General features: G+C 58.1%; 52 protein-coding genes and 2 tRNA genes (1 of these 54 only partly in view). 30 read left to right on the top strand and 24 right to left on the bottom strand.

Annotated elements, in window-relative coordinates; translation table 11 throughout:
- The 4 genes from rimM to uvrC all read left to right on the top strand — a co-directional run.
- Positions 1–282: the 3' portion of a ribosome maturation factor RimM gene (gene rimM / locus GKG34_RS08940; protein WP_005944690.1), read on the top strand. Its footprint begins 255 nt before the window's first position; the window shows 282 of its 537 coding nt (coding positions 256–537); its start codon lies beyond the left edge, outside the window; the stop codon is at positions 280–282.
- 3 nt (positions 283–285) lie between these two features.
- Complete coding sequence (gene trmD, locus GKG34_RS08945) at positions 286–1,533, top strand: tRNA (guanosine(37)-N1)-methyltransferase TrmD (protein WP_154256038.1); 1,248 nt, start codon at positions 286–288, stop codon at positions 1,531–1,533.
- Positions 1,534–1,874: 341 nt separating this feature from the next.
- A complete protein-coding gene (locus GKG34_RS08950; protein WP_005920365.1) occupies positions 1,875–2,138 on the top strand; it encodes an HPr family phosphocarrier protein in 264 nt (87 codons plus the stop codon).
- A 61-nt stretch (positions 2,139–2,199) separates the two neighbouring features.
- Positions 2,200–4,047 carry an excinuclease ABC subunit UvrC gene (gene uvrC / locus GKG34_RS08955; protein WP_154256039.1) on the top strand — a complete coding sequence of 616 codons (1,848 nt, stop codon included), beginning with the start codon at positions 2,200–2,202 and terminating at the stop codon, positions 4,045–4,047.
- Between the two features lie 232 nt (positions 4,048–4,279).
- On the opposite strand, the gene GKG34_RS08960 is transcribed toward uvrC, so the two are convergent.
- The 3 genes from GKG34_RS08960 to GKG34_RS08970 all read right to left on the bottom strand — a co-directional run bounded on the left by GKG34_RS08960 (position 4,280) and on the right by GKG34_RS08970 (position 6,780).
- On the bottom strand, positions 4,280–5,128 hold the full coding sequence (locus GKG34_RS08960; RefSeq protein WP_154256040.1) for a transporter substrate-binding domain-containing protein: 849 nt from the start codon (positions 5,126–5,128) through the stop codon (positions 4,280–4,282).
- A gap of 137 nt (positions 5,129–5,265) precedes the next feature.
- On the bottom strand, positions 5,266–6,078 hold the full coding sequence (locus GKG34_RS08965) for an amino acid ABC transporter ATP-binding protein (protein WP_154256041.1): 813 nt from the start codon (positions 6,076–6,078) through the stop codon (positions 5,266–5,268).
- An 18-nt stretch (positions 6,079–6,096) separates the two neighbouring features.
- Positions 6,097–6,780 carry an amino acid ABC transporter permease gene (locus GKG34_RS08970; protein WP_097775067.1) on the bottom strand — a complete coding sequence of 228 codons (684 nt, stop codon included), beginning with the start codon at positions 6,778–6,780 and terminating at the stop codon, positions 6,097–6,099.
- Between the two features lie 403 nt (positions 6,781–7,183).
- Here GKG34_RS08970 and GKG34_RS08975 point away from each other — a divergent pair, with 403 nt between their 5' ends.
- The 12 genes from GKG34_RS08975 (at position 7,184) to GKG34_RS09030 (ending at position 22,864) form a co-directional block, all read left to right on the top strand.
- A complete protein-coding gene (locus tag GKG34_RS08975; RefSeq protein WP_044954102.1) occupies positions 7,184–8,173 on the top strand; it encodes an NAD(P)H-dependent glycerol-3-phosphate dehydrogenase in 990 nt (329 codons plus the stop codon).
- 215 nt (positions 8,174–8,388) lie between these two features.
- On the top strand, positions 8,389–9,186 hold the full coding sequence (locus tag GKG34_RS08980; protein ID WP_005944673.1) for a zinc dependent phospholipase C family protein: 798 nt from the start codon (positions 8,389–8,391) through the stop codon (positions 9,184–9,186).
- 53 nt (positions 9,187–9,239) lie between these two features.
- The gene (locus GKG34_RS08985) at positions 9,240–10,496 is read left to right on the top strand and encodes an MFS transporter (RefSeq protein ID WP_154256043.1); all 1,257 of its coding nucleotides are present in this window, start codon (positions 9,240–9,242) and stop codon (positions 10,494–10,496) included.
- 650 nt (positions 10,497–11,146) lie between these two features.
- On the top strand, positions 11,147–13,897 hold the full coding sequence (locus tag GKG34_RS08990) for an insulinase family protein (protein WP_154256044.1): 2,751 nt from the start codon (positions 11,147–11,149) through the stop codon (positions 13,895–13,897).
- 377 nt (positions 13,898–14,274) lie between these two features.
- Positions 14,275–15,636, top strand: coding sequence for a magnesium transporter (mgtE, locus tag GKG34_RS08995; RefSeq protein WP_154256045.1), 1,362 nt, complete (start codon positions 14,275–14,277; stop codon positions 15,634–15,636).
- Between the two features lie 486 nt (positions 15,637–16,122).
- The gene (locus GKG34_RS09000) at positions 16,123–17,175 is read left to right on the top strand and encodes a substrate-binding domain-containing protein (RefSeq protein WP_154256046.1); all 1,053 of its coding nucleotides are present in this window, start codon (positions 16,123–16,125) and stop codon (positions 17,173–17,175) included.
- A 163-nt stretch (positions 17,176–17,338) separates the two neighbouring features.
- Positions 17,339–18,880: a sugar ABC transporter ATP-binding protein gene (locus tag GKG34_RS09005; RefSeq protein WP_120080914.1), complete on the top strand. Its 1,542-nt coding sequence runs from the start codon at positions 17,339–17,341 to the stop codon at positions 18,878–18,880.
- Between the two features lie 18 nt (positions 18,881–18,898).
- Entirely contained in the window at positions 18,899–19,897 is a 999-nt protein-coding gene (locus GKG34_RS09010) for a beta-methylgalactoside transporter (protein WP_120080912.1), read from the top strand.
- Between the two features lie 101 nt (positions 19,898–19,998).
- Complete coding sequence (locus GKG34_RS09015; protein WP_154256048.1) at positions 19,999–20,319, top strand: hypothetical protein; 321 nt, start codon at positions 19,999–20,001, stop codon at positions 20,317–20,319.
- A gap of 100 nt (positions 20,320–20,419) precedes the next feature.
- A complete protein-coding gene (locus tag GKG34_RS09020) occupies positions 20,420–21,406 on the top strand; it encodes a TAXI family TRAP transporter solute-binding subunit (RefSeq protein ID WP_347563448.1) in 987 nt (328 codons plus the stop codon).
- A 14-nt stretch (positions 21,407–21,420) separates the two neighbouring features.
- Entirely contained in the window at positions 21,421–22,608 is a 1,188-nt protein-coding gene (gene gltS / locus GKG34_RS09025) for a sodium/glutamate symporter (RefSeq protein WP_097775078.1), read from the top strand.
- Positions 22,609–22,660: 52 nt separating this feature from the next.
- Complete coding sequence (locus GKG34_RS09030) at positions 22,661–22,864, top strand: hypothetical protein (protein ID WP_097775079.1); 204 nt, start codon at positions 22,661–22,663, stop codon at positions 22,862–22,864.
- A gap of 139 nt (positions 22,865–23,003) precedes the next feature.
- Here GKG34_RS09030 and GKG34_RS09035 read toward each other — a convergent pair whose 3' ends face one another.
- On the bottom strand, positions 23,004–24,374 hold the full coding sequence (locus GKG34_RS09035; RefSeq protein ID WP_154256050.1) for an NCS2 family permease: 1,371 nt from the start codon (positions 24,372–24,374) through the stop codon (positions 23,004–23,006).
- A 381-nt stretch (positions 24,375–24,755) separates the two neighbouring features.
- Between GKG34_RS09035 and GKG34_RS09040 the strand changes: the two genes are divergently transcribed.
- From GKG34_RS09040 to GKG34_RS09085, 10 genes are all read left to right on the top strand, one after another.
- Positions 24,756–25,037, top strand: a complete 282-nt coding sequence (locus GKG34_RS09040; protein WP_097775081.1) for a chemotaxis protein — start codon at positions 24,756–24,758, stop codon at positions 25,035–25,037.
- Positions 25,034–26,482, top strand: coding sequence for a phage terminase large subunit (locus GKG34_RS09045; protein ID WP_097775082.1), 1,449 nt, complete (start codon positions 25,034–25,036; stop codon positions 26,480–26,482). The genes GKG34_RS09040 and GKG34_RS09045 overlap by 4 nt, the downstream gene beginning before the upstream one ends.
- Positions 26,483–26,494: 12 nt before the next feature.
- Entirely contained in the window at positions 26,495–28,309 is a 1,815-nt protein-coding gene (locus tag GKG34_RS09050) for a hypothetical protein (RefSeq protein WP_154256051.1), read from the top strand.
- A gap of 16 nt (positions 28,310–28,325) precedes the next feature.
- Entirely contained in the window at positions 28,326–29,414 is a 1,089-nt protein-coding gene (locus GKG34_RS09055) for a ribosomal-processing cysteine protease Prp (protein WP_154256052.1), read from the top strand.
- A gap of 22 nt (positions 29,415–29,436) precedes the next feature.
- Positions 29,437–30,441 (top strand): N4-gp56 family major capsid protein, encoded by a 1,005-nt coding sequence (locus GKG34_RS09060; RefSeq protein WP_154256053.1) that lies wholly within the window; start codon positions 29,437–29,439, stop codon positions 30,439–30,441.
- Between the two features lie 13 nt (positions 30,442–30,454).
- Entirely contained in the window at positions 30,455–30,670 is a 216-nt protein-coding gene (locus GKG34_RS09065) for a hypothetical protein (RefSeq protein WP_097775085.1), read from the top strand.
- Positions 30,671–30,741: 71 nt separating this feature from the next.
- Entirely contained in the window at positions 30,742–31,125 is a 384-nt protein-coding gene (locus GKG34_RS09070) for a hypothetical protein (protein ID WP_005944627.1), read from the top strand.
- 12 nt (positions 31,126–31,137) lie between these two features.
- The gene (locus tag GKG34_RS09075; protein ID WP_097776398.1) at positions 31,138–33,021 is read left to right on the top strand and encodes a hypothetical protein; all 1,884 of its coding nucleotides are present in this window, start codon (positions 31,138–31,140) and stop codon (positions 33,019–33,021) included.
- A gap of 3 nt (positions 33,022–33,024) precedes the next feature.
- Complete coding sequence (locus GKG34_RS09080; protein WP_005944623.1) at positions 33,025–33,210, top strand: hypothetical protein; 186 nt, start codon at positions 33,025–33,027, stop codon at positions 33,208–33,210.
- A gap of 14 nt (positions 33,211–33,224) precedes the next feature.
- A complete protein-coding gene (locus tag GKG34_RS09085) occupies positions 33,225–34,589 on the top strand; it encodes a cell envelope biogenesis protein TolA (protein ID WP_154256054.1) in 1,365 nt (454 codons plus the stop codon).
- A 419-nt stretch (positions 34,590–35,008) separates the two neighbouring features.
- Here the strand turns inward: GKG34_RS09085 and GKG34_RS09090 are convergent.
- From GKG34_RS09090 to GKG34_RS09105, 4 genes are all read right to left on the bottom strand, one after another.
- Positions 35,009–35,085: transfer RNA gene (locus tag GKG34_RS09090), tRNA-His, on the bottom strand.
- An 8-nt stretch (positions 35,086–35,093) separates the two neighbouring features.
- Positions 35,094–35,167, bottom strand: a tRNA-Arg gene (locus tag GKG34_RS09095).
- Between the two features lie 144 nt (positions 35,168–35,311).
- Positions 35,312–35,848 (bottom strand): phosphatase PAP2 family protein, encoded by a 537-nt coding sequence (locus GKG34_RS09100; protein WP_044954070.1) that lies wholly within the window; start codon positions 35,846–35,848, stop codon positions 35,312–35,314.
- 32 nt (positions 35,849–35,880) lie between these two features.
- Complete coding sequence (locus GKG34_RS09105; RefSeq protein WP_005944615.1) at positions 35,881–36,444, bottom strand: DUF1643 domain-containing protein; 564 nt, start codon at positions 36,442–36,444, stop codon at positions 35,881–35,883.
- A gap of 172 nt (positions 36,445–36,616) precedes the next feature.
- Between GKG34_RS09105 and GKG34_RS09110 the strand changes: the two genes are divergently transcribed.
- Complete coding sequence (locus GKG34_RS09110; RefSeq protein WP_005944613.1) at positions 36,617–38,542, top strand: BMP family ABC transporter substrate-binding protein; 1,926 nt, start codon at positions 36,617–36,619, stop codon at positions 38,540–38,542.
- 37 nt (positions 38,543–38,579) lie between these two features.
- Complete coding sequence (locus GKG34_RS09115) at positions 38,580–39,236, top strand: metallophosphoesterase family protein (RefSeq protein ID WP_005944611.1); 657 nt, start codon at positions 38,580–38,582, stop codon at positions 39,234–39,236.
- 133 nt (positions 39,237–39,369) lie between these two features.
- Here GKG34_RS09115 and GKG34_RS09120 read toward each other — a convergent pair whose 3' ends face one another.
- The 10 genes from GKG34_RS09120 to GKG34_RS09165 form a co-directional block, all read right to left on the bottom strand.
- Positions 39,370–39,678 (bottom strand): DUF6465 family protein, encoded by a 309-nt coding sequence (locus GKG34_RS09120; RefSeq protein WP_005944609.1) that lies wholly within the window; start codon positions 39,676–39,678, stop codon positions 39,370–39,372.
- Between the two features lie 298 nt (positions 39,679–39,976).
- Positions 39,977–40,456: a hypothetical protein gene (locus GKG34_RS09125; protein ID WP_005944606.1), complete on the bottom strand. Its 480-nt coding sequence runs from the start codon at positions 40,454–40,456 to the stop codon at positions 39,977–39,979.
- 252 nt (positions 40,457–40,708) lie between these two features.
- Positions 40,709–41,347: a GDSL-type esterase/lipase family protein gene (locus tag GKG34_RS09130; protein WP_005944601.1), complete on the bottom strand. Its 639-nt coding sequence runs from the start codon at positions 41,345–41,347 to the stop codon at positions 40,709–40,711.
- A gap of 6 nt (positions 41,348–41,353) precedes the next feature.
- A complete protein-coding gene (locus tag GKG34_RS09135; protein ID WP_005944598.1) occupies positions 41,354–42,283 on the bottom strand; it encodes an ROK family protein in 930 nt (309 codons plus the stop codon).
- Positions 42,284–42,298: 15 nt separating this feature from the next.
- Positions 42,299–43,003 carry an N-acetylmannosamine-6-phosphate 2-epimerase gene (locus GKG34_RS09140; protein WP_005944596.1) on the bottom strand — a complete coding sequence of 235 codons (705 nt, stop codon included), beginning with the start codon at positions 43,001–43,003 and terminating at the stop codon, positions 42,299–42,301.
- Positions 43,004–43,006: 3 nt separating this feature from the next.
- Positions 43,007–43,456, bottom strand: a complete 450-nt coding sequence (locus GKG34_RS09145; RefSeq protein ID WP_005944594.1) for a YhcH/YjgK/YiaL family protein — start codon at positions 43,454–43,456, stop codon at positions 43,007–43,009.
- 71 nt (positions 43,457–43,527) lie between these two features.
- A complete protein-coding gene (locus GKG34_RS09150; protein ID WP_097775095.1) occupies positions 43,528–44,457 on the bottom strand; it encodes a dihydrodipicolinate synthase family protein in 930 nt (309 codons plus the stop codon).
- Between the two features lie 204 nt (positions 44,458–44,661).
- Entirely contained in the window at positions 44,662–45,636 is a 975-nt protein-coding gene (locus GKG34_RS09155; RefSeq protein WP_154256055.1) for a carbohydrate ABC transporter permease, read from the bottom strand.
- Positions 45,637–45,651: 15 nt separating this feature from the next.
- On the bottom strand, positions 45,652–46,575 hold the full coding sequence (locus GKG34_RS09160) for a sugar ABC transporter permease (protein ID WP_005944588.1): 924 nt from the start codon (positions 46,573–46,575) through the stop codon (positions 45,652–45,654).
- A 112-nt stretch (positions 46,576–46,687) separates the two neighbouring features.
- A complete protein-coding gene (locus GKG34_RS09165) occupies positions 46,688–48,037 on the bottom strand; it encodes an ABC transporter substrate-binding protein (RefSeq protein WP_005944586.1) in 1,350 nt (449 codons plus the stop codon).
- Between the two features lie 473 nt (positions 48,038–48,510).
- Here GKG34_RS09165 and GKG34_RS09170 point away from each other — a divergent pair, with 473 nt between their 5' ends.
- On the top strand, positions 48,511–49,356 hold the full coding sequence (locus GKG34_RS09170) for a MurR/RpiR family transcriptional regulator (RefSeq protein WP_005944582.1): 846 nt from the start codon (positions 48,511–48,513) through the stop codon (positions 49,354–49,356).
- 726 nt (positions 49,357–50,082) lie between these two features.
- Positions 50,083–50,769, top strand: coding sequence for a hypothetical protein (locus tag GKG34_RS15780; RefSeq protein ID WP_005939299.1), 687 nt, complete (start codon positions 50,083–50,085; stop codon positions 50,767–50,769).
- A gap of 201 nt (positions 50,770–50,970) precedes the next feature.
- Here the strand turns inward: GKG34_RS15780 and GKG34_RS09180 are convergent, their stop codons facing one another.
- From GKG34_RS09180 to GKG34_RS09205, 6 genes are all read right to left on the bottom strand, one after another.
- A complete protein-coding gene (locus tag GKG34_RS09180) occupies positions 50,971–51,957 on the bottom strand; it encodes a TRAP transporter substrate-binding protein (protein ID WP_154256057.1) in 987 nt (328 codons plus the stop codon).
- A 125-nt stretch (positions 51,958–52,082) separates the two neighbouring features.
- Positions 52,083–53,384, bottom strand: coding sequence for a TRAP transporter large permease (locus GKG34_RS09185; protein WP_005939307.1), 1,302 nt, complete (start codon positions 53,382–53,384; stop codon positions 52,083–52,085).
- Positions 53,385–53,387: 3 nt separating this feature from the next.
- A complete protein-coding gene (locus GKG34_RS09190; protein WP_005939311.1) occupies positions 53,388–53,942 on the bottom strand; it encodes a TRAP transporter small permease in 555 nt (184 codons plus the stop codon).
- 11 nt (positions 53,943–53,953) lie between these two features.
- Entirely contained in the window at positions 53,954–54,988 is a 1,035-nt protein-coding gene (locus GKG34_RS09195) for a TRAP transporter substrate-binding protein (RefSeq protein WP_005931718.1), read from the bottom strand.
- A gap of 216 nt (positions 54,989–55,204) precedes the next feature.
- Positions 55,205–55,996 carry a response regulator gene (locus tag GKG34_RS09200; protein WP_120080877.1) on the bottom strand — a complete coding sequence of 264 codons (792 nt, stop codon included), beginning with the start codon at positions 55,994–55,996 and terminating at the stop codon, positions 55,205–55,207.
- Positions 55,993–57,480: a sensor histidine kinase gene (locus tag GKG34_RS09205; protein ID WP_154256058.1), complete on the bottom strand. Its 1,488-nt coding sequence runs from the start codon at positions 57,478–57,480 to the stop codon at positions 55,993–55,995. Before GKG34_RS09205 ends, GKG34_RS09200 begins: the two co-directional genes overlap by 4 nt.
- Positions 57,481–57,671: the final 191 nt, after the last annotated feature.

Raw genomic sequence — 57,671 nt, forward strand, 5'->3', positions numbered from 1 at the left:
AATGATGCCACCCTGCCCGCAGGCCGCTGGTATGTGGCCGACCTGATCGGGTGCGAAGTGCGGGATGCCGACACCGGCAGGGTGTACGGCGTTGTGACCAGCGTGGATCACCCCGGTGCACAGGATATCTACACCGTCAAAGCACCGAACGGCAAGGAATACATGTTCCCGGGCGTGGATGCTTTTCTGAAAGAGCGCAACCCGCCGGAGGGCTATCTCCTCGTCACCCCCATTCCGGGCCTGCTGGACGATGACTTTGACAGCGAACGGGAGGAAGAGTGAGCTATGGGAATGCGTGTGGACATCGTGACCCTGTTCCCGGAAATGTGCCAGCAGGTGCTGGATGCCAGCATCATCGGGCGCGCGGCAAAGAAGGGCTTTATTGAGACCCACTGCCACCAGATCCGGGACTACACCCTGAACAAACAGAAGCAGACCGACGATTACCCCTACGGCGGCGGCTGCGGCATGGTGCTGTATGCTCAGCCCATCGCAGACTGCCTGCGTGCTGTGCAGCAGGAAGTGGCTTCACAGGGCCGTCCGGCCCCGCATATCGTGTTCCTGACGGCAGGCGGCCAGCGCTACACCGAGGAACACGCAAAGCGGCTGGCCCAGTACGATAATCTGACACTGGTATGCGGCCACTATGAGGGCATCGACGAGCGTGTGATCGATGCTTTTGCGGATGAAGAGATCTCCATCGGTGATTACATCCTCACCGGCGGCGAGCTGGCCAGCCTTGTGGTGGCGGACAGTGTGCTGCGCCTGAAGCCCGGCGTGCTGGCTGAGCAGAAGGGCTACGAGGAAGAAAGCTACTGGGACGGCCTGCTGGAGTATCCCCAGTACACCCGCCCCGAGGTGTGGGAAGGCCGCGCCGTGCCGCAGGTGCTGCTGGGCGGCGACCACCAGAAAATCGATGCATGGCGCGGGGAACAGAGCCGGGAGCGCACCCGCCTGCGCCGCCCGGAGCTGTACGAGAAGTGGTGTGAGACCCACCCTGTGACCGAGCTGCCCAAGTGGAAGCGCGGCGAGAACATGCGCCTTGTCAAGACCGACGAGCAGTTTGCTGCTGCCGCCCGCATCTTTGTGGAGGGCCGCCGCACCACCTGTGCCGAGAACTGGACCCCGGAATACTGTGCCAGCCTCAACGAGGAAGAATATCTTTTGCAGCTGCGGCAGGAAAAGGCCGCAGGCTGGGTGTGCTACCTGCACACCACCAAGGATGTGCCGGACGGCATCGTGAGCATCAACCACAAGGTGGGGCACATCGAACATCTGTTCGTCACTGAAAAAGCCCGCGGCAGGGGCATTGGCATGAAGATGCTGGACTTTGCCCGCAAAAAGCTCAGCGAGCACGAGCACCCGGTGCTGAGCGTGCTGAACACCAACACCCGCGCCATAGCGCTTTACACCCGCATGGGCTGGAAGCTGACCAGCGGCACCGAGCTGGAGTTCACGCCGGAGCAATATCCGGCTGTGGTGAAAAAGTGTGCTTTGGTCTGGATGCGGTACGAGGGCAGCGCACAGAAGTAACTCCGGGCGGCAGCTGCAGGTGCATCGGACAGCGAAAAAGGCACGAAAATGGATACTCGGGCCAGAGGGTATGGTGCTGGAAACGCACAAAAACGGCCGAGATATTGCCCGATGGTCGAAAAAATGTTGAAAACTTTTGTATCTACCCTCTAACCTTCGGGGAATAATTTTATTATCTTTGTATAAATAATGAAAAATGGGCCGCTTTTCATTGGAGAAACCGCCAAAAATGCGCCGGGGGGCTGTACAACCGTTTCGACTTGCGCTAAAATAATCGTAACGCAACAGGCACAGGATACAGATTCTATACCCAAAACGATATTAGATAGGAGCGCTTTACTATGTACGTGAAAGAAGTTACCGTTGAAAATCAGGTTGGTCTGCACGCTCGTCCGGCTACCTTCTTCATCCAGAAGGCTAACGAGTTCAAGTCTTCCATCTGGGTCGAGAAGGAAGAACGCCGCGTGAACGCAAAGAGCCTGCTGGGCGTTCTGTCTCTGGGCATCGTGGGCGGTACCACCATCCGCATCATCGCTGACGGCGCTGATGAGCAGGCTGCTGTTGACGGCCTGATCAAGCTGGTGGAGTCCGGTTTTGCTGAGTAATTTGTGTCTATAAATGGAGCGGCGGGGGAACCTGCCGCTTTTTGTTTTTCAAGGAGAATCCATGACCAAAGCTGAACTGTATCAGAAAGCCTGTATGCTGCCGCTGCTGCCCGGCGTGTATATCATCCGGGATAAGACGGACACCATCATTTATATCGGCAAGGCAAAGCGGCTGCGCATCCGGGTGAGCCAGTATTTCCGCGAGGGCGTGCCCCACGACAACAAGGTCAGCCAGATGATCGCCCATGCCTATGCCTTTGACGTGATCGTCTGCCAGAGCGAGTTTGAAGCGCTGGTGCTGGAAGCCAGCCAGATCAAGGCCCACACGCCGAAGTATAACATCCTGCTCAAGGATGATAAAGGCTACAGCTATATCAAGGTGACAAAGGAGCCATGGCCCAGGCTCTCCTTCGTGCTGCAAAAGGAGGAGGACGATGCCGAGTATATCGGCCCCTATACCTCCAGCTTTGCGGCCCGGCAGATGGCGGAAACGGCCATGGATGCCTTTCTGCTGCCGCGCTGCAATAAGCGCTTCCCGCAGGAGATCGGCAAAGGACGCCCCTGCCTGAATGCGCACATCGGCAAGTGCATGGCAGTGTGCAGCGGCAGGATCAGCTGCGAAAACTACAATCAGGCCGTCAAGAGCGCCGTGCACCTGATCCGCTACGGCAAAAAGGACATCCTGAAGATCCTTAATGAGCGGATGCAGGAGGCCTCGGACCGGCTGGAATTTGAGACGGCGGCCCTGCTGCGGGATCAGATCGCAGCCATCACCAAGGTGAGCGCCGGGCAGAAGGTCATTGTGGACCCGGATGTGGAGATGGATGTGGTGGCGCTGGCAGGCACGCCGGACAGCGTGTGTGCGGCGGTGCTGCGCTTCCGGGACGGACGGCTGACCGATAAGCGGGAGTTTTTGTTCCACGATACCTCGGACATTGCCGCCGTGCGGGAGGAATTTCTGCCCCGGTATTATCTGGATGACGAACAGATTCCCAAGATCATTGCGGTGGACGAGCTGCCGCCGGACAGCGACGCTTTGCAGCAGGCGCTGAACGAAAAGCGCGGCAGTGAGGTGCAGCTATATGTGCCCCAGCGCGGCGATAAGGCCCATCTGGTGGAGATGGCCCACACCAACGCGGTGGAGCGTCTTGCCCGGGAGAGCGGCCGCTATGCCCGGGAGGAAAAGCTGCTGGACGAGCTGGCGCAGGTGCTGGGCCTTGCAAAGCCGCCCCGTGCCATTGAGAGTTACGATATCTCCAACTGGGGCGATGGCTCCAGCGTGTGCGGCATGGTCACCTTCAAGGACGGCAAGCCCTACAAGGCGGGCTACCGCAAGTTCAAGATGAAGACCGTTGCGGGCACTGACGACTATGCATCACTGGCAGAGACTGTCTCCCGGCGGGCAGCAGAGTACGAAAAGTACGCAGAGCTTGCAAAAAAGGGAGAGCCCTGCAGCAACTGGTTCGGGCAGAAGCCGGATCTGCTTTTGATGGACGGTGGCAGGGGGCAGGTGAGCGCGGCAAAAGAAGCACTGGCCGGGACTGCCCTTGCGGATGTGCCGCTCTACGGCATGGTGAAGGACGACCACCACCGTACCCGTGCCATCGTGGACAGCGAGGGGCGGGAAATTGCCATCAACATGAACCGGGGCACCTTTACCTTCATCACGGCCATTCAGGACGAGACCCATCGCTTTGCCAATGCCTACCGCAAGCAGCAGATGAAGCAGAAGAGCTATTCCTCCACCCTGACGGAGATCCCCGGCATCGGCCCCAAAACGGCCAAGGCGCTGATGGGCCAGTTCAAAAGCGTGGGCGCGGTGAAGGAAGCCACGCCTGACCAGCTGGAAAACACCCCTGGCGTGGGGAAACAGACGGCACAGATCATCTACGCATATTTTCACGAATAAAACCCTCTCAGTCATCGCTGCGCGATGCCAGCTCTCCCGAAAGGGAGAGCTTTTTGCATTCAAATGCAATGAATGTGCAGAGCTGAAGAAAACGCGATTGATGCATTTGCCAGTTACGGCTCTTCCCGTGAAAAGGCAAACCCCGGCAGACCACAGTCTGCCGGGGTTTGCAATATTAAAATAAATTTTCCGCTGAAAATGCCCAGAGCAAAGCGGAAGGCATTCAAATGATTCAGTTCTCCGCAGAAATATCCTGACCGAAATACTTCTCGCTCAGCTCTTTCAGGGTGCCGTCAGCACGCAGATCATCGATGGCGGTGTTGATGGCATCCAGCAGGGTGGCGCTGGCATCGCCCTTGCGCAGAGGAATGGCAACGTGGGAGGCATCCTCGGTCTGAGCAACCAGCTTGAAATCTGCGTCCGGATGGACGTTCAGGTAATCGTAGAAGGAAACATCGGCGTTCAGGGTGGCGTCGATGCGGCCGGCAGTGAGCAGCTGGATGGTCTCTTCCAGCGTATCGATGCCCTGCACGGTGGCACCGTAGCTCTCGGCCAGTTCCATGTAGGTGGAAGCCAGACTGTTGGCGGTGGTCTTGCCCTTCAGGTCTTCAAAGCTGGTGATGTCCTCGTTGTCCTTGCGGACGGCGAGGGCGGTGTGGATGTAGCCGTAGGGCTCGGTGAAATCATAGGTCTTGGCGCGCTCGTCGGTCACTTCCACGCCGTTGCACACGATGTCGTAGCGGCCTGCGTCCAGACCGGCAAACAGGCTGTCCCAGTCGCTCTCGACGTACTCCGGCTCCACACCCAGCTTTTCGGCAATGGCGCGGGAGACTTCCACATCGTAGCCCACCAGAGTATCGGATTCGTCGTGGTAGCTCCAGGGCTGCCATGCGCCTTCCAGTGCAACGATCAGCTTGCCGCTGGACTGGATGTTGGACAGCTGGTCGCCGGCAGCAGGAGCCACAGAGGCGGCCGTACCGGAAGCAGCGGTGCTGCCGGAAGAATTGGAGCAGCCGGACAGAGTCAGCACGCCGGCAGCGGCCATAACGCTCATAAGAGAAATAAAGGTTCTGCGTTTCATAGTTGGATTCCCTTTCCTCTATAAAAATATTTGTGAAATAAACTCCTTCAGGCAAAGAGGGAGACTTTCTGGTTTTGCCAAAGGCCCCATCCCGGAGGGGGCTGTCTGCGAAGCAGACTGGGGGAGTTGGTTAAACCTCACTCGGTGTGAGCGATCTTCCGCAAAAATTCGCGGGTGCGCTCCTCTTTTGGGTTGGCGAAAAACTCATGCGAGGGAGCCTGCTCCACTACCACGCCGTTCTCCATGAAAACGGTCTTGGAGGAAACATTGCGGGCAAAGCCCATCTCGTGGGTGACCACCAGCATGGTCATGCCCTCTTCGGCCAGCTGCCGCATCACGGCCAGCACTTCGCCAGTCAGCTCCGGGTCAAGGGCCGAAGTCGGCTCGTCAAAATAGATGATCTCCGGGTCAGATGCCAGCGCACGGGCAATGGCCACGCGCTGCTGCTGGCCGCCGGAAAGCTGGCGCGGATAGTAGTCGGCTCGGTCGGCAAGGCCCACCTTTTCCAGCATCTTCATGCCAACGGCATCCGCCTGCTCTTTGGGCATTTTGCGGGCAATGATGAGGCCCTCGGTCACGTTCTGCAGGGCAGTCTTGTTGCGGAACAGATTGTAGCTCTGGAACACAAAGGCCGTCTTTTTGCGCAGCCGGGCAATGTCGGCACGGCTGGCCTGGGCAAGGTCGAACGTCTCACCGTCAAAGGTGAGCTGGCCTGCGTCGGCAGTCTCCAGAAAGTTCAGACAGCGCAGCAGGGTGGTCTTGCCGGAGCCGGAGGGGCCGAGGATGGCCACCACATCGCCCTTTTCCACGGTCAGGTCCACGCCGCGCAGCACCTGCAGCTCGCTGGTCACTTTGAGTGCACCGGGCCGGTGGAAGATGCCTGCCTGCAGGCGGGGCTTTGTGTAGGTGAAAAAGGACTTGTGGACGTTTTTGATCTCTAACATGGACATGGTTGCCACACTCCTTTCTTACTGGAAGCCGTGGGCGTTGAGCCGACGCTCCAGCAGTGCCTGCAGCTTGGTAATGACCGTGCAGAACAGCAGATACACCACGGCCACCTCACAGTAGATGGGCAGGAAGATGTAGGTGCGGGCGGCCACGCGCTGACCGGCCATGAACAGCTCGGCCACCGTGATGTTGGATGCCAGCGAGGTGTCCTTGATCATGCCGATGAGCGAGTTGGAGAGGGCGGGCACTGCGGTGCGCAGGGCCTGCGGCAGCACGATGCGGCGCATGATCTGCCACCAGCTCATGCCCACGCAGTAACCGGCTTCCAGCTGGCCCTGCGGCACGCTTTCCAGTGCGCCGCGCATGGTCTCGGCGCAGTAGGCACCCTCGTTGAAGGCAAAGGCAATGACCGCAGCAGGGAAAGCGTCCAGCATGATGCCCACGCTGGGCAGACCATAAAAGATGATGAACAGCTGCACCAGCAGCGGCGTGCCGCGGATGACCCAGATGTAGAACCGCGCGATCTGCCGCAGCACCGGCACATTGGCGTACTGCACCAGCGCAACGGCCACGGCAATGATCATGGCAAAAAAGAAGGAGACCAGCGTGAGCGGGATGGTCATGGTAAGGCCTGCCGTAAGGATACGGGGCAGGGCCTCCGCCAGCACGCTGACCGTACGGTTGGAAAGAAATGCTTCAAACATGAAAAATGTTCCCTCAGAACGGTATTCAAATACTTTGTAAATCGTAAGAACAAAGGTATTATAAGGCTTGGAGTGCGCTTGAAGTCAAGGGCTTTTTCTAAAATTCCTACAAAACCTACCAGAATACTATAGCATGAATCCGGATGGAGTGCAAACGGTTTGCTCAAAACGCGTGATGTGTACAAAAACGGACGACCCATCTGGAAAACTTTGTGCAATGCGGCAAGCGGTTGACGGCGCACCGGCTTTCGTGTACAATGAACATAACAACGCGCACCGGGCTTGGCCCGGCACAGGCGCAAATTCACCGCAGAGGGCGCAGTGCCCTTTGCGCAGTGCAGACACGGAGGACACGAACGTGACGAAGAAAAAAATTGGCGTTCTGGGTGCAGGTACCTGGGGCATGGCTCTGGCACGGATGCTGTGTGTCAGCGGCAATGATGTGCAGGTGTGGTCGGCGCTTCCGGCTGAGGTGGAGAACCTTTCCGCTACGCGGGTGCATCCCAATCTGCCGGGCATGAAGATCCCGGAAGAGCTGCAGTTTACCAAGAGCATTGAGGAAGTGTGCACCGGCAAGGATGTGCTGCTGTTTGCAGTGCCGTCGGTATTTGTGCGCTCCACCACGGCCAAGGCCCGGCCTTACATCCCGGACGGCCAGATCCTTGTGGACGTTGCAAAGGGCATGGAGCCGGAAACCTTATATACCATGACTGAGGTCATTGCCGACGAGCTGAACAAAGAGGGTGGCCCCCAAAACGCAAAGCTGGTAGCACTCTCCGGCCCGACCCATGCGGAAGAGGTGGCGCTGGACATGCCCACCACCATCGTTTCGGCCTGCCCGGATGAAGCCGCTGCCGAGTATGTGCAGGATGTGTTCAGCAACACCTGTATGCGTGTGTACACCAACGCCGACATCAAGGGCGTGGAGCTGAGCGGCGCGCTGAAGAATGTGATTGCGCTGGGTGTTGGCATCTCCACCGGCCTTGGCTACGGCGATAACGCCCGCGCAGCCCTCATCACCCGCGGCATTGCCGAGATCGCCCGGCTGGGCGTGGCCATGGGCTGCAACATCCACACCTTTGCGGGTCTGGCCGGTATCGGCGACCTGATCGTGACGGCAACCAGTATGCACAGCCGCAACAATCGTGCGGGCATTCTGATCGGCAAGGGCAAAAGCCCGGAGCAGGCCGTGAAGGAGGTCGGCATGGTGGTGGAGGGCATCAATGCCCTGCCCGCCGCCATGGAGCTGGCCGCAAAGTACAATGTGGAAATGCCCATTGTGCAGACGGTGAACGCCATCGTGAAGGAGGGCATGAGCGCCAGCGACGCGCTGCGCACCCTGATGGACCGCAACCGGAAGAACGAGATGCCGCAGGGCTACGAAAAAGTCTGAATTTTAAGGGAGAAGGCACAGCTGTCTGCAGATGGCTGTGCCTTTTTTGCTGCGCGGCCTGCCCACTGGCCGAAAACACAAAATAATTCAAATTTTTTACCAAAATCAGACGTAAAAGGGTAGAAGGTCGGGAAACTTTCTGCTATACTGAAACAGAACGCAAAAACCGGGGGACGTTTTGTGCACCCTGTCGGAGAGAAAGAGAGGAATCTGCCATGCCGTCAACTTATGCGCACCGCCGCTTCGGTGCCAATGTGCTGGAACATCTGCCGGATGAACTGCGTGCTCAGCTGGAACAGAACCGTGAGCTTTATGATATCGGCCTGCACGGGCCGGACCTGCTGTTTTATTACCATGCTGCCAAGTCCAACCCGGTGGGTGCACTGGGCAATGCCATGCACGAGGAGCCGGGGCGGGTCTTTTTTGACCGGGCGCGCAGGGTGGTGCACTGCGAGGCAGACCGGGATGCTGCGCTGGCCTATGCACTGGGTTTTGTCTGCCACTTTGCGCTGGACAGCACCTGCCACCCGTATGTGGAGCAGTTCACCCGGGAAAGCGGCGTGACCCACTGCGAGATCGAGACCGAGTTTGACAACATGCTGCTGCGCCGGGACGGATACGACCCGCTGAAGTTTTTCACAGCCAGCCATATCCACCCGTCGGAACAGAATGCAAAGACGATCGCGCCCTTTTACGAGGGCATCTCGGAGCAGGTGGCGCTGGACTCGCTCAAGGGCATGATCTCAGTGCACAGGCTGCTGCAGGCGTCCAATCCTGTCAAGCGCTGGGTGGTGCTGACAGGCATGAAGGTGGTGGGCAAATACGACATGCTGCACGGCCTTGTGGCAGATCCGCAGCCGAACCCGAAGTGCGTGAAAAGCGGCAAGCGGCTGGAAGAACTGTATGCGCAGGCGCTTCCACTGGCAGAAACGCTGATCCTGGAATTTGTGGCAAAGTTGGACACGGACCAGCCCCTGAGCAAGGCCTTTGACCACACCTTCGGGGAGTTTTGAGCGGGCACAAAAAATGAGGGTGCACCGCCCGGCGGTGCAGGGAGAGAGTAAAAATGCAAAGCGAAAAATTCAAGGTGACCCCGCTGGAGCGGTCATGGATCCTGTACGATGTGGGCAACTCGGCCTTTGTGCTGATGATCGCCACACTGGTGCCCATTTTCTTTAATGCGCTGGCCGAGGCCGGGGGATTGAGTCCGGTGAACTATCTGGCCTACTGGGGCTATGCAAGCTCGGTGGTCACGGTGATCACGGCAGTGCTGGGGCCGATTTTGGGCACGCTGGCCGATACCAGAGGCTTTAAAAAGCCCATCTTCATGCTCTGCCTGTTCGTGGGCGTGGCAGGCTGCTGTGCTATGGGCCTTGCCACTACATGGCTGCCGTTCCTGATTATCTTCATCCTTGCAAAGATCGGCTTTTCGGGCAGTCTGGTGTTCTACGATTCCATGCTGGGCGATGTGACCACCCCGGAACGCATGGATGTTGTGTCTTCGCAGGGCTATGCATGGGGCTACATTGGCAGCTGCGTGCCCTTTGTGGTGTGTCTGGCGCTGGTGCTGGGCAGCGGGGCCATCGGCCTGAGCCAGATGACCGCCCTTTCCGTGGCGCTGCTCATCACCGCTGTGTGGTGGCTGGGCACCACCCTGCCGCTGCTGCGGAGCTATAAGCAGATCAACTATGTGGAGGTAGAGCAGCACGCCATCCGGCAGAGCTTTGTGCGCATCGGCCACACCCTCAAGCATCTGCGCGAGGATAAGCAGGTGTTCTGGTTCCTGCTGGCCTTCTTCTGCTACATCGACGGCGTGTATACCATCATCGATATGGCCACCGCCTACGGCACGGCACTGGGGCTGGAGACCACCGGCCTTTTGCTGGCCCTGCTGGTAACGCAGATCGTGGCCTTCCCTTCGGCGCTGATTTTTGGTCGGCTGAGTGCAAAATACCCGTCCAGCCAGCTTATCCCGGTCTGCATCGCGGCCTACACCGGCATTGCGGTGTTTGCCTTCTTCCTGACCAGCCAGTGGCAGTTCTGGGTACTGGCCGTGCTGGTGGGCATGTTCCAGGGCGGCGTGCAGGCACTGAGCCGCAGCCACTTTGCCAAGATCATCCCGGCGGAAAAATCCGGCGAATACTTTGGCCTGTTCGACATCTGCGGCAAGGGCGCGTCCTTCCTTGGCACCATGATCGTGAGCGTGGGCAGCCAGCTGACCGGCAGCGCCAATGTGGGCATTGGGATGCTGGCGCTGCTGTTTGCAGTGGGCTTTGTGCTGTTCCGGGTGTCCTGCCGGACTGAGGGCGCAAAACAGGTGTAAAAATACGATTTAAAATTGCCGATGCTTTCGCTTTGGCAATATCAGAGGAAATATTATTTTATAATTTTGCAAACAAGCCGGCCCTGCGGGGCCGGCTTGTTTCCTTTTTCACGGGAAGGGCGCAATGGCAAACGGCATATTGCCGCTGTCAGCCGCGCAGCAGATAAAGCACAAACTTACCCGTACAGCTCGTCGCGTAAGCGACTCGAAATCGGCGGAACACAAAAAATCCTTTAGCGCAGCGATTTGGATTTTTTGTATGGAGCCTAACTGCTTTGGGGTCTAAAAGGGGCGAGTAGCCCCTTTTTCATGGATCCAGCGCGTTGAAATCGCTGTGACCTTGCTGTGCTGAACACACAGCATTTGCTGCGCAAACCGGTCTGCGGCTTAAAAGCCCCACTGGGGCTTTCATGCCCTGCGGGCACCGCCGTCCTTTCTGGTTCTCTTTTGCAACCAAAAGAGAACATACCTGGCAGTAATGCTTTTTACAAAAGGCATTAAACTCAATCTACGCGAAAACGCTCTGCACGGGAAGCAAATGGTTGAAAATCGCCCTTCTGGTTATTATTAACAAACCGGTAATTGTCTTTTTGAGCGGCGAATGATACAATAGTGTCAAACGATTTCAAAACCACAAAGGAGAAAACGAAATGGAACGATTTCCCGGTTATACCCTCGTGCGTACCGAGGACTGCCCTGAACAGCACGGAACCCTGACCGTGCTTACCCACGATGTGAGCGGTGCCACGGTGCTGCTGGTGGAAAATGAGGATACCAACAAGGCGTTTGGCATCGGCTTTGGCACCTTCCCGTCCGATGACACCGGCGTGTTCCACATTCTGGAGCACTCGGTGCTGGCAGGCAGCGAAAAATACCCGGTGACCTCGCCGTTCTTGCAGCTGCTCAAAAGCAGCATGGCATCTTTCCTGAATGCGATGACCTTCCCGGATAAGACGGTCTACCCGTTCGCTACGCCCAATGAGACCGACTTCAAAAACCTGATGGATGTCTACCTGAACGCGGTGTTCTGCCCGCTGGCCATGGTGGACAAGAGCGTGTTTGAGCAGGAGGGCTGGCACCGCAGTGCCGACGGCACCGTGAGCGGAGTGGTGTACAACGAGATGCAGGGCGCTCTGGCTGCACCGGATGCTCAGTTGGAAAATGCACTGGAACGGGCCATGTTCCCGGATACGGCCTACGGCTTTGTTTCCGGCGGCGACCCGGCCAGCATCCCGGCGCTGACCTATGAAAAGTATAAGCGGGTATATCACCGCCACTACAGCGCCGACAACTGCTGCATTACCCTCTATGGCAAAATGGATATGGCTGAAAAGCTGGAACTGCTGGACAGGGATTATCTCTCCAAAATGCCCAAGGGCACCAGCCGTCCGCAGCTGACCGTGCAGCACGAGCAGGCGGGCGCCTGCGTGGAACTGCCCTACTATACCGAAAAACCGGAGCCGGACGAGGTGCAGTGTGCTCTGGCATGGTACACCGGTGCCTTTGCAGACCGGGAGCGGCAGCTGGGCGTGGAGATCCTGCTGGATGCCCTGCTTGGCACCAATAACTCCCCGCTGAAGGCGGCGCTGCTGGCCGAAAAGCTGGGCGCAGATATTGACATTGGCTTTGACGACAGCACCCTGCAGCCGGTGCTGGAACTGGTGCTGCGCGGTGCCACCGAGGAGAGCGCTCGCAAGTTTGCTGCCGCTGTGCGCAAGGCGGTGGACGGCATTCTGGCCGAGGGCATCCCGCAGGAACTGCTGTTGGCTTCGCTGAACGCAGCAGAGTTTGCATCGCTGGAGCGCCCGGGCACCCTGCCAGACGGCGTGCTGGATGCCATCAATGCTTCCACCGCTTGGCTGCACACCGGCGACCCCACTCTGCTGCTGCACACGGACAGGCTGTTTGCTTCCCTGCGGGAAAAGATGGCCGATGGCTGGTTCAATGAACTGCTGCGTGAGCTGTTTGCACCGGCTCCGGTGCAGGTGGTGCAGGTGCCCACCCTGCCTAAAAAAGAGGAGGGCGAACCCATCCGCACCGACGGCAAGCTTGTGCTGGAGCACCCGCTGACCGTTGCCGACCTTGGCGACGGAGCAAGGACGGCCCCAGGCGAGCGGGAACTTCTGGCCGGGGCACAGCTGCTGCATCACCCTTCGGCAGGCAGCCTGTACCTGAACTTCTACTATGACCTCGGTAATGTGAAGCCTGAGGACATGCCGTATCTGGACCTGCTGACCGATGTGCTGGACGAGCTGGACAGCACCGAACACACCGCTCAGCAACTGAACACTCTGCGCAGCACATGGCTGGGCGACAGCCGCACCCAGCTGGACATCTGGACTGGGCGGCAGGAGGGTGCACCCTGCCATGCCAAGCTGAGCCTGTGTCTGAGCCTGCTGGAACGCAGTCTGGAAAAGGCTGTGGAGCTTGGCGGCGAATGGCTGTATGATACCATCCTTACCGGCCCGGCGGCAGAAGCTGCTTTTGCACGGGTGCTGAGCCAGCAGAAGTTGAACATGGAACAGCAGTTCATCCAGCAGGGCAATGTATACGCAGCCACCCGCGCCAGTGCCCACTACACGGTGGACGGTGCGGTGAGTGAACGCTGCAGCGGTGTGAGCTATTACAAGTTCCTGTGCGGCGTGCAGGAGCGCGGCAATTGGGCAGCACTGGGCGAAAAGCTGGATGCCCTGCGCACAGAGGTGCTGCAGCACGCGGAGCTGACGGTCAGCCTGTACGGCAGCGAGGATGCCCTTGCAAAGCTGCGCACTCTGCTGCCGGACAGCCGCTTTGCTGCCGAGGGCCGCGCTGCGGCAAAGCCCTATGTGGAGCCGCTGACACCGCCGGTGAACGAAGCGTTTATCATTGACGGCGGTGTGAACTACGATGTACAGGTATGGCCCATGGAGCGCCGCAGCGACCGCAAGGCGCTGGCCCGCGTGATGAGCTACGAATACCTGTGGCACAACATCCGCGAGGTGGGCGGTGCTTACGGCACCGGAATGCTCTCCTCGGACGGCGTGGAATACCTGTACACCTACCGCGACCCCCATGTAAAGGAAAGCTACGACACCTTTGCAAAAGGTCCGGCAAAACTGGCAGCACGGGAGTACACCGAAAAAGACCTGAACGATTTTATTGTGGGTACTGTGGCCAAGCTGGACACCCCCCGCAAGCCGCGTGCTGAGGCCCGCGAGACGGACCGCCGGTATTTCTGCGGCATCACTGATGAAATGATGGCGGCAGACCGCAAGGCCCTGTGTGCGGTGGATGCCGCACTGCTGAAGGAGCAGGCCGCAGAGCTGGGTGCCGCCATGGCAAACGGCGTGCGGGTGGTGTTTGGCAGCAAGGATGCTGTGGAAGCCGCAAAAGAATTGTTTCATACGGTAGAGACCCTGTAAGCAAAGAGCCTTCCATCCCGCTCGGGACATGCTCTGACAGGATAAAAGTGCCTGATGATACGAAAAATGTCATCGGGCACTTTTACTTTTTGTAAAGAAACGGAAAAATTTAAAAAGCAGGGTTGACGCGGCAAAAAAGCAGTGGTAAAGTAATGGGCGGAAAAGGCAAAAAGTGTCTTTTTACAACAGGAAAACGAGGTGGTTGTCATGGAACCTGCTGGCAGTAGCAGCAGTCTTTCTCCCCGATTATTTTATATGATGGCAGCCGCCGTTTCTGCTTTGCGCAGACCCTGCTGTGTGTGAATGCACACGGTGCGTGTTTGCGTTCCCTGAAAAGAAGAAACGAGAGCTGCCACTGAAAAGGAGGCAGCTTTTTTATGTCTGAAATCTCGATCGATACCCTCAAGACCATGCTGGCAAATCTGGACGATGCCAAGAAATACCAGAGCCTGCGGGATGTGATGGAAACTCTGCCCGCGCCCGACCTTGCGGCGGTATTTGAGGATCTGCCTGCAGAAAAGCTCCCGGTGCTGTTCCGTCTGTGCCCGAAGGATCTGGCCGCAGATGTGTTCACCGAACTGACCCCTGAGACCCAGCAGAAGCTGATCGACGGCCTGACCGATACCGAGCTGAAGGCTGTTGTGGACGAACTGTTCGTGGACGATGCCACCGACCTTGTGGAGGAAATGCCTGCCAACGTGGTCAAGCGCATTCTGGGTCAGGCCGACCCCACCACCCGCCGCATGATCAACGAGCTGCTCAAGTACCCGGAGGACTCGGCCGGCGGCGTGATGACCACCGAGCTGATGGAGCTGCGGCCGGACATGACCGTGGCACAGGCTATGGAGGCCATCCGCAGGAATGGCTTTGACAAGGAGACCATCAACAACTGCTATGTGACCGATGACAGCCGCAGGCTGATCGGCGTGGTGTCCCTGCGGGCGCTGGTGCTGGCAAAGAACACAGAAGAGCCTATCAAGGACCTGATGGATTCCAATGTGGTCAGCGTGAGCACCACCACCGATCAGGAGGATGTTTCCAACCTGTTCGAGAAATACGGCTTTCTGGCTATTCCGGTGGTGGACGCGGAAAACCGGCTGGTGGGCATCGTGACCATTGACGATGCTATCAGCATCCTGCAGGACGAGGCCAGCGAAGATATTGCAAAGATGAACGCAATCGGCCCCTCCGACAAGCCCTACTTCAAGCAGAGCATGTGGGATCTGTATAAGAGCCGTGCGCCGTGGCTGCTGTTCCTGATGATCAGTGCCACCTTCTCCAGTCTGGTCATTCGCGGATACGAGGATGCACTGGCCGCTGTGACCGTGCTGACTGCATACATCCCCATGCTGACCGACGCAGGCGGCAACGCGGGCAGCCAGAGCACCTCCACCATCATCCGCGGCATGGCGGTGGGCGATATCCAGCCCCGCGATCTGCCCCGCATCCTGTGGCGCGAGAGCCGCGTGGCCTTGCTGTGCGGCGGCACGCTGGCCGTATGCAACTTTGTAAAGCTGCTGGTGTTTGACCGCATCGCGGCTCCGGTGGCGCTGGTGGTGTGCCTGACTTTGATCTGCACCATCCTGCTCTCGCAGATCATCGGCGGCATTCTGCCGGTGGCGGCAGAAAAGCTGCATGTGGATCCGGCCGTGATGGCTTCACCCCTGATCACCACCATTGTGGATACCACCACGCTGCTGATCTACTTCAACATTGCAAAGATGCTGCTGCATCTGTAAAAGATACTCGGATCGGAATGCCCGGAGGCTTAGGAAAGCTTCCGGGCATTTTCTTTGCAAAAGGCAGGCGGCAGGAACCGGGAATGACAGGCGATTTTCAGAAAATTTCAGAAATGAAGCGAAAAAATGCGGAAGAACAGGGATGAACTATTCCTGAAAATATTTTTCAAGATATACAAGAAATAAAAAAGCTGCAAAAACCGGACGATGCAACATTTTGTAATCTTTTTGAGAGAAAAATGACATAATTTTTTTGCTTTTGTAGGAAGGTTGCAAATGTATGAAAAATTGTGATGTTTCGAGAAAAGAAATTGGCGAGCCCAAAAAGCATTTGTTGAAATAGCACAAAAGAACTCCTTCAATCTTGTGAACTTGTTCTCTTGAACAGTGGGGTGCTGCAAGGGTATAATACGAACAGGAATTACAGGTGCATGCAAGATTGCTCCTGTGAAAATGCTGAGATACGAATTGAAGGAGAACATTATTATGAAAATGATTTCGCGTCGTGACTTCCTGAAGGCATCTGCTGTTGTTGGTGCAACTGCTGCTATGACCGCCTGCGGCGGCTCTTCCAGCACCTCTACTGCTGCTTCTTCTGCTGCTGCATCTTCTGCTGCTGCTTCCAGCGCTGCTGCAACCAACGGTTCCGCAAACATCGGCGTGTGCATCTATCAGTTTGCTGATAACTTCATGACCCTGTACCGCTCCGATCTGGAAGAGTACCTGAAGGACATGGGCTACTCCGTCACCATCATGGACGGCAAGAACGACCAGAACACCCAGACCGAGCAGATCAACACCTTCCTGCAGCAGGGCGTGGACGTGCTGGTCATCAACCCCGTGCAGACCACTTCCGCACAGACCATCGTTGATACCGTCAAGCCCTCTGAGACTCCTATCGTCTTCATCAACCGTGAGCCCGACAAGAGCGTTCTGGACTCCTACGCAGACAAGTGCTGCTACGTTGGTGCTGACGCACGTCAGTCCGGTACTTATCAGGGCGAGCTGATCCTGGAGACCGAGACTCAGGGCGATATCAACGGCGACGGCAAGATCACCTACATTATGTGCAAGGGCGACCCCGAGAACATCGATGCTCAGTACCGCACCGAGTACTCCATCAAGGCCCTGACCGATGCAGGCAAGGAAGTTGAGTGCCTGTACGAGTACCTGGACAACTGGGATCAGACCACCGCTCAGCAGGACGTTGCAAACGCTCTGTCTCAGTACGGCGATAAGATCGAAGTTGTCTTCTGCAACAACGACGCAATGGCACTGGGCGCTCTGCAGTCCATCCAGCAGGCAAGCCGCACCGTCGGCAAGGACATCTATCTGGTCGGCGTCGATGCACTGGCTGAGGCTGTTCAGGACGTTCTGGATGGCAACATGACCGGTACCGTTCTGAACGATGACGTGGGTCAGGCTACCGCAGCTGCTGAGGCTACCAAGCTGTACGTCGAAGGCTCCAAGGTCGAGCAGTACTACTGGGTCGACTATGTGAAGGTGACCAAGGACAACGCTTCCGAGTACGCGAAGTAAGACCAAAGTTTTCCTGAAACAATGCAAGGTGCGCAGTGGACCTTGACGGCTTGAGCAAAGCTATAAAGCGCGTGCGTGCGAGAAATATTCTCCGCGCACGCGCCTTGTTTTGAAAAAAGGTTTTTCTGCGGCCCGATGATAAACGACAAGGAGGCTCTGCGGAATGTCAGAATACCGTCTGGTAATGAAAGGCGTGGTCAAGACCTTCCCCGGCGTCAAAGCGCTGGATCACGCCCAGTTGGAGCTTCGCCCCGGTAAGGTCATGGCGCTGATGGGTGAAAACGGCGCCGGTAAGTCCACCCTGATGAAATGCATGTTCGGCATTTACAAGATGGACGAGGGCGAAATTGAATACGAGGGCGAAAAAGTTACCATCACCACCCCTCTGGATGCACTGAACCGCGGCATTGCCATGGTGCATCAGGAACTGCAGCCGATTCCGGCACGTACTGTGGCCGAGAACATCTGGCTGGGCCGCTACCCCACCAAAAAGTACGGCCCTGTTACAGTGGTGGATCACGCCAAAATGTACAAGGATACGGAGGAGCTGCTGAAAAAGCTGAAGCTGGAGATCAATCCCCGTGCAAAGCTTGGCTCTCTGAGCATCGCACAGATGCAGATGGTGGAAATTGCAAAGGCTGTTTCCGCAAACTGCAAGGTGCTGATCCTGGACGAACCCACTTCCTCACTGACCGCAAACGAAGTTGAGTCGCTGTTCCGCATCATGCGTGAGCTGAAGGCTCTGGGCGTGGCACTGGTCTATATCAGCCACAAGATGGACGAGATCAAGGTGATCGCGGACGAAGTCACCATCATGCGCGATGGCCAGTACATCGGCAAGTGGGACGTTGCCAACATGACCAAGGAAGAGATCATTGCAAAGATGGTCGGCCGTGAGCTGTCGAACCTGTATCCCCCGCTGGAGAACCATCCCTCGGACGAGGTGATGATGAAGGTGGAGGACTTCACCTCCATCCATCCGCGCTCCTTCCGCCACTGCAGCTTCGAGGTCAAAAAAGGCGAGATCCTGGGCGTGGCCGGTCTGGTGGGCGCACAGCGCACCGAGCTGATGGAAGGCATCTTCGGCCTGCGTGCCCATACCTCCGGTAAGGTGTGGATCAAGGGCGAAGAGGTGAACATCAAGCAGCCCCGCGACGCCATCCAGAAGAGCGTGGCTCTGCTGACCGAGGACCGCCGTGCCACCGGCATCATGGGTGTGCTGAGTGTTGCCGATAACATCTCCATTGCATCGCTGGATGCCCTGCGCAAGGGCCCCATCATGCTGGACAACAAGAAGATCCTGGATCTGGTGGCTACCAACAAGGAAAAGATGGCCATCAAGGTACCCAGCCCCAAGACCCAGATCAAGAGCCTTTCCGGCGGCAACCAGCAGAAGGTGCTGATCGCCCGCTGGCTTGCCAACAACCCCGATGTGCTCATTCTGGACGAGCCTACCCGCGGCATCGACGTCGGTGCAAAGTATGAAATTTACTGCATCATCGCCGATCTGGCCAAGCAGGGCAAGAGCATTATCATGATCTCCTCTGAAATGAGCGAGATCATCGGTATGTCCAACCGTGTCATGGTCATGTGCGATGGCCGCATCACCGGCTTTATCGACGGTAAGGATGCCACGCAGGAGAACATCATGGCGCTGGCTACCCAGTTCGAGACCGCACCTGACGCAGCTGCGGCAAATCAGTAATTAAGGAGGCTGTCTATCGTGGAAGCTACCAAAAAATTGAATGGCAAGGCTGTGGGCAAGTGGCTCAGCAACAACGCCATTATCATGATGATGCTGGCAATCACTCTGATCGTTGGCATCATGCACCCCAACTTCTTCTCCGGCACCAACATGATCAACCTGTTCAAGAACGTGTCCATCCGCTACATCATCGCGCTGGGCATTTCCGGCTGCCTGATCACCACCGGTAACGACCTGTCCGCTGGCCGTCTGGCTGGTTTTGCCGCATGTCTGGCCTGCATTTTTGCGCAGACCGAAGGCGCTTCCGGCAAGTTCTATCCCAATATGCCCACCCTGTCCACCCCCGTGGTGTTCATTCTGGTCATTGCCATCTGCGCCATCGTGGGTCTGTGCAATGGTCTGGTGGTCAGCTACCTGAAGGTGCAGCCCTTCATTGCTACCTTGGGTATGCAGCAGGTGGTCTACGGTATCTGCCTTGTGTACACCGGCGGTACCCCCATCGGCTCTTTGAACAAAAACTTCACCTCTCTGGCCTCCAACACCATCATCGGTGTGCCCGTGCTGATCTGGATCGCTTTGGTGGTGGCTGCATGCTTCTGGTTCCTGTACAACAAGACCCGCCACGGCAAGTACATGTACGCCATCGGCGGCAACGAAGCTGCTGCTGAGGTGGCCGGTGTCAACGTGCACGCTACCAAGATCCGCATCTACATTCTGGCCTCCTGCATGTTCGGTCTGGCAGGCTGCCTGCTGGCTGCAAAGTCCGGCGGCGCATCCGTCAACACTGCAATGGGCTATGAGCTGGACGCCATCGCAGCCTGCACCATCGGCGGTGTTTCCACCACCGGCGGCGTTGGTACTGTGCCCGGCGTTCTGGTCGGCGTTCTGGTCTTTGAACTGATGAAGGTGGCTCTGCAGTTCATGAACGTGAACTCCTCCTACACCTACATCGTTCAGGGCCTTGTCATTATCGTGGCTGTGGCTATCGATATCCGCAAGTATCTGGCAAAGAAGTAAGAGCTTTTTCTGTGGGTCGTCTGCTTTTGGGCAGGCGGCCCGCTTTTTTTATTTGCATTTGTGTGGTATCATAAAGAAAAACACCATCAGGAGGTGTGCTTATGGCACAGGAAAACCGAACAAGGGAGCAGTTCACAGAGGAGCTTGCCCGGCGGGAAGCTGCCCTTGCGGCCCGGGAAGAACAGCTTGCACGGGAGCAGGCAGAGTTGGCCGCGCAGAAGGCGGATTTTGAGGAGGGCAAAAAGAGCCTGCTCAACAACGGTGACAAGAATTTTGTGAATGCGAAAGAAAAAATGTACGACCATTTTCCGCTGACAGTGCACCAGATGGATATTATCATCGGGGTACTGTTTGCACTGATCGCACTGTTCCTTGTGCTGGGGGTGACCCATACCAGCTTCTTCGGGCTGTTCGGAGGGTAAGTGCATTCCTTTTCTGCAGCAGGTGATTGCATTTCATCCGCAATGTGCGTATAATTTAGGATAAAAGCTCTGCCGCACTGCGGCGGCAGGAAGAGGAGTGGTGATCTTGAAAAAGAAATGGCTCGCGGCGGTGCTGGCCGGAGCTTTGCTGGCAGCAGCACTGCTGAGCGGATGCTCGCCGGTGGAGACCGTTAAACGGCTGCGCTTCGGCGTGGCTGGCGAGGGCGGCATCTACCGGGAGTTCGGTGAGCGGTTCGCAGCATTGGAAAATGAGACGGACAACGGGCAGGTGGAGCTGAAGGCTACCGCCGGTTCCGCAGCGAACCTGCGTCTGCTGGCCGGCGAATACCTGCAGCTGGCCATTGCACAGGCAGACCTTGTGCAGGATGCCTATGACCAGACCGGCATCTTTGCCGACGAGGAGGAAAGCCGGGGCTTTGGTGCCGTGGCGGCGCTGTACACCGAGACCTGTCAGGTGGTGGTGCGGGCGGATTCCGACATCCAGTCCATTGAGGACCTGCATGGCAGGACGGTGAGCATTGGCGCGGAGGAATCCGGTTCGGAGCAGAACGCGCGGCAGATCTTATCTGCCTATGGTCTGAACGACAAGATGGTGAGCATGGTAAACCTGAACTATGAGGATGCCGCTGCCCAGCTGAAGGCGGGCAGGGTGGATGCCATCTTTATGACAGTGGGCGCGCCCAGCCCGGTGCTGACCGCTCTGGCAGGCGAGTGCGGCATCCGGCTGCTGAAGGTGGACGGTGCGGCAGCACAGCGCCTGCAGAGCGCTTACAGCGCCTACAGCGGCGTTACGCTGCCGGCAGGCACCTATCCCGGCCAGACGGAGGAAGTGCAGACGGTGGGCGTGAAAGCCGTTCTGCTGGCCAGCAACGCGCTGCCTGCAAAGCAGGTGCAGCAGCTGACACAGCTTCTGTTCTCCAGCCGGGAAGGGCTGGAAGAGCAGCTGGGCATCCCGCTGGACCCGGAGGAAAACGCAGTAGAGGGCGTTGGCATCCCGTTCCATGCGGGTGCGGCCGCATATTATAAGGCGGCAGGAATTACGGTCGATGAAGCGGCTGGGAACTGAGGGAAAGTAGAGCAATGAAGATCGAATTGGATATGTATCAGACACTGGCCGTTGCGGTGCTGGTGCTGATGCTGGGCAAATTTTTGCGGGCAAGGGTGCAGGTGCTGGAACGTTTCTGCATTCCGGCTCCGGTCATTGGCGGCGTGCTGTTCGCCATTTTTACCTGTGTGTGCTATGTGACCGGCGTTGCCGAGTTTGCATTTGATGATATTCTAAAGGAAGTCTGCATGGTGATGTTTTTCACTTCGGTGGGCTTCCAGGCAAACCTCAAGGTGCTGAAAAGCGGCGGAAGAGCGATGATCGTGTTTCTGGGCGTGGTCATCGTGCTGATCGTCAGCCAGAACTTTGTAGCCGTGGGGCTGGCAAAGCTGCTGGGCGTGGATGCGCTGGTGGGCCTTTGCACCGGCTCCATCCCCATGGTGGGCGGTCACGGCACCGCCGGTGCCTTTGGCCCGGTGCTGGAGGACTTTGGCATTCAGGGGGCCACCACCCTGTGTACGGCAGCGGCCACCTATGGCCTGATCGCGGGCAGCATGATGGGCGGCCCCATCGGTAAGATGCTCATTGAGCGGCACAACCTGCTGGCCACGGTGGTACCGGAGGATGACAGCCTGCTGGTGGAAGAAGAAATGAAGCACGAGCGCCACACCACCATGTACCCGGCGGCAAGCTTCCAGCTGATCGTCGCCATGGGCATCGGCACGGTGCTGTCCAGACTTCTGAGCCTGACGGGCATGACCTTCCCCATCTATATCGGTGCCATGATCGCGGCGGCCATCATCCGCAATGTGGGTGAGTATGGCGGTGGCTACACCGTGTATATGGGCGAGATCAATGACATTGGCGGCATCTGCCTTTCGTTGTTCCTGGGTATGGCCATGATCACCCTGAAGCTGTGGCAGCTGGCAGAGCTGGCCCTGCCGCTGATCGTGCTGCTGGCTGGGCAGACCCTGTTCATGATCCTGTATGTGGTGCTGGTGGTGTTCAACATCATGGGCCGCGATTACGACGCGGCGGTGATCGTATCCGGCACCTGCGGCTTTGGCATGGGCGCAACGCCCAACGCTATGGCCAACATGCAGGCCATCTGCGATAAATATTCGCCCTCGGTCAAGGCGTATCTGCTGATCCCGCTGGTGGGCAGTCTGTTTGCGGACTTTCTGAACAGTCTGGTCATTACGGTGTTCATCAATTTTATCTGAAGCTGATCTTTACAGTTCGGGCGGGTTTCCGCACCGGGAAAGGAGACGTGCAATGTCGCTTTATCACCATCTGAAAACGTGGCTCGGAAAAAAGCGGGAGCATCCCCATGAGGAAGAAACCGTGGCCTTGCCGGAAATCCATACCGGCAAGGTGGCACATCATACGGATGCGGACGGCACTCCGGCGGCAGATAAGCCGATCCACTACGATAACGTAGCTATCCCGGAAGTGCATATCCACCCGCGGCGCAAATAACCCCGATTGCTAAAAAAAGAATAGTTCCACGCCGGACAGCCCGGAGCGAATGCGCAGGCTGTTCCGGATCATAGGAAGCAGAAAAGCTCCCGTCCATCATCAGGACGGGAGCTTTTTTGCTTGCGGTAAGATCAGCGGCTTAGAGGAACACGTACTTGAGGATGAACAGCACGGTCAGCACATACATCAGGGGGCTGATCTTCTTTTCCTTGGCCTTGCCGGTGACCAGATTGATCAGGGTCCAGGAAATCACGCCGATGGCGATGCCCTCGGAAATGCTGTAAGCGGTGGGCATGGCCAGAATGGTCAGGAAGGCGGGAATGCCCTCGCTGGGGTCGTTGAAGTCGATCTTGACGGCAGAGCCCATCATGTAGAAGCCCACGATGATCAGGGCCGGAGCCGTTGCAAAGGACGGGATGGTGAGGAACAGAGGGCTGAAGATGGTGGCCAGCAGGAACAGGATGCCGGTGGTCATAGCGGTCAGACCGGTGCGGCCGCCCTCGGTAACGCCAGAAGCACTCTCGACGAAGGTGGTGGTGGTGGAAGTGCCCAGCACAGCGCCTGCGCAGGTGGCGATGGAGTCGGCCATCAGTGCGCCCTTGATGTGGGGCAGCTTGCCGTCCTCGTCCAGCATGTCGGCCTTGGAGGCAACACCGATCAGGGTGCCCAGAGTATCGAACAGGTCAACGAACAGGAAGGAGAACATGACGGCGAAGAAGTTCAGGATGCCAACGCCGGAGAAATCGGTCTTGAACACCTGACCAAAGGTCTTGCCCAGCGCGGAGAAGTCGAAGCTGACAAAAGCGGTGGGAATGACGGAGTACATGCCTGCGTCGGGGTTGGGAACATAGATGCCGGCGATCTCGCAGAGGATGCCCAGCACCCAGGTGATAAGAATGCCGTACAGGATGCCGCCCTTGACCTTCTTTACCAGCAGGATGGCGGTGATCACGATACCCAACAGGGCAAGGATCGCGCCCATGCCCACGCTGGAGAAGGTCTCGCCCTTGAAGTGCTGGTAGGTGACGAGGGTGGAATCGCTGTTGACGATCAGCTTTGTATTCTGCAGGCCAACGAAAGCAACGAACAGGCCGATGCCCACGCTGACGGCGCTCTTCAGGGTCATGGGGATGGCATTGAAGATGCCCTCACGGACATTGGTGAGGGACAGCACGATGAAGATGATGCCCTCTACAAAGACGGCCATCAGGGCCAACTGCCAGCTGTAGCCCATGGTGAGAACGACCGTGTAGGAGAAGTAGGCGTTCAGGCCCATGCCGGGTGCCAGTGCAAACGGATAGTTGGCAAGCAGAGCCATAAGCGCAGTGCCAACAAAGGATGCCAGCGCGGTGGCGATCAGAACGGCTTCCGAATCCATGCCGGAAGCAGAAAGGATGTTGGGATTGACCGCAAGGATGTAAGCCATGGTCATGAAGGTGGTGATACCTGCCATGATCTCGGTCTTGACATCGGTGTGGTTCTCCTTCAGATGAAAGATGTTTTCTAACATGAGGAACCTCCTGATTCAGATAAAACATCCCGTCCGTGCGTGGGACGAGAAAGAACAGAACCTATTGTAACATTTTACAAAAGCATTTGTCCACAGAATAAACACACTTTTTTCATTTTCTGTCCAAAAATCGCAAATGAGTATGACTTTGAAGGTTTTCTGCGGGTCTGCCACAAATTTTGATGGAGAAAAAACACTGCTTTTGAAAAGATACGAAACAGCGATGAATTACAAGGGACGAAAGTATACTAATCGGATTTTTGAATTTAAAATATACGTTATGGCCCTGTAAAAGTGCACACTGTTGGGAAAGCAGCACCAGTGGTATCCTTTTGCCATAGCCCAGCACACCAGGGCGGAAAGGAGCTGATACCCAACACCATGGGGCAGACAAAACAGGCCAGAGGGCTGGCCAGCCTGAGCCGAGCCACGGACACCCTGAGCACCCTGCTGGCACAGCAGGTGCGGGAACTGAATGCCCGGCAGAAGGCGGCAAAAAAGGAAGGCGCATCGGGAGCAGGCACCATGAAAGACCTCAAGGAGGCCACGGCGGTGCTCAAGGATCTGGCCGGTGTAGCCAAGACCCTGAACGATCAGGGGGCACAGGCAGAAGGAGCGGAGTGCGGCGTGGTGCTGCTGCCGACGGTGGAGGAAGAACCATGAGCATTGTACAAGCAAGAGTGCCGGTGGTCTGGCGGCCCCAGCCGCGGCAGGCCGAATTTATGAGCCGCCCGGAACCGGAAGCGCTGTACGGCGGTGCAGCAGGCGGCGGCAAGAGCGACGCGCTGGTGATCGAAGCGCTGCGGCAGGTGCACATTCCGCACTACCGGGCGCTGATCCTGCGCAAGACCTACCCGCAGCTTTCCGATTTGGTGGACAAGAGCCAGGTGTACTACCACAGGGCGTTCCCGCAGGCACAGTACAACGCCACGGCCCATGTGTGGAACTTCCCCAGCGGGGCAAAAATTTACTTTGGCTCCATGCAGTACACCAAGGACCGTACCAATTATCAGGGCAAGGCCTTCGATTTTATCGGCTTTGACGAGCTGACCCACTTTGAATGGGAAGAGTACAGCTACATGATGAGCCGCAACCGTCCCACCGGCCCGGGCACGCGGGTGTACATGCGGGCCACCACCAATCCCGGCGGCATCGGACACGGGTGGGTGAAGGCACGGTTCATCACGCCTGCACCGCCCGGCACGCCTATCACCGAAGAATACACGGTAAAGCTGCCGGACGGCACCGAACAGAAGCTGCAGCGGGCGCGGGTGTTCATCCCTTCCAGCATTTTTGATAACCCCGCCCTGCTGGCAAACGACCCCGGCTACCTTGCAAGCCTTGCCAGTATGCCGGAAGCGGAAAAGCAGGCGCTGCTCTACGGCAGCTGGGACAGCTTTTCCGGGCAGGTGTTCACCGAATGGCGCAACGACCCGGCCCGCTACGAAGACCAGCGCTGGACCCATGTGATCGCACCGTTCACCATCCCGAAGCACTGGCAGATCTACCGCGGGTTCGACTTTGGCTTTTCCAAGCCGTTCTCGGTGGGGTGGTACGCAGCGGACGAGGAGGGGCGGCTGTACCGCATCAAGGAGCTGTACGGCTGCACCGGCAGGCCGAACGAGGGCCTGCGCATCGACCCGGTGGAACAGGCCCGGCGCATCCGGGAGGCAGAGCAGAACGACCCGCTTTTGCGCGGCAGGGTGATCCACGGCATTGCCGATCCGGCCATCTTTGATGAGAGCCGCGGCGAGAGCATTGCCGCTATGATGGAGCGCAGCCCAAACTTCCTGCGCTGGTCCCCCGGCGACAACACCCGGCTTGCGGGCAAGATGCAGTTCCACTACCGGCTGAATTTTGATGCGGACGGCAGGCCGATGTTTCAGGTGTTCAATACCTGCAAGCACTTTATCCGCACGATCCCGAACCTTGTGTACGACGAAAGCAACGTGGAGGACATCGACACCCGGCAGGAGGATCACATTTACGACGAGTGCCGCTATGTGCTGATGGAGAACCCTATCAGCCCGCCGGTGCGCTGTGCTGCGCCGCCCATGCCCGACGACCCGCTGAACCTGCACAAGCGGGCAAGATTTTACAGAATTTAAAGGAGAAACGCAATGGACGATTACGAGAACGAAGCTTTGCCCGTGGGTGAAGCACAGGTGGCCGAGGCCATGCAGACCTTGCAGCGGTACAAGGCGGGCAAGGCTGCGCTGGACAAGCGTATTGTGGATAACGAGCTGTGGTTCCGCATGGGCCACTGGAAGAACTACCAGAACCCCATGATGCCCGGCAAGGCCCAGCCTTCCAGCGGGTGGCTGTTCAACAGCATTGCCAACAAGCACGCCGATGCCATGGACAACTACCCGGAACCGAACGTGCTGCCCCGAGAGGCAGATGACGAGGACACCGCACGGGCACTTTCCAGCGTTTTGCCGGTGGTGCTGGAACAGGCCGACTACGAGCAGGTATACAGCGACTGCTGGTGGCGCAAGCTCAAACAGGGCACCGGCGTGACCGGCATCTTCTGGGACCCTGCAATGCGCGGCGGCATTGGCGACATTGCGGTGCGCAGCGTGAACCTGCTGATGCTCTACTGGGAGCCGGGCGTGGCGGATATTCAGGCATCGCCGGACTTTTTCAGCCTGAGCCTTGAGGACACGGCCCGGCTGTGCGCGCAGTACCCGCAGCTGGCAGGACACACCGCCAGCGTGCTGGACGTGCCCCAGTACATCCACGATGAAGGGCAGGACACCAGCTCCAAGAGCGTGGTGGTGGACTGGTACTACAAGCGCCCGGATGAAACGGGGCGCATGATGCTGCACTACTGCAAGTTCTGCAACGGCGTGGTGCTGTACGCCAGCCAGAACGACCCGGCGCTGGCAGAAAGCGGCCTGTATGACCACGGGCAGTACCCCTTTGTATTTGACCCGCTGTTCGTGGAGGAGGACAGCCCGGCGGGCTTTGGCTACATCGATGTGATGAAGGACTGCCAGACCGCCATTGACAAGATGAACCACGCCATGGACGAGAACGTACTGCTGAGTGCAAAGCAGCGGTATGTGCTCAGCGACACGGCAGGGGTCAACGAGGAAGAGCTGGCCGATTTCAGCCGGGACATCGTGCATGTGGTGGGACGGCTCAACGACGACAGTTTCCGTCCGCTGCAGACGGCGGGCCTGCAGGGCAACAGCCTGAGTTACCGCCAGAGCCGCATTGAAGAGCTGAAGGAGATCAGCGGCAACCGGGACATGACGCAGGGCGGCACTGCCGGAGGTGTGACCGCAGCCAGCGCCATTGCGGCCTTGCAGGAGGCAGGCAGCAAACTCAGCCGCGATATGCTCAAGAGCGCCTACCGTGCTTTTGCAAAGCAGTGCTATCTCATCATCGAGCTGATGCGCCAGTTCTACGACGAGCAGCGGGTATTCCGCATCGTGGGCGAAAGCGGCGAGAGCCGGTTCGTGCCCTTCTCGGCGCAGGCGCTGCGGGCGGTGCCCGGCGGCAGCGTGGGCGGCGTGGAACTGGGCAGCCGGGAGCCGATCTTTGACATCGTGGTGAGCGCCGCCAAGAAGAGCACCTTCAGCCGCCTTTCCCAGAACGAGACGGCCAAGGAGTGCTATCAGCTGGGCTTTTTCAAGCCGGAAAATGCCGATGCCGCCCTTGCGGCACTGGAAATGATGGACTTTGAAGGCATTGAGAAGGTGCGTCAGAGGGTGCGGCAGAACGGCACCCTTGCCCAGCAGCTGGCTAGGATGCAGCAGCAGATGGCACAGATGGCGGCGGTGATCGCCCAGCAGGGCACCGGGCCTGACGAACCGGCCCGCAGTGCAGGCGGTGCGTCTGCGCAGAAGGACGGGCAGGCGGTAAAGCTGGCGGGCCTTGGCAATGCCCTGCCGGTGGCCGCCGCTGCACGTGCCATGGACATCCATTAAAAAGGAGGTGAATTTTATGATGAAAGTTTGTTACAGCGAGATGGATACCCCCGCCGGGCTGAGCTGCCGGCTGGAAGCTGCCGGTCATGCAGGCTATGCGCCTGCCGGGCAGGACATCGTTTGTGCAGGAGCCAGCACCGTGATGCAGGGCCTTGTGTACCTGCTGGCCGGGGAAGAAAACGCCCACAGCGAAGCCTTTGATGAGCCGGACGGCCCGCGTCTGGCAGTGAGCGTGGATGCGCCCTGCGAAGAATGGGTGCGCGGTGCCTTTGAGCTGGCCAAAGCCTGCTTTGTGCTGCTGGCCGAACGCTACCCGGAGAATGTCCGCTTTGCGGATGTGAGCCGCAGAGGAAAGGAGAGCATGATGGATCTGCAGCTGTTTGCAGCGGAGGCGACCGCCGCCTGCGGCGGAAACAGGGAGCCGAGGCTGGGGCAGCGGCCAGCAGAACACGAGTGCCGCTCAAGGCACGAAGTGGACGCTGGGAGCCGCAACCCGTGGGGAACCTTTATGCTACAGCTCTTTGCAGAGGGAGAAGCCGCTCCCCCGGCCCTGAGCGAAGCGCAGACCCGGCAGGCGGTGGCCTCCGGCACCATGAAGCCGGACGAAGCAAAAGTACCCGCTGCGCCGCAGGCTTCGGCAGAGAAAACCGTAGAGCTGCAGCCGGAAAAGCCCCGGCAGGAACTGCCTGTGCAGCGCCCGGAACTGCCGCCGCTGTCCAGCTTTGCCCGCAGCACACAGGCTGCTGTGCACAGCCTGCATGCCCGCTGGGCGGCAGAGGAAGCGGCCATGCGCCGCAGCCAGCCGGACTTCGACCTGCAGAACGAGCTGCGTAGCCCGGAGATGCGCCGCCTGATGCAGCTGCCCGGCATGAGGGTGCGGGATGCGTACCGTCTGGCCCACTACGACGAAAACCTGCGCACTGCAGCGCAGGCTGTGGAGCAGGGCGTGGTGGAACGCATTCAGCAGCGGGCCGCACGGCCCACCGAAAACGGCATCCGGCCCGGCGGCGCGGCTACCGTCCGCCCGGATGTAGCCAGCATGACCCGCGCCCAGCGAGAAGCACTGGAACGCCGTGTGCTCCACGGAGCACAGATCGAATTGTGACTATTTTACAAGAGAAAGGAATATGAGCATGAACAAGAATTTCAACATCCAGCTGTTTGCGGAAAACCTGAACACCACCGCTACCATGTCGAAAGAGATGAAGACCTTCTACGAGAAGCGTCTCATCGATCAGGCAGAGCCGCGTCTGGTGCACGACCAGTTTGCGGACTACTACCCTGTGCCCCAGAACGGCGGCAAGACCATTGAGTTCCGCAAGTACGACAGCCTGCCCAAGGCATCCACTCCGCTGACCGAGGGCGTGACCCCGAACGGTCAGGCACTGAATGTGACCACCATCACCAGCGATCTGCACCAGTACGGCGGCTGGACTCCGCTGACCGACGTGCTGCAGATGACCGCCATTGACAACAATGTGGTGCAGGCCACCCGTGTGCTGGCAAGTCAGGCAGGCCGCACCATGGACAGCATTACCCGCGATGTGCTGGCGGGCGGCACCAATGTGATCTATGCGCCCAAGCTGGCCGCAGGCGGCACCGAGACTGCCGTTGCCAGCCGCAAGGCACTGGACAAGACCTGCACCCTGACCCCGAAGCTGTTCTTTCAGGCAGCGGCGCAGCTGGGCGCGATGAACGCCGACCCCATCGGCGACAGCTACATTGCCATCATCCACCCCTACGCTGCCTACGACCTGAAGACCAGCAAGGAGTTCATTGAGGTGCACAAGTACGCAGACCCGGACACCATGTTCCGCGGCGAGATCGGCAAGCTGGGCAACATCCGCTTCATCGAGACCAGCGAGGCCAAGATCTGGAAGGATTCCACCTGCCCGGACGGTCTGGCTGTGTTCGGCACGCTGGTGCTGGGTGCCCACGCCTACGGCGTGACCGAGCTGGAAGGCGGCGGTCTGGAGCACATCGTCAAGCAGCTGGGCTACGGCGACGACCCGCTGAACCAGCGCGCTTCCGTGGGCTGGAAGGGCATGCGTGCGGCAGAGCGTCTGGTGGAGCAGTACATGGTGCGCATTGAAAGTGCGTCCAGCTATTCCGCCACCGCTGCTGCAAACTGAGGAGGCGTGAGCCATGGCTGAAAAGAAAAATGTGCGCATCCGGCTGTTCAAGGATAACAGCCGCTACAAGGGCGATCTGTTCGTCAGCGTGAACGGTGTGAACTATAAGATCCGCCGCGGTGTGGAGGTGGAAGTGCCGCCCGAAGTGGCCGAGGTGCTGGAGCACAGCCAGATGCAGGATGAGCTGACCGCCGCCCGCATTGCGGCGGCAGAGAACGCCGCCCAGTAAACCCGAAACAGACAAAAAGCCCGGCTGGGGAGCCTGCCCGGCCGGGCCTTTATAAAAAGGAGAGTGAGTATATGACCGTAGGACAGGCGCTGGAACGCGCCGAAGAGCTGCGCCCGGGCAGCCGCATTGCGCTGGCCACCCGGCAGGCGTGGCTGAAGGAAGCAGACGCGATGCTGCGGGAACGCTTTTTTAAAAACAGCATCACAGATGCATACGACGATGTGGGCGCAGACCTTGCATGGGACGACAGCCTGCAGGACGACGATGTGCTGCTGGCACCGGCACCTTTTGATGCGCTGTATCCGCATTATCTGTGTGCCATGACCGATGCGGCCCTTGGTGAGACCGACCGCTACGTCGGGGAGCAGGCCCAGTACAACAGTCTGCTGGCAGATCTGGCGGCGTGGCTGCGGCGCAGCTACCCGACCCTGACGGGTGCCCAGTGGCGCTGGTAAGGAGGTGAGAGCATGGTTCTGGCAAACAGAGCGAAGCTGCAGAACAGCCGCAGTCTTGTGCGGGTATTCGGCGGGCTGAACGAGACCTATGCCTGCTCGGAAGCAGAGTACAGCGCGGGTGTGAATTTTTCTGCCCGGGATTTCCCGGCGCTGAGCACCCGCAAGCCGCGCCGCAAGCTGAGGGAGTTGACCGGGCTGAACGGCATGTATCACCTGAACGGGCTGCTGACCGTCTGCGGGAAGGATCTGATCTACACGCCGGATGCCGACGGCGCGAACCCGGTGACCTGCACCGAGGCAGTGACCGACGGCAAAAAGGCACTGGTGGGCATTGGTACAAAAATCCTGATCTTCCCGGACAAGGTAGCCTTTGATACAGCGGACGGAAGTGTTTCGGCACTGGGAGCTGTATGGCAGGCAGAGGGACAGAGCGTGCAGTTTGCACCCTGCGATGCCGCGGGCAAGGCCTACGAGGTGAGCGGTTACGGCAAGGAGGAACCGGAGAAGCCTGCAGACGGACAGCTCTTTTTGAAGGTGGAGGACGAGGAGCACCCATGGGCCAGCACCAGCACACTGGAAGAGTACAGCGCATCCTCCGGCAGCTGGACGGCAGTGCCGCTGGAATACTGCCGCATCACAGCGGCGGGCGCGCAGAGGCTATTTGCCCAGTGGGACACCGTGACCGTGCAGGGCACGGCAGCACAGCAGGCTGGCATGTGGACAAAGCTGGACGGGGATCTGGTAGTTTACGATGTGCTGGAAAACGGGCTGCGCGTGCGGGTAAGCCCGGAGGGAGATCATGTTTACGGCACGCTGGTGCAGAGCGCCGAGAGCGCCCAGTGGACCAGCTTGGACGGCAAGGAGACACGCAGCTTTGCGGTGAGCACGCCGGTGCGGATGGAACGCCGCGTGCCGGATCTGGACTACGTTACCGAGTGCGACAACCGGGTATGGGGCTGCAGCAGCAAGGAAAACGTGATCTATGCCTGCCGCTTAGGCGACCCCACCAACTGGTTTTCCTACCGGGGCATTGCGGCAGACAGCTACGCAGTGACGGTGGGCAGCGATGGTGCGTTTACCGGCGCGGCCACATGCATGGGCTATGCGCTGTTCTTTAAGGAGAACACACTGCACAAGCTCTATGGCTCCAAGCCTTCGGATTTTCAGCTCACCTCGCTGCGCTGCCGGGGCGTTGCCAAAAACGCGGCGCGCAGCCTGTGTGTGCTGAACGAGACGCTCTATTATCTTTCGCCGGACGGTGTGATGGCATGGGACGGCAGCATTCCAACAAAAGTGTCCGGCGCGTTGGATTCGGGCCGGCTGGCCAATGTGCAGAGCGCGGTGGGCAGTGCGCTGGATGGCCGCTATTACCTGCATGTGGCCCGCACGGCGGCAGGCGAAAATACGGCAAGGCTGCTGGTGTACGATACCGAGCGCGCGCTCTGGAGCGAAGAAAACGTGTGCTCCTACGAGATGACCAGCACCGGCGGACAGCTTTATCTGTGGGACGGGCAGGCACTGTGGGCCGCAGATCCCAGCCGTGAAGCGGACTGGCAGGCCACCGACGGTGTGGAGGAAAAGCTGAACTTTGAGCTGACCACTGGTGACATTGGGCTGGACGGGGCCGAGGACCGGTATCTTTCCCGACTGACGCTGCGGCTGGATGCCGAGTGCAGCAGTACGGTGGAGGTGGCCGCCAGCTATGACGGCGGCCCATGGGAGACGGTGGCAAGCCTGACGGCACAGGACAAGCGGCGCAGCTTTGATCTGCCGTTCGTGCCCCGGAGGCACGGCACCCTGCGGCTGCGCCTGAAGGGCAGGGGACAGATCACCCTGCGCAGCATTGCAAAAACAATGGCCGCTGCCAAGGGCGGCATTGCAGGCGGGGAGGTGTGACGAATGGCAAGCGTGATGGGCATTAACAAGATCGGCCTGCCCAAGCTCAGCGAGAACATGGACCCGGAGGATGCCCGCGCCCTGCGCAGCTACCTGTACCAGATGCAGGAACAGCTGCAGTATGTGCTGAGCAATCTGGACGTTGAGAACATGTCCGACGAGATGCGCACGAAACTGCAGAATTTATAAGGAAAGGATCATATATGGCAAACAGAAAGAAAAAGGACGAAGCGCTTGCCGCTGTGCAGGCGCAGACGGAGGGCAGCGGCCAGCCTGCCGTGCAGAGCGGCTATTCGGCAGCGGGACTGGACAGCCGCTCGGAGGTGGAAAACGCGCTGGCAAATTCCAGCTACAAGCCCAGCCAGACCGTGACGGATGCTGCAAATGCGCTGAAGGAGTGGCAGGCAAACCGCCCGGGCGATTATCAGAGCAGCTATCAGGAGCGGATCGATCAGCTTTTGAACCAGCTGCTGCAGCGTGAGAGCTTCCAGTACAGCTACACCAAGGATCCGCTCTACCGCCAGTACGAGCAGAACTATTTGCAGAACGCCCACAACGCCAGCGCAGATGCTGCGGCGCAGGCTGCAGCCCTGACCGGCGGTTATGGCTCCAGCTATGCCACGAGCGCCGCCCAGCAGGCGTATCAGCAGCAGATCGGTGCGCTGAGCAGCGCCATCCCCACGCTGTACAGTCTGGCACTGGATACGTATACCAGCGGCGGCAACGAGCTGGTGAGCCAGCTGGATCAGCTGAACAACAGCGAACAGGATGCCCAGCAGCAGTACAACAACAAGCTCTCGGACTACTACACTCAGCTGCAGCAGAAGGGCGAAGCATACAACAACGCCTATGCGCAGGACTACAGCGCGTATCAGGATTATCTGAGCCAGCTGGGCACCCTGCACGATTATTACTCCGCGCAGGAACAGCAGCAGGCAGCACGCCGCCAGCAGGTGTTCAGCAATGTGATGACCGTGCTGGGTGTGCTGGGCGATGCGGTGCAGATCGTTCTCAGCGGCACCACGGGCGTTGGCTCCATGCTGAGCGGCCTGCTGAATACCGGCTACAACATCTACTCCGGCAACCGTCAGTACGAGGCAAACCGTGCGGACACTCAGTGGAACCAGCAGCTGCAGGAGCGTCAGTATCAGGACAGCCTGAACCAGCAGCGCTACGAGAACGAGACGAGCGAGCGGGAGTATCAGGACAAACTCAACCAGCAGAAATTCAACAACGATGTCACAAGCCAGAAGCTGAACATCGCACTGGGCGAGTGGAACCTGAAAAAGTCCAATGCAGCGCAGAAAGCAAGCCGCGCTGGCAGCACGGCGGCAGGCAGTAAGACTGGCGGCACTGGCACGGGCAGTACGTCCTCCGGTACAGCCAACCGCAGCACGGGCACTGCCACCCGTCTGGGCAGTGACACCTCCCGGAATGTGACGGTGCCCTACATGGCCATGCTGATGCGCAGCCAGGGCAAGAGCGATACCAGCATCAGCACCGCACTGCGGCAGGATGGCTATTCCAGCGCAGAGATCGCACAGATCCTGCAGCAGATGAGGCGCTGACCGTTCGGGTGGATACCAAACAATAAAAAGCATGTGCAGAGCACACAGGAGCCGTTCCGGCCAGAGGTGTTCTGCACATGCTTTTTTAGCAGAAAATAATGGTGTGCTGTTCGAGTCCCACTGGGATACCCCTACCAAATAAAAAATCCGCTGTTTTGAACAGCGGCAGAAGGTTCCCCGGTAGACATTCCTAAGGGATGGAACCCGCAGCAGAATCTGACGGTCAGGGCCTTACGGGTTGTGTTTGCTGATTTTTCCGCAGCCCCTTGGCAGGGCTTTGAAAAATCAGAACACGGCCCCAACAACTCCTCCCTGTTTCGGCCGCAGGCCGCGGTCGTCGTCGTTGCTGTTCGAGTCCCACTGGGATACCCCCGCCAAATAAAAAAATCCGCCGATGCAAAGCATCAGCGGATTTTTGGTGGGGTGCCCAGTGGGACTCGAACCCACGGTCTCCAGATCCACAATCTGGCGCGTTAACCGACTACGCTATGGGCACCACATAGATGCGCCCGAAGGGACTCGAACCCCCGGCCCACTGCTTAGAAGGCAGTTGCTCTATCCACCTGAGCTACGGGCGCACGTTGTAATCCCATGGGTTCCATTATGGCGGCAGCTGTGTGTCGGCACACGCTGCGAGAAGTATAATACCATACAGGTCCCATTCTGTCAAGCAAAAAATGCAAAAATCTTTTTTCTTTTTTCAAAGCCCGCAAAGCACTGCTTTACAGCAGCCACATGCCTGCAAAGCCCAAAGCAAAGCCAAGCGCGGCTCCGCCCACGACATCGCGGATATGGTGCACGCCGGTCAGCACACGGCCAACACAGATGAGCACCGTGATGCCCACCATCACCCAGCCCGCCTTCGGGTAGAAATACATCCATACCATGGCCAGCACGGAAGCGCTCAGCGCGTGGCGGGATGGGAAGGAGTGTCCCCGGGTCTCCTTGTGCCGCAGCGGTTCAAAGCCGGGCTGTTCATAGGGACGCGGCAGGTTCAGCCTGTCCCGCAGGATGGTGCCGCCCCAGAAGGTAAGCCCCGGCACGAACACCGTCCGCGCAATGACGGCGGTGAGGTCCAGCGCGGCCTGACGCTGACTGCCCAGCAGCCGAAACAGCCGGACGTTCAGCAGGCAGAGCAGCACCGGATAACATACAAAAGGGATGAGCGGCAGCCAGCGGTCCAGTGCCACCACACAGCGCTTGGCTGTGGGGTGGGCATCCATCCAGCTGTGCAGGGCGTGATAATGTTCTGCGGTCAAAAAAGATCCCTCCGCATCGGGCACCTGAAAAATTAAAAGCAGGTGTCCAGATAATTTTCCACATCAAAGGGTTCCGGGGTGGAATCCTTGCGCAGGTACAGCGGGTGGTGGGGGTGGCCCTTTTTGCTGCGCCTGCCAAAGGTGACCCACGGGATCTCCCGCTCCCGCGTCAGGGCCACCATCTCCCGCATGAGGCCGGGCAGATAGTCCCGCTTTTCGATCAGCGTGCCCCACGCTGCCCACATGGTGGGTTCGGTCTGGGCCAGAACGGCTTTGAGCCAGCGCAGGTTTTCGTCACACAGGGCGCGGTCTGGCACACGGTCCATATCGTTAGGGTCGGTGGCGCGCTGGGGATACACGTTGAACATGATCCAGCTGTCAAAGCCGTTGGCGGCGGCAAGACGCTCCACACTTTTCAGGGTGGGGTCCAGTGCGCCGGGCTGGGCGGTGCTGGGGTTGATGCCAATGCATACCAGCGGGTGGGTGCCAACGCGGCCCAGTACGTAACGGTAAGGCTGATATGTATGCGGCTCGTAATACCAGATGCCGCCGGGATATTCGTCGGCCTTGAGTACGGGGATCTGTTCGGTCTGCATGGAAAGAATGCTCCTATCATTGTTTGCTTTCTATTATCGTACCTGAAACTGCAGGATAAATCAACTCTTTTGTGCGGAAAATCCTCCCATAAAATCAAATTTCATGGTATACTAAAGAAGGACGCTGCGGCAGCTGGCTGCAGCGCATTGCAGCTGAGAAAAAGGAGCAACTATGCTGGAAGATTACAAGAACGCACTGAAGAGCGGCCAGCGTGCTTACCGTGCCTGTGTGGCGCGCGGCCAGTCGCCGTATCTTGCGGTGCTGGACGATATTCTGGTCAATGTGAACATCGTGGCGCAGGAGCCGCTGGGCCTTGTGGAGATCCCGGCGGAAAGCATCGTCGGCACAAAGACCAGCGGCCGTCACACCGCCTTTGCACCGAACTTTATGCCCCTGCTGGAGCCGGACACCGAGTTTGCAGGCAAGTGGTCAAACCTCTGCGATGCACATCTGGAAGAGGGCATCCACACCCCCATCATCGCCTACGAGTTCCTGAACAAATTCTATGTGCAGGAAGGCAACAAGCGGGTATCGGTGCTCAAGTATTTTGATGCGGTCAGGATCGCGGGCACGGTCACGCGGCTCGTCCCGGAACGGAACGACAGTCTGGAAAACCGTATCTACTACGAATTTCTGGATTTTTATAAGCTCTCCAAGGTCAACGATGTGCATTTCTCCCGTCTGGGGGGTTACGCAAAATTGCAGACGCTGGTGTGCAAGGCCAGCGGTGAAAGTTGGACGGATGATGACCGGCTGAGCTTTTCCTCCTTCTATACCATGTTCCGCCAGCAGTTTCTGGCTCTGGGCGGCGGCGGACTGAATCTGACTGCCGGCGATGCCATGCTGGTGTATCTGTCGGTCTACCGTTACGCGGATGCCTGCGAGAGCACGCCCAGCCAGATGAAGCAGAATCTGGAAAAGCTGTGGGATGAGGTGAAGGTGCTCACCGAGCCGCAGGCCGTGGCCCTTTCGCTGGAGCCGAAGCAGGGCCCAGGCGAACCGCTGCTGGCAAAGCTGAACATCTTTACAAAGCCCAGCGAGCTGCGGGTGGTGTTCCTGCACGAGCACAACGCCGAAAACAGCGCATGGGTGCGCGCCCACGACAAGGGCATCGAAGCGCTGCAGCAGGCGTTCCCGGATCGGGTATTCATCACCCGCAAAGAGAACATCGAGCCTGAGGTGGACGCGGAGCAGGTGCTGGAGGATGTGGCTCACGACAATGCCGACGTGGTGTTCACCTCAAGTGCCCGGATGCATACCGCCTGCCTGAAGGTGGCGGCCCAGCACCCCAAGACCCGCATCCTGAACTGCTCGCTCAACGCGCCGCATCCGCTGGTGCGCACCTACTATCCCCGCATGTATGAAGTGACCTATCTGCTGGGAATGCTGGCCGGTGTGCTGACCAAGACCGACCGCGTGGGCTATGTGGCGGCAAACCCGGTGTACGGCATCCCGGCGGCAGTAAACGCCTATGCGCAGGGCCTGAAGACCGTGCGCCCGGACGCAAAGGTGGTGCTGCGCTGGGCCTGCCTGCCGGACCCGGCACACCCGCTGGATTTCTCTGACCGGCCGGATGTGGAGATCTTCTATGCCCGGGATAACCGCGAGCCGGAAGGCACCCACCGGGACTACGGTCTGTGCCGCCGCCAGCCGGACGGCACCCTGCAGCCGCTGGGCCTGCCGGTGTGGCGGTGGGATACCTTTTATACCGAGATCATCCGCTCCATTTTTGACGGCGCGTGGGACAGCGATGCAGCGGGAGCCAGAGCCGTGAATTACTGGTGGGGGATGAGCAGCGGCGCAGAGGAGATCGATTACAGCAAAGACCTGCCCGCAGGCACTTTACAGCTGCTGGACCTGATGGAAAAGATGCTGAGCGAGAACAACCTGCGCATCTTCCCGGAAGACCTGTACGCGCAGGGGCATGTGCTGCACTCGCCGGAGGCCGTGGTCTACAGTCCCAAGGAATTGATGGAGATGGACTGGCTGGACGAATGCGTGGAAGGTGCGCTGCCGCACTACGATGAACTGGATGTAAAAACGCATGTGCTTATGGCAATCAACGGCCTCAATACCCTGAAAGGGTTTGTGAAATAAGCGGCCCTCAGGCCGAGAGAGAACGGAGCAAACCGATGTGAAAATTCTTGCAATTTCGGATGTGCCCTCTAAAGCACTGTGGGACTACGGTACCCGCGAACATCTGGAAGGCATCGACCTGATCCTTTCCTGCGGGGATCTGCCGCAGAAGTATCTGGAATATCTTACGAACTTTACGGCTGCGCCCATCTTGTATGTCCACGGCAACCACGACGGCAGTTACAGGGAAAATGAACCTGGCGGATGCATTTGTGTGGACGACAGCGTGTATGTGTGGAAGGGCCTGCGCATTATGGGACTGGGCGGCAGCATCCGCTACAATAACCGGGAGGACAGCTTCCAGTATACGGAAAGGGAAATGCGCCGCCGTGTGCGCAAACTCTGGCGCAAGGCCCATCATGTGGGCGGCATCGACCTGCTGCTCACCCACTCCCCGGCGGCTGGCCTGAACGACAGCACGGATCATGCTCACAAGGGCTTTGCGTGCTTCAATGATCTGATGGATGAATACGAGCCGCAGTGGTTCGTGCACGGCCATGTGCACCTGAACTATGATGCAAAGCTGCCGCGCGTGTGCACCCGCGGCAAGACCACCGTGATCAACGCTACCGAGCGCTATGTGTTCGAGATCCCGGACCCGGACCCCGTGATCCAGCATTATCCGTTCTGGAAAAGATGGTTTGATGTAAAATGAAAAGCTGCCTTGCATTTTTGGATGCAGGGCAGCTTTTTTTACGGTTTAAAATGGAGCCTTGTGTGGGAACGGACAACCTGCCGCAAAACAGGTGCGGAGTGCTTTGCAGCAGGAGAAAAGAATACAGGAAAAGTTACAGCTCCAGCTTGCCGGAGACTTTGTTGATCACGTAATAGGCAGCGTCTTCCTCGGGCTTGACGTATACCTTGCAGGACTGCACGCCAACCTTGTGGGTAGCGCGGTAATCGGCCTTGGCACGGTCAATGATATCGGTCACGTTGTACTGTTTGCCGCTGAACTCCACGTACAGCTCCGGTGCAAGCGGGGGACGGCCGCGGCGTGCAGGGGCCTTGGCAGATTTACGGGTCTTAGACTCCTTGGCCTCAGCGGCAGGAGCTTCCACAGCAGGAGCAGCCGCTGCGGTCTTTTTCTTTTCGGGCATAGATAAACCCCTCCTTGATCGTATTTGAATGCTGCACAGGGGGCTGCACAGCATTGGCTCCATGAAATATATTACTTATATAATAAGTTTTTAGAAATGGTTTGTAAAGTCTTTTTTGCAAAAAACTTTCGGAAAAAGGCAGGAAATCGGGTGTGAAACTCACTGGAATGCATTTTGATGCAACAGTATTACGGAACTGCCACAAAAACACGCAAAAAAGGCGGACCTTTCTGGTTTGCGCCGGGAACGCTCCCGCTACAAACCCGGCGGGTAAAAGCGGCGGCTTTCCGGCCCGGATTTACTCCCGGCAAAGCTCCTTGGCGCGTTGCACAACAGGGGCAAGAAGCTCCTCGTCCCAGTCCTCGGCAAGAGTGAACAGCAGCTGATAAACGGCGGCCTGTGTCTGACCCTGCGGGCGCTTTTGGGCCAGCGCAAACGCGGCAGAAAGCATTTGCAGCTTGAGGGTGCGGATACTCTCGGGCGCAGCCCACAGGCGGACAAAATCGTAATCGTTCGTGTTGCCGCAGGGCATGGCACAGGTGGCGCAGCCCGGGGCAACGCGGTGCTTTTCAGTCTGGACGATGGCAAGCATCCGCTGCAGCCTTTCCTCCGGTGCATCCGGCTGCGCGGCAAGGCGCAGACCGGCGTTCAGCACCTCGTCGGTGTCGTCCGTTTTGGGCTCGTTGGTGGTGGCCCGGGCAAGCCCCACGAGGGCACCCAAAAGGGTATCTCTTGCCTGCTGAGCAGGGGTGACAGGCGCTTTTAAAAGTTCAGACATGGCACAGTTCCTTTCAATGGATCTTTCTGCGGAAAGTATAGCCGATTCTGCTATGTTTTACAAGATGAACAAAACGGAAATTAAAAATAAAATATAGGCTGCTTGTGAGTTTGATGCCGTTTGTGGTTATGACCCTATTTCGTGAAAAAAAGTTCTCAAAAAGCCCGCAGGCTTTTTGAGAACCCAATAAAAATAATAATTCCGCTAAAGATGCTCAGAGCGAAGCAGAGAGCATTTAAAATCGTACTCAGCTCAGATCAGGCCCGGCACTTCTTTTGCCAGCAGCTCCGCCAGCTGTGCGTGGCCCTTGCGGGTCAGGTGCATGAAGTCCACCTTGTTGAACTCGCAGTCCTTTGCGTCCAGGAAGTGCACGCCCTGCCGCTCGCAGATGATGCGGAGCTGCTCTGCCACACCGGCAGATTTTTCCACACAGCCATCGCCCATCACAGCGTCGTGGAAGCCTGCACCGATGGGAGGAGGTGCCACCACCAGAATGTTGGGCTGCTTGGTGCCCCAGCAGTCCACGCTCTTGGCTTTGAGGATCAGCCGCTCCATGCCCGCAGCGATGCAGGCGGCGTTGGCACCAAAGCGCTCCTTGACATCGTTCGTGCCCAGCATGATGATGAGCAGGTCGATGACCTCATGACTCTTGAGCAGGGCATAGATGACGCTGAGGGCATCCATGGATTCGTGGATAGGGTCCACAAATACGGTGGTGCGGCCGGAAAGTCCCTCTTCGGTCACAAGGTATTCGTCGCCCAGCGCCTTCTGCAGGCGGCAGGTCCAGCGCTCCTCTTCATTGAAGCGGATGCCGTGGTCGGCGCAGTCGTTCGGGTCGGCACAGTAGCCGTGGGTGTTGGAATCGCCCAGACAGAGGATATGTGTTTTCATATATGATTACTCCTTTTCCATGGTCTGTCGGAAGTAGTACACTGCGCCCACCATACCGGCATCGTTGTGCAGCTGAGCGGCGCGCACTTCCAGCCCCTCTGCAAAGGCGGGCATGACCGATGCTTTCACCTTTGCGGCAATGGGTTCGATCAGCAGTTTCTGCTGCGCGCTCACGCCGCCGCCGATCAGAATGAGCTGCGGGTTGAAGATGTGCACCATGCCTGCAAGGCCCTGTGCAATCTCGTCCGTCCAGTGGTCCAGCAGGGCAAGAACTGTCTCGTTGCCTGCTTCGGCTACGGCAAAGATGGCGCGGCCATCCTTCCAATCGGGGTTCTTTTCCTGTGCGGCGCGCACCAGCGCGGTGGTGGCAGCGTAGCGTTCCCAGCAGCCCTTTGCGCCGCAGGTACAGTCCACACCGTCCAGCGCGTGGGTGCGGTAGTGACCCAGCTCACCGCCAAGGCCCCGTGCACCCTCTAACAAATGGCCTCCGGTCAGGATGCCGCCGCCCACGCCGGTGCCAAGGGTCACACCGATCACGTCCGTATAGCCCTGTGCAGCGCCGACCCACACTTCACCCAGTGTCATGCAGTTGGCATCGTTGGCCACTGTGACGGGCAGGCCGAAGTCCTCTTCCAGCGCAGACTTGATAGGGCTGCCGATGTAATTGGGGAAGTTGCCGCAGGTACCGGCTACGATGCCCTTGCGGCTGTCGATCTGACCGGTGGCCGAAACGCCGATGCCCGCAAGGCTTTCCACCGGGATGGAATTTGCGGTCAAAAACTCCTTTGCGGCCCTGCGCACGGTGGTGAGAACAGGCGTCTGGTAGCCGTCAAAGCTGACGCTCTCTTCGCCCTTGAGCAGCACCCTGCCGGTCTCGTCCACGATGCCCAGCTTGACGGCTGTGCCGCCGATATCAATGCCAAAATACTGTTTCATTCGGCACACTCCATTTTACTTTTTTGCGGCGTTGATGGCACCGGTAAAGCGGGCCGTGATCTCTGCAGGGCGGGTGATGGCACCGCCCACCACCAGTGCGAATGCACCGGCTTCCAGCGCCTTGACCGCCTGCTCCGGGTAGTGGATGTGGCCCTCGGCAATGACCTTTGCCGGGCACTCTGCGGCCAGCTTATGGACAAAATCAAAGTCGATATCGTCAATGCCTTTTGTTTCCGGGGTGTAGCCGCGCATGGTGGTGCCCACAAAGTCGGCACCGGCTTCGGCGCAGGCCATGGCGTTCTCAAAGTTGTCGCAGTCGGCCATGACCAGCTGGTCGGGATACTTTGCCTTGATGGCGCGGATGAACTGGGCAGAGGTGGAGCCGTCCGGGCGCAGGGCACCGGTGCCCTGCACGGCAAGGATGTCCACGCCGCACTCCACCAGCTCGTCCACTTCCTTCATGGTAACGGTGATGTACATGGGCGTGCCGGGGTAGTCCTTTTTGATGATACCGATGACCGGCAGATCCACCACCTGCTTGATCTGGGTGATGTCCCGCACGGTGTTGGCGCGGATGCCCACAGCGCCGCTCATGGCGGCGGCTTTTGCCATCAGCGGCATCACGCCGCCTTCTTTCGTGTACAGGGGCTCCGTCTCCAGTGCCTGACAGGAGACGATCAGACCGCCTTTGATCTGAGCAAACAGCTTTTCCTTATCCATCGTTCAATCCTCCATCCGAATCTTTACAACAGCCTTGCGCACGCCCACACAGCCGTGCTGTACAAGGCCGGGTTTGTGCAGCTCCGTGGGAAAGAACAGCACAAAGCGTCCTTCGCCCAGTGTGCCGGTCACGACACTGGCGCTGTCCTGAAAACCGCAGTCGCCGGTAAAATCGCCAATCTCCCTGCCGGGATTTGTGGTAAAGCCCCAGCCCTCGCTGCCGGTGATGTCGAGCTGCAGGTCGGCGTACTTTTTGTGATATTCCGGGTGGTAGCCATCGTCCGAATGGAGCGTGGCATCCATCGTGTTAATAAAAACTTCCTCGCCATCCACCTCGGTGCGGCCCAGAGGCAGGCTGGCAGGGTCGTGGGTCAGCAGGTAATCAATGGCCGTGTCGAGATTTTTGCAAAGGCCCTTGTAGCGCGTCAGGTGCTGCAGGGTATCACAGATCATAAAACGTCCCTCCAAAAACAAGCGCCCGCTCTCCCCTCTGAAAAGAGACGGAGAGGGGCGCTGCTTCAATTTTACAGCTTTGCGATGGCAGCTTCGATCATGGCCTGTGCTTCGGCCACGATGGCTTCATCTTCCGGGATCAGGCCGGGCATCGGCTCACGCACGCCGCCCAGCTCCAGACCGTACATCCGGCGCAGGATCTCCTTCTGCACGGCGTACAGGTTGCCGTGGGCTTCGCACATCTTGTAGATGATGCGGTCGGCCTCGTACTGAATCTCCTGAGCCTGCTTGATCTCGCCCTTGTTGATGTGATCGTTCATGGCCAGATACAGCTCGGGCATGACGGCGTAGGTGCCGCCGATGCCGCCGTCTGCGCCGATCACGCGGCCGGAAACAAACTGCTCATCGGGGCCGTTGAATACCACAAAGTTCCCCTCGCCGCGGGCGGCGATGCCGGCATCCTTGAACATCTGGATGTCCTGGGTGGGCATGGAGCTGTTCTTCACAGCCACTACATTGGGGTTCTTGAGCATTTCCTTCAGCAGGCTCATGGTCAGGCCGGTGCCTGCCAGCTGCGGGATGTTGTAGATGACGAACTCGGTGTTGGGAGCAGCAGCGGACATATCGTTCCAGTACTTTGCAATGGCGTACTCCGGCAGGTGGAAGTAGATGGGAGGAATGGATGCAATGGCATCCACGCCCACGCTCTCGGCATGGCGGGCCAGCTCCACGCTGTCGGCGGTATTGTTGCAGCCGACATGCGCAATGACGGTCAGCTTGCCCTTGGCTTCGCTCATCACGGCTTCCAGAACGGCCTTGCGCTCATCTACGTGCTGGTAGATGCACTCGCCGGAGGAACCGCCTACATACACGCCCTTGACGCCTTTGGCGATCAGATGGCGGGTAAGGGCCTTGACACCCTCGGTGGAAATGTTGCCCTCTGCGTCGTAGCAGGCGTAAAAGGCGGGGATGACACCCTGATATTTTTTGATATCTTTCATGTTCCAAACCCTTCTTTAAAAATAGTAATAAATACCGATGAAATGGTTTTGCATCAAGCTCGTACGCTTTCTGTTCCGGGCAGCGGCATCAGCGCCCTCTTGCGGTGCCCTGCATCCGCTTCGGCCCTTGGGCGGGCCTTGCGTCTTGCAGACCGCTGCGCCAAAAATCCCTCCCTGTTTCCGCCGCAGGCGGCGGTCGGGATTTTAGCCCTTAACAGCACCCATTGCGATGCCCTTGGTAAAGTACTTCTGGAAAATGAGGAAGATGATGATGATAGGCACAGCAGCCAGTGCGGCACCTGCCATGATCAGGCCAAAGTCGGTGCTGTTCTCAGCCTGCAGCTTTGCAATGCCCAGAGAAATGGTCAGGTTGCTGGTGCTGGACAGCATGATCAACTGCATGAAGTAGTCGTTCCAGCTGTTGATGAAGGTGAAGATGGCCAGTGCGCCGATGCCCGGCTTGACCATGGGCAGCACGATGTCGATAAAGGTCTTGGCCTCGCTTGCACCGTCGATGCGGGCCGCTTCCAGCATCTCAGTGGGGATGCCCTCACTGAACTGCTTCATCAGGAACACGCCAAAGGGCCAGCCCACGATGGGGAAGATGACGGCCCAGATGGTGTTGTACAGGTTCAGGCTGCTCATTTCGCGCAGCAGGGGAATCAGAATGACCTGCTTGGGCAGAGCCATTGCACACACGATGAGGGTGAACAGCAGCTTGCGGCCTACAAAGCGCTTTTTTGCCAGTGCATAGCCGGCCATGGCGGCGGTGATGCAGGTGAGGATCATGGACATGACGGCCATGAACACGGTGTTGATCATCCAGCGGATGGCAGCGGGAGCGGTGGGGCCTACCGAGAAGTAGATGGGCTCGCCGTTAGCGCTGAACTTGGAGCCAAAGGGCACAGCCAGCTGCCACAGCGGGGCGCTCTTGCCGGAAAACAGCTTCTGATAGTTGGTCAGCACCCACTGGCTGGGCCACCATTCCGGGGTGGTGGCGTTGATGGCGGCACCGGTCTTGAAGGAACCGGTGATGATCCAGTACAGCGGGAAGGCGAACAGCACCGCAACGATGCTGATGAGGATCAGCGTCAGGATCATGTAGGCGCTCATCTTCTTGAGCTTGCTGGGGTGACGCTTCAACGGTTTTTGCTTTTTTGCAGCGGCATTTGCACTCATTGTCCGGCACCTCCTTTAATTATCCTGGTTGCCCAGCTTGAACTGGACAGCCGACAGAATGGCGATGATGACTGCCAGCACAACACCCATTGCGTTGCCGTAGCCGTAGCGGTACAGCTTGAAGGCGGTGTAGTAGATGTAGTACATGATGGTATCGGTGCTGTGGTTGGGGCCGCCGGAAGTCAGCAGCTGGATCAGCGCAAAGCACTGGAAGGAGTTGATGGTGGTAATGACCAGAATGTACAGGGTGGTGGGCATGATGGCGGGCCACTTGATCTTCCAGAAACACTGGAAATCGGTGGCACCGTCCACTTCTGCGGCTTCCACGATGGACTGGTCCACGTTGCCCAGAGCGGAAACGTACAGCACGATGGGCTGGCCCACAGAGGTGGTGAGCAGGATCAGGATGATGCAGCCCAGAGCAAAGCGCTCATCGCCCAGCCAGTTGATGTTCTTGTCAATGAGGCCCAGAGTCTTGCCCAGATAGTTGAAGATGCCATAGTAGTTGTTGTACATCCACTTCCACACCACGGTAACAGCCACAGAGCCGGTGACCACAGGCAGGTAGAACACGCAGCGGAAAAGGCTGGTAGCCCACTCGGGTAGGTCTACGATGGCAGAGGAGACCCACAGCGAGAAGGCGCAGGTGACGGGCACCGACACCACCACGATGATGAAGGTGTTCTTTAAGGCACCCAGAAAGATGGGGTCTGTGAACAGTTCCTTATAGTTTGCAAGCCCCACAAAGATGTCGGCACGGTTCATGGTGGAATCGAAGAAGCTGGTCACCACGCACAGCACCATGGGGTAAATGACGAAGCCCAGAAAGAAGATCAGGCTGGGCAGCAGGAAGCAATAGGAAGCGAAGGTCTCGCGCCGTACCAGCGCACTGCTGCGCTTAGGCTCTTTGATCGCCGTTTTTGCAGCCAAGAGAATCACCGTTCCTTTCGGTTATGATTTTTTTTTTACAAATAAAGCCCCTCCCTCGTCGGGATCTTCGAGGAAGGGGCGAAGCGTCAATAATTATCTGCCCCCGGCAGAGTGGATGGGCTTATGCCTGTGCGGCAGCGTTTGCGTTGTCCACAAAGGTCTTGACGGCAGTCTCGACATCCTCACCAGAGCCGACGCGCTGCAGCATGTTCCACCACTCGGTACGTGCGGTTGCCCAGCCCGGAGTGATCTGGTAGTAGTCGCCCAGATAAGCCATGAACTTGCTGTACTCGCTCATGATCTCGTTGTCGGCGTAGATATCGCCCACGCTGGTGCGGACCGGGAAGTAGGTGGAAGCCAGCACGCTGTCCTTGACCTGATCGGGGTCGGCCGCGATGAAGTCGATGAAGGTCCTGGCTGCTTCGATCTTGGTCTCGTCGCCGTTATCAAAGATGCCGAAGCCCCAGATGCCGCCGCACAGCTTCGGGTCGCCGCTGTCGGTGGGGAAGGCCATGGGGAAGATCTCGTCGCCATCGTTGGTCAGACCGGCGGCGTTGTTGTCGCTGTTGGCCTGCTGTGCAATGTTCCAGCAGAATGCCATCTGCAGGGTGCCGTTGCGGAACAGAGTGATCTCGTCGCCGCCTGCGATGGAAGCGTCAAAGTTGATGCCCTTGGTGTCGTGCAGGGTCTGGATCGCCTTGATGTTCTCGGCGGAGTCGGCGGTGTACTTGGTGTGGGCTGCATCGGTAAAGGTGCCGCCGTACATGTTGTTGATGATGGCGCGGGTGCCCTGGTCGCCGCCCTGACCTGCGCAGTAGATGGCTGCAACGTTCTCGTAACCGCCGTTGTACAGGGCGTCAACGGTCTTCAGGAAGCCGTCGGTGCTCCAGGTATGCTTGTCGGTATCAATGTACTGGTCAGCGCCCACTTCCTTGACCTTGGTCATGTTCACGGCCATGCAGTGTGCGGTCATGCACAGGGGATACTCGTAGTAGTTGCCGGCAGTGTCCTTGCAGGCGGACTCAACGGACTCGTAGATGTCCTTCTTGGCATCGTCGGTCCACAGGTCGTTCAGCGGAGCCATAACGCCCTTTGCGCCCCAGTTTGCAACCAGACGCTCGGGACCTTCCATGATCAGATCAGGTGCGCTGCCACCCTCGATGGCGGTGTTCACCTGATCGTCGCCGTTGGTGTAGTCCAGATACTCCACAGTGACCTTGATGTCAGGATACTTTGCGTTGAAGCTGGAAACCAGACCCTGAACGGTCTCGTCATTGCCCCAGCCGCCGATGGGGTATGTCCACAGCTTGATGCTGGTGGAAGAAGCAGCTGCGCTTGCAGCGGTAGAACCTGCGGTGGAAGCAGCAGTGCTGGTGCTTGCAGAAGAGCCGCCGCATGCGGCCAGAGCGCCGGCTGCGCCCAGAATGCCAGCGGCCTTCAGGAACGAACGGCGGGAAATGCAGTTTTTCATAGTAGTTTCTCCTTCGCATTCAAGATGCTTCACGTTGTTGGCGGCCTGCCGTGCCAGCGGCCGCTCTTGATGGCTCCATTATAGAAAAATATTTTCATTTTGTCCATTCATGGTTTTCATAAATTTTCAGAATGACAGTGTACATTGTGCACAAAAGCGTGGGATATATGTTGAAATGCAAAGAAAACCTTGCTTTACTCTTCTGGAATTATTACAGAATGGTACAAACCCACAAAAACGATAGTGAAAATATTTTTCTAAACAAAAATGCAAAATTGAAAGATATTTTCACAAAATGGCCGGTTTTTCCGCCAAAACTGTGTGCTCTGCACAGAACTGCGGGCCAAAATGTGGGCAATGCGTCTCTTGCGAAGCGGGGGCGATTCTTTTATACTTTTTACAAAGGTGAATGAAACGGTCGGCAGCTGATCCGGGTCGGTGAACTGCTGCGCCGGAAAAGAGGAAAAAGAAAAATGGCAACGAATTTTTGGGAGCTGCTGCAGCAGCATCAGGGCGACCTGACAAAATCGGGCCGCACCGTGGCGGACTATCTTGTGCAGCATGCGGCAGAGGCACAGTATCTGTCCATCTCCTCGCTGGCAAAGGAGTGCTGTGTGGCAGAGGCAACGGTGTTCCGCTTCTGCCGGGCGCTGGGGTTTGAGGGCTATCATGAAATGCGCATTGCGCTGGCGCAGGCCAACGCCACCGGTGCACTGGTCAACCAGCATGTGCCGGAGCCGGATGCCGACACGGCAACTTTGTGCGAGCACGCCAGCGCCCTGCTGATGACTACTATCAACGGCACCCAGAACAATCTTTCGCCGGAGGCGGTGGACAAGGCTTCGGAGCTGATGCACAAGGCCCAGCAGGTGTACTGCCTTGGTCAGGGCGGCAGCATGTATATTGCAAATGATATCTGCGCCCGCTTTGCCTGCATCTCCACCAAGTTCCGCACGGCAGGCGACAGCCATATGCAGCTGATCACGGCCAGCCTGATGACCCCGGAGGATGTGGTGCTGTTCGTTTCCTATTCCGGCGCTACCCGCGATATGCTGGAAACGCTGCGCGCGGCCAAGGCGGCGGGCGCAAAGATCATTCTGCTCACCCATTATGAGGATTCGCCCGGCGCAAAGCTGGCGGATATCGTGCTGCTGTGTGGTGCGCAGGAAAGCCCGCTGGACTCCGGCAACATCCCGGTCAAGGTGGCGCTGCTGTATGTGGCTGAAGTGCTGGTGCTGCGCTACACCATGGACGACCCCGAAAATGCCAACGCCGCACAGGATCGCACCAGTGAAGCACTGGCGGTCAAAATGCTGTAAAAATATTGCCCGCAAGGCCCCCGCAGATCCCGTGTTCTGTGGGGGCCTTGGCATATCCGGCAAAGGGTGCGTAAAATCTGTTTCTGATCTTTTTCAAAAAAAAATAGACATCATCTTTTCGATGAAGTCTATTTTTCTTTAGCCTCTTAACTTAACGGCATTGGGCGAATGCCTGATGGGCTTTTATGCCGGTGGTGAGGGTCTCCCGCGCACTGAGCAACAGCCCGCAGGGCTGATTGCTCCCCTGCTGTGCAGGGTCGTGCTGTTCGACCCGCTCACACGCCGCAGATAAAAAGAAAGCCCCCCAGACAAGCTGGAGGGCTTCCTTTTTATGCCGGTGGTGGGGGTCGAACCCACACGTGTTATTAGCACAAGGGATTTTGAGTTTTGGGGAGGGTTTTCCATTTGGTGTCATCTGGTGCCCGACTTTAAAGCGAAAAAGCAACAGTACATCGAATGAATTTTTGATAAATCTACGATTTTTCGTTACGTTTCCCCTCGGCTCCGATTTCTCGATTTGGAAGGCAAAAAAGGAAATTGGAGGGATGTTCAGGAGGGATGCAGAGCCTGTCATTCAGGACTGTGCACACAGGCTTTTTTCTTTTTTTGGAAAATATTTCAAACCCGTGCAATTCCGAGGGCGGCTCATTTGTATCCAGAATGAAGCGACAAAACCGGGTGCACACCCCGGCAGCGACACACAATAAGAAGAGGGGATATATTATTATGAAAAAGACGGTTTCTGTTTGCATGACGGCTGTGATGGCTCTTTCCCTGCTGGCAGGCGGCGCGGTACAGGCATACGCACTTTCGGCAGAGACGGTGGAACCAGTTTCTGCTGTGGCTGAGGAAAACTGTATTTCCAGCAGCTGGAAGCGTGCTTCCGACCCGGCACTGACCGAGAAAGTCCGCAAAGTGTTCGACAAGGCCTTTGAAGGTCTGGAGGGCGTTTCCTACACGCCCGTGGCCCTGCTGGCAAGCTGTACCACCAGCTCCGGTATCCAGTACCGCATTCTGTGCAAGGCGACTGTCGTCGTACCGGGCGCACAGGAAGAATATGTGGTGGTCACGCTGCAGCGCGGCTGGCTGGGCAAGGCAGAAATTCTGGACATCGGCGACCCGCTGTGCCTGACAAATCTGGACTACAAGGAAGACGCTGTAGGCTCTTGGCAGGAAGCGGAGTCCCCCGCCATGACGGAGGAAGCTACGGCGGCGTTCAACAAGGCCACCGAGGGCTTTGTGCCGGTGGCTCTGTTGAGCACCCAGACCGTGGCAGGCACGAACTACCGCATCCTGTGCGAAGCAACCACGGTTTATCCGGGTGCTGAGATGCACTATGCCGTCGTGAACGTGTATGAAAGTCTGGAAGGCAATGCCAACATCATCAGCGTGACCGATGGATATGTGAGCTAAGGGAGAGTTTTTGATTCAGAAGGTCCTCCGCTGCACCTTGGGGATATTCAGCGGAAACATTTATTTGGATATTGCAAACAAGCCAGATCAGCGGGTCTGGCTTGTTTGCTGTTCCACGGAGTGGGGACGTGAAGGAAAAGTGCTCCGCAGTATAACCTCAAAGCTGTGAGCCTTTTTATTTGACTCGTCCCTTTTCTGTTATCACTCTGCCTGTATCTCTTCCACCAGCGGCAGATAGTCGGCACAGTATTTTCGGTATAGCGGCTGCACCAGCTGCCGGAAGTTCTGCATTTCTTCTTCGGGCAGCGGCAGTTCCTGGCACCCGCCAGCCAATGCCGCTTTTCGGGCAGCTGTTTCCTCCTGCGCCCAGAGCTGGCGCTCGTATTGCGCCGATGCCCGGGCGCACGCTTGCAGGGTCTGCCGGTATTCCTCCGGCAGTGCATCCCATGTGCGGCCGGAAGCCAGCTGCACCTCCGGTACGCGGCTGTGCTCATCGGCCATGTAGTACCGTGCCACCTTGTAGTGCTCCATGGAATAGTAGGCCGGCCAGTTGTTTTCGGCGGCATCGATCTGCCCGGTCTCAAGCGCCGAGTAGACGTCGCTGTACGCCGTGGTCTCCGGCACTGCACCCAGCAGGCGGATCATGTCGATCACGATCTGCGAATCCTGCACGCGGATGGTCTTGCCCTGCAGATCGCTTAGGCTGCGCACCGGCTGACGGGCATAAAACGAGCGGGCACCCGCGTCGTACCAGCTCAGGCCCACGCGCCCCTGCGCGGTAAAGTCCTGCAAAAACTCAGCCCCGATGCTGCCGTCCAGCACGCGCCACATGTGGTCGGCATCCCGGTAGAGATACGGCAGCAGCAGCACGTTGAGCCGGGGCAGATCGTCCGTGACCACCGAGAGCGACACACGGGCAAAATCTACGCCGCCAATGGCAAGCTGTTCCCACACCTGCTGTTCCGAGCCGTACTCGCCGTTCGCCTTGACCTGAATGACCACCTTGCCCCCGGTCTGCTGCTGCACAAGGTCTGCAAAATACTGCGCGCCCTGCGTAGTGGGGTACCCGGCGGGCTGGTTGTCGGCATAGGTCAGCACATAGTCCGGTGTGGTCTGCGGCTTTGCGGCACAGCCTGCCAGCTGCAAAGCTGCAAAGGCCAGCCCGGCTAAAAAAGTCCGTCTGCGCATGGTGTCTCCCTCCCTTTGCAGATAGTATAGCGCACAAGACTGCCTTTGTGCAAGAGACAGGAAAAGGCGGTGCCCGCCGCAAAGCAGGTACCGCCTTTTAGGAGAAGAAAAAGAAGATGTCTCAATTACATCAGGCCCATTGCCTGCGGCAGTGCGGTAGACACTGCCGGGATAAAGGTGACCAGCAGCAGGCCGCCGATGATAGCCACATAGTACATAAGCATGTACGGCATGACCTTGGAAAGCGAGGTGCGGCCCACCTTGATGCCCACGAACAGGGCGTTGCCCACAGGCGGGGTGATGTTGCCGATGCACAGGTTATACACGAGGATCAGACCGAACTGGATGGTGCTCATGCCAAAGCTCTGGCAGATGGGCAGGAACAGCGGGGTGAAGATGAGGATGGCCGGGGTCACATCCATAAAGGTGCCGGACACCAGCAGGATCACGTTCATGATGAGCAGGATGATGTACTTATTGCTGGTCAGGCTCAGCAGGGCTGCTGCAACCGCATCCGGGATCTGCAAAAAGGCCATGACCCAGCCCAGAATGTTGGAAACGCCTACAAGGAACACCACCATGCCGGACATCTTGGCAGAGTCCACGAGGATCTTCCACAGGCTCTTCAGGTTGATGGAGCGGTAGCAGAAAGCAAGGATCAGCGCATAGACAACGGCAATGGCAGAGCCTTCGGTGGCAGAGAACACACCGCCGATGATGCCGCCGATGACCACGATGATCAGGGACAGGGAAGGCAGAGCGCGCAGGGTGCAGATGCCGAGATTTTTCCAGTCAAACTTACCGGGGGTGCCTTTATAGCCCAGCTTGACCGCCAGCAGCACGCCCACCACGCAGCAGCACAGCGCCCAGATGATGCCGGGAATGTAACCGGCCATGAACAGCGCAGCCACAGAGGTGCCGCCGGATGCCAGCGAGTAGGTGATCAAGGCGTTGGACGGCGGGATCAGCAAACCGGAGCAGGAGGAAGCAGCGTTGGTGGCAGCGGTCACGGCGGGGTCGTAGCCCTGCTCCTCGGCACCGTCGCGGATCATGGAGCCAACGGCAGCAGCCGCAGCGGAAGCAGAGCCGGAGATGGCGCCGAACAGGGCGTTGGTGCCGATGTTGGTCACCAGCAGTGCGCCGGGCATCTTGCCCAGAATGGCCATGACGAAATCCACCAGACGCTTGGCGATGCCGCCCTGATTCATGATGTTGCCGGCCAGAATAAAGAACGGGATGGCGGTCAGGCTGAACTTGCTCATGCCCACAAAGGTGCGCTGGGCAGCGGTCAGCACGGCCACGTTCAGGTCGATGGAAGAAAGGATGGCAGTCAGAGAAGAGACTGCAATGGCGTACGAGATGGGCACGCCGAGGAACAGCAGCACCAGCAGCACTGCCAGAATTACGAGTAACGCTTGAATTGCCACAGCTTAGTCCTCCTTATTTTCCTTGTCGGCATCGGCAGCCATTTCGGCTTCCACCTTTGCAAAGTCTGCATCCTCCGGGGTATCCAGACAGATGGAGCCGTTGGCGATGCCGATAATGTTCAGCACGGAATACACCAGAATGATCACGCCGCAGATGGGCATGACCCAGTAGAACACGCCCACGGCAACGCCCAGCGAGGAGGTCTGCTGTCCCATAGCCAGCTGGGACACCTGAAAACCGCCGAACACCAGAATGGTCGCAGAGAAGATGAAGGCGATGACCTCAGCAAAGATGTGGAACGCCTTGCGCATGGTGGGGTTGAATCGGTCCACCAGCACGGGAATGTTCATGTGGCCGCGCTCGCCGGAGACGATGGTGGCACCCAGCATGGTGCTCCAGCCGAACAGATAACCCACCAGTTCCTCCGACCATGTGGAGGGAGAGTTGAAGATATAACGCACGATGACCTGATAGGTGGTCAGCACCACCATGACCGTCATGCTCAGACCTGCCAGCAGGTTGAGCACCTTGTTCAGGGTATTTCTCAGTTTTTCCATGATGCTCCTCCTCAGTCCGCAGTGTGGGCAGCGTTGTGCTGCTGGATCAGGTCATAAATGGGCTGCAGTTCCGGGTTTGCTGCCAGCACGGAATCGTGCAGGGGGGCCATAGCCTCCTGAAACGGTGCAGTGTCCGGGTAAATAAAGTTGACGTGCTGCTCGTTCTCGGCCTTATCTTTCGCCTCAGCCACAGCATCCTCCCAAGCATCCTGCTCGGTGCGCTTCACGATCTGGAAGCCCTCTTCAAAGATCGCGCGCTCCTCGTCGCTGAGTTCGTTCAGGAAGGCGTAGTTTGCCACCAGCAGATCCGGCACCATCTGGTGCATATCGTAGGAGTAATACTTGCAGATATCGCCGTGACCGTTATCGGTCAGAGCCAGCTCGTTGTTTTCGGCACCATCCAGAATACCGGCCTGCAGTGCGGTGTACACATCGCCGAAGCCCATGGGCGTAGCGGTGCCGCCCAGCAGACGCATCATTTCCACGTTGGTGGGCGACTGCTGCACGCGGATCTTCAGACCCTTCAGGTCGGAGGGCTGGTTGATGGGGGTCTTGATGGTGTAGAAGTTGCGGGTGCCGGCATCCAGCCATGCCACCGTCTCCAGACCGGCCTTGGAAGTGGTCTTGAAAATGGGGTCCGTCACCTCGGGGTCGTCCATCGCCTCGTGGTAGGCTTCTACGCTGGAGAACAGGTAAGGCAGGTTGAAGATCTGGTATTTGGCGCTGAAGGTCTCCATGATGGCAGTGGACGCCACCACAAAGTCGATGGCACCGGTCTGGGTCAGCTGCACCATTTCGGTCTGGGAGCCCAGCAGTTCGCTGGGGTACACCTCCACGCGGTACTTGTCGCCCAGCTTCTCGTTGATGTAGTTGGCAAAGGCTTCCAGTCCAAGATGATCCGGGTGGGTCTGGGACTGCACATGGCCGATGCGCACGATCTTGCGGTCGTCACCGGAGCCGGCACCGCAGCCGGTAAGCATCATGCTGCTGGTCAGTGCCGCCGCGCCCATCAGCGACAGAAACGTTCTTCTCTTCATGAATGGCATCCTCTCTTTTCACGTTTTTTCTATGATTGTATTTTAACAACTCGTTCATTTTTGCGAAACCGGATTATTTTGTGAAACGCAGTACGATTTTGTCTTTGTTGTATCCAAGTACAATTTTTGTGTTTTTTGGACGAAAAAAACTGGCAAAAACAAAAAAGCACCCGTTCCTCTCCTGTTCACAGGCAGGAAAGAACGAGCGCTTCTTTTGGATCCGATTTATCCTTGTGCCGCTTTTTCCGCTGCGGCTACGCGGTATTCCGAAGGGGTCTGGCCGGTCAGGCGCTTGAACACCCTTGTAAAATAGTTGGCGTCGCTGTAACCCACAGCAGCGCCGATATCCTTCAGGCTCAGGCGCGGGTCCAAAATCAGCTGGCGCGCCTTGTCCACCCGGTATTCGTTCAGGTAGGCCGAAAAGTTTACCTTAAAGCACTGCTTGAACAGCTTGCAGAAGTAGGCGTCCGAGTAGCGCAGCGCAGCGGCGGCATCCTGCATGGAGATATCCTCCCTATAATGAGCGTCGATGAAGCGGCTGATCTCGGCACGGATGATGGCGGTGCGCATATCCTCGTCCTCTTCCCGGCGGAGAGGCTCTGCAGGCGCAGGGGGCTGTGCCGGGTGGGCAGGCAGCGGCACCGACACCTGCCGGATGGCATCCTCCACCGCGAATACCAGTTCCTGCTCGTTGTAAGGCTTGAGCAGATAGTCCATCGCCCGCACAGAGATCGCCTGCCGTGCGTAGTCGAACTTATCAAAGCCGGTCAGGAACAGGATGGCGCAATTTTTGTCTGTTTCACGGATCTTGCGCGCCACCTCCAGCCCGGTGAGACCCGGCATTTCAATGTCCAGCACAGCCACCTGCGGCGCTTCGCGGGCAAAAATTTCCAGAGCCTCTCTGCCGTTTTTGGCTTCATACAGGCTTATCAGATCTCCCAGATACTTCTGCAAGGTCCGGCACAGCACCTTGCGCTCGATCAATTCATCCTCTGCCACCAGCAATTTGCACTTCACGAGAGCGTCTCCTCCTTTTCTTCCGACTGCTGCGTTTGCGGTAGTTCAAACCGCACCACCGTGCCATGACCTGCGCGGCTGTACACCTGCATTTTACCGCCCGGATACAGCATCCCGATGCGGCGGGAAATATTGCCAAGGCCAATGCTGCGGCCGGTCTGCTCGCTCTGGGCAATTTTTGCCTGCACGGCGTCCAGTTCCTCTGCGGTCATCCCATTGCCGTTGTCCGCGACCGTGAGCACCAGCACCTTGTCCTGCATCCATGCCCGCAGCAGGATGCGTCCACCTTCCTCGCGGGACTTGAGCCCGTGCGAGTAAGCGTTTTCCACCACCGGCTGCAGCATAAAGGACGGCACCAAAACCGCCGCAGACTGTACATGGATGCTTTTTTCTACGGTAATGCGTCCATCGAACCGCATTTGCTGCAAATAAATGTAGTCCTCCAGCCCGTCCAGTTCCTCCTCCAGCGTGATCTGCTGACGCTTGGTGCGCAGGTTGTGCCGGAACAAACTGCCCAGATGCACGATCATCTGGTCGGTGGTGGCAGCATCCTCCAGCCGTGCCATACAGGAGATCATGTTCAGGGTGTTGAACAGAAAATGCGGATTCACCTGACTTTTAAGCACCTCCAGCCGGGTGTGCTCCAGATCTTTTTCCAGTGCAAGGTTCCGCACCTCTTCCCGGTGCAAAGCCTGCTGGGTGGTCAGCTGCTGCGCCATGGCGTGCTTCATCTGGTTGAAGGTTCCCGTCAGCCGCCCCACCTCGTCGCTGCTTTTCACCGGTAGGTCCGGTCTGGAAAAATCGCCCTCGGCAATGCTGCGGGAAGCCTGCGCCAGCCGCAGCAGCGGACGCACCACCGCGCGGCTCAGCACCCGGATGAGCAGCAGCACCAGTACAGCCGCCGTCAGGAACAGCCCCAGATACAGCCACGGCAGATGCCGGATGTGAGCCGCCGTGCTGCTGTAAAGGGCGTTTTCCTGTTCCAGCGTGGCCTGTGTCAGACGTAGCGCATACTCGGCAAGGTAGTCCTGCAGTGCCATCACATGGTACATCTGTTCAATATAGGTATCTGCCGAGGGGGAAAGCTGCAAAAAGGCATCCCGCTCCTGCCGATAGCCCGCATACCCTTGCAAAAGATTCCATGTGCGGGCATAGCGCTCCTCGCCGATGCGGGCATAATCGAAGGGCAGGGCCGCAAGGCTCTGCTCGGAAGCGGTGCAGGCGGCGGTATAGGCCTGTTCGGTTTCAGAAGTAGGCTGGCGCACATAGCGAGCAAAGGCCTGTGTTTCGTCCTTGAGGGCGTTTTGCACCGTGTAGCAGACGGCGTTGTCGGCCAGCAGCATATCAAAGGAGCGTACCGTCCACTGACCTGCCATGGTAGCAATGCCAGTAGAAAGCATGGTGACCAGCAAAATCGCGGCAAGCCATGCCGTGACCTTGCGGCGCAGGGAGATACCGCCCTGCGCGGTTTTGTTCCGTGCCATACGCTTTCCCTCCTGTCCTTGCAGCACCCGGCCTTTTTTATAAGTATAATAATCTCCCGGGGAAAGTGCAACTGCAAAAAAGCACCGGCTTTCGTAAGGGAGCCGGTGCTTGCAGGCAATGTGCCAGGCTGTCAGCGGGTCAACAACTGAAAATGATTCCGCATCTTCCCAGAAAACACCAAAGTATAAGA

The organism is Faecalibacterium sp. BIOML-A4 (assembly GCF_009679665.1).
Taxonomy (GTDB): Bacteria; Bacillota; Clostridia; order Oscillospirales; family Ruminococcaceae; genus Faecalibacterium; species Faecalibacterium taiwanense.

Bases quoted from the DNA above. Each gene is read 5' to 3' on its own strand.
- trmD (WP_154256038.1), top strand. From the start codon at position 286: ATGGGAATGCGTGTGGACATCGTGACCCTGTTCCCGGAAATGTGCCAG.
- GKG34_RS08950 (WP_005920365.1), top strand. From the start codon at position 1,875: ATGTACGTGAAAGAAGTTACCGTTGAAAATCAGGTTGGTCTGCACGCT.
- uvrC (WP_154256039.1), top strand. From the start codon at position 2,200: ATGACCAAAGCTGAACTGTATCAGAAAGCCTGTATGCTGCCGCTGCTG.
- GKG34_RS08960 (WP_154256040.1), bottom strand. From the start codon at position 5,128: ATGAAACGCAGAACCTTTATTTCTCTTATGAGCGTTATGGCCGCTGCC.
- GKG34_RS08965 (WP_154256041.1), bottom strand. From the start codon at position 6,078: ATGTCCATGTTAGAGATCAAAAACGTCCACAAGTCCTTTTTCACCTAC.
- GKG34_RS08970 (WP_097775067.1), bottom strand. From the start codon at position 6,780: ATGTTTGAAGCATTTCTTTCCAACCGTACGGTCAGCGTGCTGGCGGAG.
- GKG34_RS08975 (WP_044954102.1), top strand. From the start codon at position 7,184: ATGGCTCTGGCACGGATGCTGTGTGTCAGCGGCAATGATGTGCAGGTG.
- GKG34_RS08980 (WP_005944673.1), top strand. From the start codon at position 8,389: ATGCCGTCAACTTATGCGCACCGCCGCTTCGGTGCCAATGTGCTGGAA.
- GKG34_RS08985 (WP_154256043.1), top strand. From the start codon at position 9,240: ATGCAAAGCGAAAAATTCAAGGTGACCCCGCTGGAGCGGTCATGGATC.
- GKG34_RS08990 (WP_154256044.1), top strand. From the start codon at position 11,147: ATGGAACGATTTCCCGGTTATACCCTCGTGCGTACCGAGGACTGCCCT.
- mgtE (WP_154256045.1), top strand. From the start codon at position 14,275: ATGTCTGAAATCTCGATCGATACCCTCAAGACCATGCTGGCAAATCTG.
- GKG34_RS09000 (WP_154256046.1), top strand. From the start codon at position 16,123: ATGAAAATGATTTCGCGTCGTGACTTCCTGAAGGCATCTGCTGTTGTT.
- GKG34_RS09005 (WP_120080914.1), top strand. From the start codon at position 17,339: ATGTCAGAATACCGTCTGGTAATGAAAGGCGTGGTCAAGACCTTCCCC.
- GKG34_RS09015 (WP_154256048.1), top strand. From the start codon at position 19,999: ATGGCACAGGAAAACCGAACAAGGGAGCAGTTCACAGAGGAGCTTGCC.
- gltS (WP_097775078.1), top strand. From the start codon at position 21,421: ATGAAGATCGAATTGGATATGTATCAGACACTGGCCGTTGCGGTGCTG.
- GKG34_RS09030 (WP_097775079.1), top strand. From the start codon at position 22,661: ATGTCGCTTTATCACCATCTGAAAACGTGGCTCGGAAAAAAGCGGGAG.
- GKG34_RS09035 (WP_154256050.1), bottom strand. From the start codon at position 24,374: ATGTTAGAAAACATCTTTCATCTGAAGGAGAACCACACCGATGTCAAG.
- GKG34_RS09040 (WP_097775081.1), top strand. From the start codon at position 24,756: ATGGGGCAGACAAAACAGGCCAGAGGGCTGGCCAGCCTGAGCCGAGCC.
- GKG34_RS09045 (WP_097775082.1), top strand. From the start codon at position 25,034: ATGAGCATTGTACAAGCAAGAGTGCCGGTGGTCTGGCGGCCCCAGCCG.
- GKG34_RS09050 (WP_154256051.1), top strand. From the start codon at position 26,495: ATGGACGATTACGAGAACGAAGCTTTGCCCGTGGGTGAAGCACAGGTG.
- GKG34_RS09055 (WP_154256052.1), top strand. From the start codon at position 28,326: ATGATGAAAGTTTGTTACAGCGAGATGGATACCCCCGCCGGGCTGAGC.
- GKG34_RS09060 (WP_154256053.1), top strand. From the start codon at position 29,437: ATGAGCATGAACAAGAATTTCAACATCCAGCTGTTTGCGGAAAACCTG.
- GKG34_RS09065 (WP_097775085.1), top strand. From the start codon at position 30,455: ATGGCTGAAAAGAAAAATGTGCGCATCCGGCTGTTCAAGGATAACAGC.
- GKG34_RS09070 (WP_005944627.1), top strand. From the start codon at position 30,742: ATGACCGTAGGACAGGCGCTGGAACGCGCCGAAGAGCTGCGCCCGGGC.
- GKG34_RS09075 (WP_097776398.1), top strand. From the start codon at position 31,138: ATGGTTCTGGCAAACAGAGCGAAGCTGCAGAACAGCCGCAGTCTTGTG.
- GKG34_RS09080 (WP_005944623.1), top strand. From the start codon at position 33,025: ATGGCAAGCGTGATGGGCATTAACAAGATCGGCCTGCCCAAGCTCAGC.
- GKG34_RS09085 (WP_154256054.1), top strand. From the start codon at position 33,225: ATGGCAAACAGAAAGAAAAAGGACGAAGCGCTTGCCGCTGTGCAGGCG.
- GKG34_RS09105 (WP_005944615.1), bottom strand. From the start codon at position 36,444: ATGCAGACCGAACAGATCCCCGTACTCAAGGCCGACGAATATCCCGGC.
- GKG34_RS09110 (WP_005944613.1), top strand. From the start codon at position 36,617: ATGCTGGAAGATTACAAGAACGCACTGAAGAGCGGCCAGCGTGCTTAC.
- GKG34_RS09120 (WP_005944609.1), bottom strand. From the start codon at position 39,678: ATGCCCGAAAAGAAAAAGACCGCAGCGGCTGCTCCTGCTGTGGAAGCT.
- GKG34_RS09125 (WP_005944606.1), bottom strand. From the start codon at position 40,456: ATGTCTGAACTTTTAAAAGCGCCTGTCACCCCTGCTCAGCAGGCAAGA.
- GKG34_RS09130 (WP_005944601.1), bottom strand. From the start codon at position 41,347: ATGAAAACACATATCCTCTGTCTGGGCGATTCCAACACCCACGGCTAC.
- GKG34_RS09135 (WP_005944598.1), bottom strand. From the start codon at position 42,283: ATGAAACAGTATTTTGGCATTGATATCGGCGGCACAGCCGTCAAGCTG.
- GKG34_RS09140 (WP_005944596.1), bottom strand. From the start codon at position 43,003: ATGGATAAGGAAAAGCTGTTTGCTCAGATCAAAGGCGGTCTGATCGTC.
- GKG34_RS09145 (WP_005944594.1), bottom strand. From the start codon at position 43,456: ATGATCTGTGATACCCTGCAGCACCTGACGCGCTACAAGGGCCTTTGC.
- GKG34_RS09150 (WP_097775095.1), bottom strand. From the start codon at position 44,457: ATGAAAGATATCAAAAAATATCAGGGTGTCATCCCCGCCTTTTACGCC.
- GKG34_RS09155 (WP_154256055.1), bottom strand. From the start codon at position 45,636: ATGAGTGCAAATGCCGCTGCAAAAAAGCAAAAACCGTTGAAGCGTCAC.
- GKG34_RS09165 (WP_005944586.1), bottom strand. From the start codon at position 48,037: ATGAAAAACTGCATTTCCCGCCGTTCGTTCCTGAAGGCCGCTGGCATT.
- GKG34_RS09170 (WP_005944582.1), top strand. From the start codon at position 48,511: ATGGCAACGAATTTTTGGGAGCTGCTGCAGCAGCATCAGGGCGACCTG.
- GKG34_RS15780 (WP_005939299.1), top strand. From the start codon at position 50,083: ATGAAAAAGACGGTTTCTGTTTGCATGACGGCTGTGATGGCTCTTTCC.
- GKG34_RS09180 (WP_154256057.1), bottom strand. From the start codon at position 51,957: ATGCGCAGACGGACTTTTTTAGCCGGGCTGGCCTTTGCAGCTTTGCAG.
- GKG34_RS09190 (WP_005939311.1), bottom strand. From the start codon at position 53,942: ATGGAAAAACTGAGAAATACCCTGAACAAGGTGCTCAACCTGCTGGCA.
- GKG34_RS09195 (WP_005931718.1), bottom strand. From the start codon at position 54,988: ATGCCATTCATGAAGAGAAGAACGTTTCTGTCGCTGATGGGCGCGGCG.
- GKG34_RS09205 (WP_154256058.1), bottom strand. From the start codon at position 57,480: ATGGCACGGAACAAAACCGCGCAGGGCGGTATCTCCCTGCGCCGCAAG.